This is a genomic window from Streptomyces sp. C1-1 (assembly GCF_050214755.1).
Classification (GTDB): Bacteria; Actinomycetota; Actinomycetes; order Streptomycetales; family Streptomycetaceae; genus Streptomyces.
The window spans coordinates 4424494-4478460 of sequence record NZ_CP189826.1; the positions used below are offsets into that span (position 1 = coordinate 4424494).

At 70.7% G+C, this 53967-nt stretch carries 59 protein-coding genes, 4 tRNA genes and 1 pseudogene (2 of these 64 cut by a window edge); 26 read left to right on the forward strand and 38 right to left on the reverse strand.

Annotated elements, in window-relative coordinates:
• The 5 genes from rplA to ACQF4J_RS20090 all read right to left on the reverse strand — a co-directional run.
• Nucleotides 1-520: the 5' portion of a 50S ribosomal protein L1 gene (rplA, locus tag ACQF4J_RS20070; RefSeq protein ID WP_351562781.1), read on the reverse strand. It extends 206 nt beyond the left edge of the window; 520 of the gene's 726 nt are visible here — the first part of the coding sequence; its start codon is at nt 518-520; its stop codon lies off the left edge, out of view.
• Nucleotides 521-603: 83 nt separating this feature from the next.
• Nucleotides 604-1038 (reverse strand): 50S ribosomal protein L11, encoded by a 435-nt coding sequence (rplK, locus tag ACQF4J_RS20075; protein WP_055515278.1) that lies wholly within the window; start codon nt 1036-1038, stop codon nt 604-606.
• Between the two features lie 166 nt (nt 1039-1204).
• Entirely contained in the window at nt 1205-2059 is an 855-nt protein-coding gene (gene nusG / locus ACQF4J_RS20080; RefSeq protein ID WP_427166377.1) for a transcription termination/antitermination protein NusG, read from the reverse strand.
• A gap of 80 nt (nt 2060-2139) precedes the next feature.
• Entirely contained in the window at nt 2140-2427 is a 288-nt protein-coding gene (gene secE, locus ACQF4J_RS20085; RefSeq protein WP_058923780.1) for a preprotein translocase subunit SecE, read from the reverse strand.
• Nucleotides 2428-2532: 105 nt separating this feature from the next.
• Nucleotides 2533-2605, reverse strand: a tRNA-Trp gene (locus ACQF4J_RS20090).
• 284 nt (nt 2606-2889) lie between these two features.
• On the opposite strand from ACQF4J_RS20090, the gene ACQF4J_RS20095 reads away from it, so the two are divergent.
• Complete coding sequence (locus ACQF4J_RS20095; RefSeq protein ID WP_351562785.1) at nt 2890-4116, forward strand: pyridoxal phosphate-dependent aminotransferase; 1227 nt, start codon at nt 2890-2892, stop codon at nt 4114-4116.
• 126 nt (nt 4117-4242) lie between these two features.
• The gene (locus tag ACQF4J_RS20100) at nt 4243-5274 is read left to right on the forward strand and encodes an adenosine deaminase (protein WP_351562787.1); all 1032 of its coding nucleotides are present in this window, start codon (nt 4243-4245) and stop codon (nt 5272-5274) included.
• A gap of 3 nt (nt 5275-5277) precedes the next feature.
• Here ACQF4J_RS20100 and ACQF4J_RS20105 read toward each other — a convergent pair whose 3' ends face one another.
• The 8 genes from ACQF4J_RS20105 to ACQF4J_RS20140 all read right to left on the reverse strand — a co-directional run bounded on the left by ACQF4J_RS20105 (nt 5278) and on the right by ACQF4J_RS20140 (nt 10718).
• Nucleotides 5278-6333, reverse strand: coding sequence for a UDP-N-acetylmuramate dehydrogenase (locus ACQF4J_RS20105; protein WP_351562789.1), 1056 nt, complete (start codon nt 6331-6333; stop codon nt 5278-5280).
• A gap of 644 nt (nt 6334-6977) precedes the next feature.
• On the reverse strand, nt 6978-8420 hold the full coding sequence (locus ACQF4J_RS20110) for a DHA2 family efflux MFS transporter permease subunit (protein WP_427166380.1): 1443 nt from the start codon (nt 8418-8420) through the stop codon (nt 6978-6980).
• 132 nt (nt 8421-8552) lie between these two features.
• On the reverse strand, nt 8553-9122 hold the full coding sequence (locus ACQF4J_RS20115) for a TetR/AcrR family transcriptional regulator (protein WP_200703318.1): 570 nt from the start codon (nt 9120-9122) through the stop codon (nt 8553-8555).
• A 138-nt stretch (nt 9123-9260) separates the two neighbouring features.
• Nucleotides 9261-9689, reverse strand: coding sequence for a MaoC family dehydratase (locus tag ACQF4J_RS20120; protein WP_351562795.1), 429 nt, complete (start codon nt 9687-9689; stop codon nt 9261-9263).
• Nucleotides 9690-9697: 8 nt separating this feature from the next.
• On the reverse strand, nt 9698-10150 hold the full coding sequence (locus tag ACQF4J_RS20125) for a MaoC family dehydratase N-terminal domain-containing protein (RefSeq protein ID WP_351562800.1): 453 nt from the start codon (nt 10148-10150) through the stop codon (nt 9698-9700).
• Nucleotides 10151-10272: 122 nt separating this feature from the next.
• Nucleotides 10273-10437 (reverse strand): 50S ribosomal protein L33, encoded by a 165-nt coding sequence (rpmG, locus tag ACQF4J_RS20130; RefSeq protein ID WP_003948671.1) that lies wholly within the window; start codon nt 10435-10437, stop codon nt 10273-10275.
• An 89-nt stretch (nt 10438-10526) separates the two neighbouring features.
• A tRNA-Met gene (locus ACQF4J_RS20135) sits at nt 10527-10599 on the reverse strand.
• 46 nt (nt 10600-10645) lie between these two features.
• Nucleotides 10646-10718: transfer RNA gene (locus ACQF4J_RS20140), tRNA-Thr, on the reverse strand.
• A gap of 256 nt (nt 10719-10974) precedes the next feature.
• On the opposite strand from ACQF4J_RS20140, the gene ACQF4J_RS20145 reads away from it, so the two are divergent.
• A complete protein-coding gene (locus ACQF4J_RS20145; protein ID WP_427166383.1) occupies nt 10975-12246 on the forward strand; it encodes an amidohydrolase family protein in 1272 nt (423 codons plus the stop codon).
• A gap of 224 nt (nt 12247-12470) precedes the next feature.
• The gene (locus ACQF4J_RS20150; RefSeq protein ID WP_427166385.1) at nt 12471-13127 is read left to right on the forward strand and encodes an NAD(P)H-binding protein; all 657 of its coding nucleotides are present in this window, start codon (nt 12471-12473) and stop codon (nt 13125-13127) included.
• Between the two features lie 40 nt (nt 13128-13167).
• On the opposite strand, the gene ACQF4J_RS20155 is transcribed toward ACQF4J_RS20150, so the two are convergent.
• Nucleotides 13168-13380, reverse strand: coding sequence for a hypothetical protein (locus tag ACQF4J_RS20155; protein ID WP_351562806.1), 213 nt, complete (start codon nt 13378-13380; stop codon nt 13168-13170).
• A gap of 255 nt (nt 13381-13635) precedes the next feature.
• Here ACQF4J_RS20155 and ACQF4J_RS20160 point away from each other — a divergent pair, with 255 nt between their 5' ends.
• Complete coding sequence (locus tag ACQF4J_RS20160; protein WP_351802364.1) at nt 13636-14178, forward strand: hypothetical protein; 543 nt, start codon at nt 13636-13638, stop codon at nt 14176-14178.
• Between the two features lie 60 nt (nt 14179-14238).
• Here the strand turns inward: ACQF4J_RS20160 and ACQF4J_RS20165 are convergent.
• A tRNA-Tyr gene (locus ACQF4J_RS20165) sits at nt 14239-14320 on the reverse strand.
• A gap of 225 nt (nt 14321-14545) precedes the next feature.
• Here ACQF4J_RS20165 and ACQF4J_RS20170 point away from each other — a divergent pair.
• A complete protein-coding gene (locus ACQF4J_RS20170; protein ID WP_142141895.1) occupies nt 14546-15034 on the forward strand; it encodes a YajQ family cyclic di-GMP-binding protein in 489 nt (162 codons plus the stop codon).
• Between the two features lie 140 nt (nt 15035-15174).
• Here ACQF4J_RS20170 and ACQF4J_RS20175 read toward each other — a convergent pair whose 3' ends face one another.
• Nucleotides 15175-15441 carry a GlsB/YeaQ/YmgE family stress response membrane protein gene (locus ACQF4J_RS20175; protein ID WP_351575825.1) on the reverse strand — a complete coding sequence of 89 codons (267 nt, stop codon included), beginning with the start codon at nt 15439-15441 and terminating at the stop codon, nt 15175-15177.
• A gap of 214 nt (nt 15442-15655) precedes the next feature.
• On the opposite strand from ACQF4J_RS20175, the gene ACQF4J_RS20180 reads away from it, so the two are divergent.
• Nucleotides 15656-16915 carry an APC family permease gene (locus ACQF4J_RS20180; protein ID WP_427166388.1) on the forward strand — a complete coding sequence of 420 codons (1260 nt, stop codon included), beginning with the start codon at nt 15656-15658 and terminating at the stop codon, nt 16913-16915.
• Nucleotides 16916-17013: 98 nt separating this feature from the next.
• Here the strand turns inward: ACQF4J_RS20180 and ACQF4J_RS20185 are convergent, their stop codons facing one another.
• Nucleotides 17014-17580, reverse strand: a complete 567-nt coding sequence (locus ACQF4J_RS20185) for an SMI1/KNR4 family protein (RefSeq protein WP_427166389.1) — start codon at nt 17578-17580, stop codon at nt 17014-17016.
• Between the two features lie 360 nt (nt 17581-17940).
• Between ACQF4J_RS20185 and ACQF4J_RS20190 the strand changes: the two genes are divergently transcribed.
• The 4 genes from ACQF4J_RS20190 (at nt 17941) to ACQF4J_RS20205 (ending at nt 20507) form a co-directional block, all read left to right on the forward strand.
• A complete protein-coding gene (locus tag ACQF4J_RS20190) occupies nt 17941-18342 on the forward strand; it encodes a YccF domain-containing protein (RefSeq protein WP_351575816.1) in 402 nt (133 codons plus the stop codon).
• A 237-nt stretch (nt 18343-18579) separates the two neighbouring features.
• The gene (locus ACQF4J_RS20195) at nt 18580-18732 is read left to right on the forward strand and encodes a hypothetical protein (RefSeq protein WP_351575813.1); all 153 of its coding nucleotides are present in this window, start codon (nt 18580-18582) and stop codon (nt 18730-18732) included.
• Between the two features lie 267 nt (nt 18733-18999).
• A complete protein-coding gene (locus ACQF4J_RS20200) occupies nt 19000-19743 on the forward strand; it encodes an ANTAR domain-containing protein (protein ID WP_427166391.1) in 744 nt (247 codons plus the stop codon).
• Complete coding sequence (locus tag ACQF4J_RS20205) at nt 19740-20507, forward strand: GAF and ANTAR domain-containing protein (protein ID WP_351575808.1); 768 nt, start codon at nt 19740-19742, stop codon at nt 20505-20507. The genes ACQF4J_RS20200 and ACQF4J_RS20205 overlap by 4 nt, the downstream gene beginning before the upstream one ends.
• Before the next feature lie 6 nt (nt 20508-20513).
• Here ACQF4J_RS20205 and ACQF4J_RS20210 read toward each other — a convergent pair whose 3' ends face one another.
• Together ACQF4J_RS20210 and ACQF4J_RS20215 are read right to left on the reverse strand one after the other, a co-directional pair.
• Nucleotides 20514-20984, reverse strand: coding sequence for a DUF5994 family protein (locus tag ACQF4J_RS20210; RefSeq protein WP_351575805.1), 471 nt, complete (start codon nt 20982-20984; stop codon nt 20514-20516).
• Nucleotides 20954-21388 (reverse strand): DUF5994 family protein, encoded by a 435-nt coding sequence (locus ACQF4J_RS20215; RefSeq protein ID WP_351575802.1) that lies wholly within the window; start codon nt 21386-21388, stop codon nt 20954-20956. The genes ACQF4J_RS20210 and ACQF4J_RS20215 overlap by 31 nt, the downstream gene beginning before the upstream one ends.
• A gap of 580 nt (nt 21389-21968) precedes the next feature.
• Here ACQF4J_RS20215 and ACQF4J_RS20220 point away from each other — a divergent pair.
• From ACQF4J_RS20220 to ACQF4J_RS20235, 4 genes are all read left to right on the forward strand, one after another.
• Nucleotides 21969-22313 carry a hypothetical protein gene (locus ACQF4J_RS20220; protein ID WP_351575799.1) on the forward strand — a complete coding sequence of 115 codons (345 nt, stop codon included), beginning with the start codon at nt 21969-21971 and terminating at the stop codon, nt 22311-22313.
• Nucleotides 22314-22881: 568 nt separating this feature from the next.
• Nucleotides 22882-23355 (forward strand): DUF5994 family protein, encoded by a 474-nt coding sequence (locus ACQF4J_RS20225; RefSeq protein ID WP_427166394.1) that lies wholly within the window; start codon nt 22882-22884, stop codon nt 23353-23355.
• Between the two features lie 202 nt (nt 23356-23557).
• The gene (locus ACQF4J_RS20230) at nt 23558-23938 is read left to right on the forward strand and encodes a DUF5994 family protein (protein ID WP_351575793.1); all 381 of its coding nucleotides are present in this window, start codon (nt 23558-23560) and stop codon (nt 23936-23938) included.
• A gap of 175 nt (nt 23939-24113) precedes the next feature.
• Nucleotides 24114-24458, forward strand: a complete 345-nt coding sequence (locus ACQF4J_RS20235) for an ANTAR domain-containing protein (RefSeq protein WP_351575875.1) — start codon at nt 24114-24116, stop codon at nt 24456-24458.
• A 199-nt stretch (nt 24459-24657) separates the two neighbouring features.
• Here the strand turns inward: ACQF4J_RS20235 and ACQF4J_RS20240 are convergent, their stop codons facing one another.
• The 13 genes and pseudogenes from ACQF4J_RS20240 to ACQF4J_RS20300 all read right to left on the reverse strand — a co-directional run bounded on the left by ACQF4J_RS20240 (nt 24658) and on the right by ACQF4J_RS20300 (nt 37042).
• Nucleotides 24658-24921: a hypothetical protein gene (locus ACQF4J_RS20240; RefSeq protein ID WP_351575790.1), complete on the reverse strand. Its 264-nt coding sequence runs from the start codon at nt 24919-24921 to the stop codon at nt 24658-24660.
• 326 nt (nt 24922-25247) lie between these two features.
• Nucleotides 25248-25505: pseudogene (locus ACQF4J_RS20245) on the reverse strand (integrase core domain-containing protein); the annotation flags it as partial.
• 120 nt (nt 25506-25625) lie between these two features.
• Entirely contained in the window at nt 25626-26489 is an 864-nt protein-coding gene (gene htpX / locus ACQF4J_RS20250) for a zinc metalloprotease HtpX (protein ID WP_351802378.1), read from the reverse strand.
• 196 nt (nt 26490-26685) lie between these two features.
• Nucleotides 26686-28206: an NADH-quinone oxidoreductase subunit N gene (locus ACQF4J_RS20255; protein WP_351575783.1), complete on the reverse strand. Its 1521-nt coding sequence runs from the start codon at nt 28204-28206 to the stop codon at nt 26686-26688.
• On the reverse strand, nt 28203-29777 hold the full coding sequence (locus tag ACQF4J_RS20260; protein ID WP_351575780.1) for an NADH-quinone oxidoreductase subunit M: 1575 nt from the start codon (nt 29775-29777) through the stop codon (nt 28203-28205). The genes ACQF4J_RS20255 and ACQF4J_RS20260 overlap by 4 nt, the downstream gene beginning before the upstream one ends.
• 6 nt (nt 29778-29783) lie before the next feature.
• Nucleotides 29784-31778, reverse strand: a complete 1995-nt coding sequence (locus tag ACQF4J_RS20265) for an NADH-quinone oxidoreductase subunit L (protein ID WP_351575777.1) — start codon at nt 31776-31778, stop codon at nt 29784-29786.
• Nucleotides 31775-32173, reverse strand: coding sequence for an NADH-quinone oxidoreductase subunit NuoK (gene nuoK, locus ACQF4J_RS20270; protein ID WP_272175244.1), 399 nt, complete (start codon nt 32171-32173; stop codon nt 31775-31777). The genes ACQF4J_RS20265 and nuoK overlap by 4 nt, the downstream gene beginning before the upstream one ends.
• The gene (locus ACQF4J_RS20275; RefSeq protein ID WP_351575774.1) at nt 32173-32937 is read right to left on the reverse strand and encodes an NADH-quinone oxidoreductase subunit J family protein; all 765 of its coding nucleotides are present in this window, start codon (nt 32935-32937) and stop codon (nt 32173-32175) included. Before ACQF4J_RS20275 ends, nuoK begins: the two co-directional genes overlap by 1 nt.
• Nucleotides 32934-33494: a NuoI/complex I 23 kDa subunit family protein gene (locus tag ACQF4J_RS20280; protein WP_351575771.1), complete on the reverse strand. Its 561-nt coding sequence runs from the start codon at nt 33492-33494 to the stop codon at nt 32934-32936. The genes ACQF4J_RS20275 and ACQF4J_RS20280 overlap by 4 nt, the downstream gene beginning before the upstream one ends.
• 2 nt (nt 33495-33496) lie before the next feature.
• On the reverse strand, nt 33497-34465 hold the full coding sequence (locus ACQF4J_RS20285; protein WP_351575768.1) for a complex I subunit 1/NuoH family protein: 969 nt from the start codon (nt 34463-34465) through the stop codon (nt 33497-33499).
• A complete protein-coding gene (locus tag ACQF4J_RS20290) occupies nt 34462-35910 on the reverse strand; it encodes an NADH-quinone oxidoreductase subunit C (protein WP_427166398.1) in 1449 nt (482 codons plus the stop codon). The genes ACQF4J_RS20285 and ACQF4J_RS20290 overlap by 4 nt, the downstream gene beginning before the upstream one ends.
• The gene (locus tag ACQF4J_RS20295; protein WP_351575762.1) at nt 35907-36605 is read right to left on the reverse strand and encodes an NADH-quinone oxidoreductase subunit B; all 699 of its coding nucleotides are present in this window, start codon (nt 36603-36605) and stop codon (nt 35907-35909) included. The genes ACQF4J_RS20290 and ACQF4J_RS20295 overlap by 4 nt, the downstream gene beginning before the upstream one ends.
• The gene (locus ACQF4J_RS20300) at nt 36596-37042 is read right to left on the reverse strand and encodes an NADH-quinone oxidoreductase subunit A (protein WP_427166401.1); all 447 of its coding nucleotides are present in this window, start codon (nt 37040-37042) and stop codon (nt 36596-36598) included. The genes ACQF4J_RS20295 and ACQF4J_RS20300 overlap by 10 nt, the downstream gene beginning before the upstream one ends.
• A gap of 167 nt (nt 37043-37209) precedes the next feature.
• Between ACQF4J_RS20300 and ACQF4J_RS20305 the strand changes: the two genes are divergently transcribed.
• The 5 genes from ACQF4J_RS20305 (at nt 37210) to ACQF4J_RS20325 (ending at nt 43981) form a co-directional block, all read left to right on the forward strand.
• Nucleotides 37210-38409: a sensor histidine kinase gene (locus tag ACQF4J_RS20305; RefSeq protein ID WP_427166403.1), complete on the forward strand. Its 1200-nt coding sequence runs from the start codon at nt 37210-37212 to the stop codon at nt 38407-38409.
• A gap of 159 nt (nt 38410-38568) precedes the next feature.
• Entirely contained in the window at nt 38569-39948 is a 1380-nt protein-coding gene (locus ACQF4J_RS20310; RefSeq protein WP_351802446.1) for a sensor histidine kinase, read from the forward strand.
• 155 nt (nt 39949-40103) lie between these two features.
• Nucleotides 40104-40763, forward strand: a complete 660-nt coding sequence (locus tag ACQF4J_RS20315; protein WP_351575870.1) for a response regulator transcription factor — start codon at nt 40104-40106, stop codon at nt 40761-40763.
• 217 nt (nt 40764-40980) lie between these two features.
• Nucleotides 40981-42909: a 2-oxoacid:acceptor oxidoreductase subunit alpha gene (locus ACQF4J_RS20320; protein ID WP_427166405.1), complete on the forward strand. Its 1929-nt coding sequence runs from the start codon at nt 40981-40983 to the stop codon at nt 42907-42909.
• Entirely contained in the window at nt 42902-43981 is a 1080-nt protein-coding gene (locus ACQF4J_RS20325; protein WP_351802390.1) for a 2-oxoacid:ferredoxin oxidoreductase subunit beta, read from the forward strand. Before ACQF4J_RS20320 ends, ACQF4J_RS20325 begins: the two co-directional genes overlap by 8 nt.
• A gap of 56 nt (nt 43982-44037) precedes the next feature.
• On the opposite strand, the gene ACQF4J_RS20330 is transcribed toward ACQF4J_RS20325, so the two are convergent.
• The 3 genes from ACQF4J_RS20330 to ACQF4J_RS20340 all read right to left on the reverse strand — a co-directional run bounded on the left by ACQF4J_RS20330 (nt 44038) and on the right by ACQF4J_RS20340 (nt 45720).
• Nucleotides 44038-44295: a hypothetical protein gene (locus ACQF4J_RS20330; protein WP_200704829.1), complete on the reverse strand. Its 258-nt coding sequence runs from the start codon at nt 44293-44295 to the stop codon at nt 44038-44040.
• A gap of 248 nt (nt 44296-44543) precedes the next feature.
• Nucleotides 44544-45053, reverse strand: a complete 510-nt coding sequence (locus ACQF4J_RS20335) for a DUF6082 family protein (protein ID WP_427166407.1) — start codon at nt 45051-45053, stop codon at nt 44544-44546.
• A 256-nt stretch (nt 45054-45309) separates the two neighbouring features.
• Nucleotides 45310-45720: a winged helix-turn-helix transcriptional regulator gene (locus ACQF4J_RS20340; RefSeq protein ID WP_351575747.1), complete on the reverse strand. Its 411-nt coding sequence runs from the start codon at nt 45718-45720 to the stop codon at nt 45310-45312.
• A 91-nt stretch (nt 45721-45811) separates the two neighbouring features.
• Between ACQF4J_RS20340 and ACQF4J_RS20345 the strand changes: the two genes are divergently transcribed.
• The 5 genes from ACQF4J_RS20345 (at nt 45812) to ACQF4J_RS20365 (ending at nt 50525) form a co-directional block, all read left to right on the forward strand.
• Complete coding sequence (locus ACQF4J_RS20345; RefSeq protein ID WP_351575744.1) at nt 45812-46666, forward strand: SDR family oxidoreductase; 855 nt, start codon at nt 45812-45814, stop codon at nt 46664-46666.
• A 160-nt stretch (nt 46667-46826) separates the two neighbouring features.
• Complete coding sequence (gene rarD, locus ACQF4J_RS20350; protein ID WP_427166409.1) at nt 46827-47783, forward strand: EamA family transporter RarD; 957 nt, start codon at nt 46827-46829, stop codon at nt 47781-47783.
• A 70-nt stretch (nt 47784-47853) separates the two neighbouring features.
• Nucleotides 47854-48330, forward strand: a complete 477-nt coding sequence (locus tag ACQF4J_RS20355) for a VOC family protein (RefSeq protein WP_351802394.1) — start codon at nt 47854-47856, stop codon at nt 48328-48330.
• A gap of 107 nt (nt 48331-48437) precedes the next feature.
• The gene (locus ACQF4J_RS20360; protein WP_427168554.1) at nt 48438-49403 is read left to right on the forward strand and encodes an IS481 family transposase; all 966 of its coding nucleotides are present in this window, start codon (nt 48438-48440) and stop codon (nt 49401-49403) included.
• Nucleotides 49404-49562: 159 nt separating this feature from the next.
• A complete protein-coding gene (locus tag ACQF4J_RS20365) occupies nt 49563-50525 on the forward strand; it encodes a M28 family metallopeptidase (protein WP_427166410.1) in 963 nt (320 codons plus the stop codon).
• A gap of 17 nt (nt 50526-50542) precedes the next feature.
• Here the strand turns inward: ACQF4J_RS20365 and ACQF4J_RS20370 are convergent, their stop codons facing one another.
• On the reverse strand, nt 50543-51982 hold the full coding sequence (locus ACQF4J_RS20370; RefSeq protein WP_427166412.1) for a tetratricopeptide repeat protein: 1440 nt from the start codon (nt 51980-51982) through the stop codon (nt 50543-50545).
• Nucleotides 51983-52229: 247 nt separating this feature from the next.
• On the opposite strand from ACQF4J_RS20370, the gene ACQF4J_RS20375 reads away from it, so the two are divergent.
• Complete coding sequence (locus tag ACQF4J_RS20375) at nt 52230-52817, forward strand: flavodoxin family protein (RefSeq protein WP_351575729.1); 588 nt, start codon at nt 52230-52232, stop codon at nt 52815-52817.
• A 12-nt stretch (nt 52818-52829) separates the two neighbouring features.
• Here the strand turns inward: ACQF4J_RS20375 and ACQF4J_RS20380 are convergent, their stop codons facing one another.
• Complete coding sequence (locus tag ACQF4J_RS20380; protein ID WP_351575726.1) at nt 52830-53735, reverse strand: ABC transporter permease; 906 nt, start codon at nt 53733-53735, stop codon at nt 52830-52832.
• Nucleotides 53722-53967: the 3' end of an ABC transporter ATP-binding protein gene (locus ACQF4J_RS20385; protein ID WP_351575723.1), read on the reverse strand. 729 nt of this gene lie beyond the right edge of the window; 246 of the gene's 975 nt are visible here — the last part of the coding sequence; its start codon lies off the right edge, out of view; its stop codon occupies nt 53722-53724. Before ACQF4J_RS20385 ends, ACQF4J_RS20380 begins: the two co-directional genes overlap by 14 nt.

Here is a 53967-nt window from a genome sequence, read left to right on the forward strand (position 1 = left end):
TGAAGTGCAGGTTCGAGTGCTTGTCGACGCGGAACTCGATCTTGCCGCCCTTGATCTCGGTGACGGCCTTCGCCACGTCCGGGGTCACGGTGCCGGTCTTGGGGTTCGGCATGAGACCACGGGGACCGAGCACACGGCCGAGGCGGCCGACCTTGCCCATGAGGTCCGGGGTGGCGACGACGGCGTCGAAGTCCAGGCGGCCCTTCGAGACCTCGTCGATCAGCTCGTCGGAGCCGACGATGTCGGCGCCCGCGGCCTCCGCGGCCGCAGCACGGTCACCGGTCGCGAAGACCAGGACCCGGGCAGTCTTGCCGGTGCCGTGCGGCAGGTTCACGGTGCCACGGACCATCTGGTCGGCCTTGCGCGGGTCGACACCCAGGCGGAAGGCGACCTCGACGGTGCCGTCGAACTTGGTCGTGGAGGTCTCCTTGGCGAGACGGACGGCCTCGAGCGGGGCGTACAGCTTCTCCCGGTCGATCTTCTCGTCCGCAGCGCGAAGGGCCTTGCTGCGCTTGCTCACTGCTTCTCCTGAGGTTTTGAGGAGTCGTGGTACGGGCCGAGCAGGCCCTGCCACTTCTGCTTGATGTACGGGGGAGGTGGGGCTCAGCCCTCGACCGTGATGCCCATGGAACGGGCGGTGCCGGCGATGATCTTCGACGCGGCGTCCAGGTCGTTGGCGTTCAGGTCGGGAAGCTTGGTCTGGGCGATCTCGCGGACCTGCGCCTCGGTGATCTTGGCGACCTTGGTCTTGTGCGGCTCGCCGGAGCCCTTCTCGACACCCGCGGCCTTGAGGATCATCTTGGCGGCCGGCGGCGTCTTGGTGATGAAGGTGAAGGAGCGGTCCTCGTAGACCGTGATCTCCACCGGGATCACCCAGCCACGCTGCGACTCGGTCGCGGCGTTGTACGCCTTGCAGAACTCCATGATGTTGACGCCGTGCTGGCCCAGCGCGGGGCCGACCGGCGGAGCCGGGTTCGCCGCACCGGCGTTGATCTGGAGCTTGATGAGCCCCGTGACCTTCTTCTTCTTGGGAGGCATAGCTCTCCGCGTCCTTTCGGTTCGGGTCCTGCCTGCACGCGGGGACCACCCGAACGCAGGCATACCGCACAACGATAACGGGTATAGATGCGCGGCCAAAAACCGAGCAGGTCAGACAGGCTGAGACAGCCCGCCTGACCTGCTCGGAAGCTCTTTCCGGAAGAAGCTAGTTCTTCTGGATCTGGTCGAAGCTCAGCTCGACCGGGGTCTCGCGGCCGAAGATCTCCACCAGACCCTTGACCTTCTTCGAGTCCGGGTTGATCTCGTTGATCGTCGCCTGCAGCGTGGCGAACGGGCCGTCGGTGACGGTGACCGAGTCGCCCACCTCGAAGTCCAGCACCTGGACCTCGACCTTGCGCTGCGGAGCCGGCTTGCCCTCGGCCTCGGCGGCCTCGCGGGCGGCCTTCTCCTCGGCCTCCGGCGCGAGCATCTTGACGATCTCGTCCAGCGTCAGCGGGTACGGGTCGTAGGCGTTGCCCACGAAGCCGGTGACACCCGGGGTGTTGCGGACGACGCCCCAGGACTCGTTCGTCAGGTCCATGCGGACCAGGACGTAACCCGGCAGCTTGTTCTGCTTGATCGTCTTGCGGTCGCCGTTCTTGATCTGGACGACCTCTTCCTGCGGCACCTCGGCCTGGAAGATGTAGTCCTCGACGTTCAGCGAGACGGCGCGCTGCTCCAGGTTGGTCTTCACGCGGTTCTCGTAGCCGGCGTAGGTGTGGATGACGTACCACTCGCCGGGCAGGGTGCGCAGTTCCTCACGCAGGGCGGCGACGGGGTCGACGGGCTCCGCGGGCTCCGCCTCCTCCTCGGCGACGGCCTCTTCCTCGGAGTCGGCGTCGGCTTCGTCGGCGTCCTCGTCCACGACGTGGACGGCGTCCTCCTCGGCGGCCTCGCCGGCCTCGGCGTCCGCAGCCTCGAACTCGTCCAGGTCGCCGTCCGCGCCCTCGACGATGTCGAGCTCGTCGTCCACGGACTCGTCCGGCTCGATGGTGTCGTCGTTCAGGTTCGTGTCAGACACGGTGGCTGCTTCTTCCTGGATACATAGGGGTGGAACATGCGAAAGGGGCGCCGGTAACCACGGCGCCCTTCGCTCTCGACTCAGCCGAAGACGTACTTGGCCGCGTGGTTGAGCCCATAGTCAATCACGGTCACCAGGGCGATCATGATGGCGACGAAGAAGATCACCACGGTGGTGTACGAGGTCAGCTGATTGCGCGTCGGCCAGACGACCTTGCGGAGCTCGGCGATGACCTGGCGGTAGAAAAGGGCAAGCCGCTTGAGCGGACCCTTCTTGGCCCGCTTGCCGCCCTTCCGGGCCTTCTTCTTGGTCTCCTGAGCCTCGTCCTGGGCATCAGGCGTGTCGATGGAGCCCACGGCGTCCGCCATTCGTCCTCACCTGTTCCCGGGTCGTGGCCGTGCCGCGCCCGGTCTGAGCCGCACGGCGGTGCGTTGCTGTACGTACATGGGCACACCTGGCGAAGGTGTGTGTAGCAGGGCCGGAGGGACTTGAACCCCCAACCGCCGGTTTTGGAGACCGGTGCTCTACCAATTGAGCTACGACCCTTTGGTGTGTCCCCCAACGTACCGCATCCGACCGGGTGCACGGTGTGCACCGCCTGCGGCGCGGCTGCTGAAGGCCAACGAGGTGAGAGTGTACGTGCTCCGGAGCCCTCCGTCGAACAGAAAGCCCGCGTAGGGGGCTTGGCGGAGGAGGATCGTCACGAAACCCGTGGAAGATCACCCAGGCCATGGCCCGATTCCGGACGGGTGTTCAGTGGCCGACCCCTGGATGTTCAGTCTGTGAAACCCGCGTGCCCGGCATGTTTCCGGTCTGGAACGATGGGCTCCATGAGCCCTGCAACCCCTCCCACCGAGCGCCGGGTCTCCGCCCGAGTCGGCGCGATCTCCGAGTCCGCCACCCTCGCCGTGGACGCCAAGGCCAAGGCCCTCAAGGCCGCCGGGCGCCCGGTGATCGGCTTCGGCGCCGGTGAGCCCGACTTCCCGACCCCGGACTACATCGTCGAGGCGGCCGTCGAGGCCTGCAAGAACCCCAAGTACCACCGGTACACGCCGGCCGGCGGCCTGCCCGAGCTGAAGTCCGCGATCGCCGCGAAGACGCTGCGCGACTCCGGCTGGGAGCCCGACGTCTCGCAGATCCTCGTCACCAACGGCGGCAAGCAGGCCATCTACGAGGCCTTCGCCGCGATCCTCGATCCGGGCGACGAGGTCATCGTCCCCGCGCCGTACTGGACGACGTACCCGGAGTCGATCCGTCTCGCGGGCGGTGTGCCCGTGGACGTCGTCGCGGACGAGACGACCGGCTACCGCGTCAGCGTGGAGCAGCTGGAGGCCGCCCGTACGGAGAAGACGAAGGTCGTCCTCTTCGTCTCGCCGTCCAACCCGACCGGCGCGGTGTACTCCGAGGCCGAGACCGAGGCGATCGGCCGCTGGGCCGTCGAGCACGGCCTGTGGGTGCTGACCGACGAGATCTACGAGCACCTCGTCTACGGCGACGCCGTGTCCGTGTCCCTGCCGGCGCTGCTGCCCGAGCTGCGCGACAAGTGCATCGTCGTCAACGGTGTCGCCAAGACGTACGCCATGACCGGCTGGCGTGTCGGCTGGGTCATCGGTCCGAAGGACGTCGTCAAGGCGGCCACCAACCTGCAGTCGCACGCCACGTCGAACGTGTCCAACGTCGCGCAGGTGGCGGCGCTGGCCGCCGTCTCCGGTGACCTGGAGGCCGTCGCGAAGATGCGCGAGGCCTTCGACCGGCGCCGCAAGACCATCGTGCGGATGCTCAACGAGATCGACGGCGTCGTCTGCCCCGAGCCCGAGGGCGCGTTCTACGCCTACCCGTCCGTGAAGGCCCTGCTCGGCAAGGAGATCCGCGGCAAGCGGCCGCAGGACACCGTCGAGCTCGCCGCGCTCATCCTGGAGGAGGCCGAGGTCGCGGTCGTCCCCGGCGAGGCCTTCGGCACGCCCGGCTATCTGCGGCTGTCGTACGCCCTCGGTGACGAGGACCTCGTCGAGGGCGTCTCGCGGATCCAGAAGCTGCTGGCCGAGGCCCGGGACTGAGATCCACGATCCACGCAACGGCTGAGCGGACCCCCTCGCGCGAGGGGGTCCGCTTTTTCGTGCGAGCAAGACCACTAACGTGGATTTCGCTACCGGGACGGCGGGGACGTACGGCAGGATCCTGGGATGGAGCGTGTACGTGATGTCTCTGAGCTGCCGAAGGCCCATCTGCACCTGCACTTCACCGGGTCGATGCGGCCGGGGACCGTCCTGGAACTGGCCGACAAGTACGGCGTGCGGCTGCCCGATGCCCTGACCGAGGCGCTGACCAGCGGGGAACCGCCGAAGCTGCGGGCCACGGACGAGCGGGGCTGGTTCCGCTTCCAGCGGCTGTACGACGCCGCCCGGTCGTGTCTGCGCGAGCCCGAGGACATCCGGCGGCTGGTCCGCGAGGCCGCCGAGGAGGACGTCCGGGACGGGTCGGGGTGGCTGGAGATCCAGGTCGATCCGACCTCCTACGCGCCCCGCCTGGGCGGGTTGATCCCGGCGCTGGAGATCATCCTGGACGCGGTCGAGACCACGTCCAGGGAGACGGGGCTCGGGATGCGGGTCCTGGTCGCGGCGAACCGGATGAAGCATCCGCTGGACGCCCGGACGCTGGCCCGGCTCGCCGTGCGGTACGCGGAGCGGGGTGTCGTGGGCTTCGGGCTCTCGAACGACGAGCGGCGGGGCATGGCCCGCGACTTCGACCGGGCCTTCCACATCGCCCGGGAGGGCGGCTTGCTGTCGGCCCCGCACGGCGGGGAGCTGACCGGGCCGTCGTCGGTGCGGGACTGCCTCGACGACCTGCACGCCGACAGGCTGGGGCACGGGGTGCGGGCCGCCGAGGATCCGCGGCTGCTGAAGCGACTCGCGGACCGGGGCGTGACCTGCGAGGTGTGCCCGGCGTCGAACGTCGCGCTGGGTGTGTACGAGAAGCCCGAGGACGTCCCGCTGCGGACCCTGTACGACGCCGGTGTGCCGATGGCCCTGGGGGCCGACGATCCGCTGCTGTTCGGGTCCCGGCTCGCCGCGCAGTACGAGATCGCTCGGCGCCACCACGGCTTCACCGACGAGGAGCTGGCGGAGCTGGCCCGCCAGTCGGTGCGGGGGTCGGCGGCGCCGGCGGACGTGAAGGAGAAGCTGCTGGCGGGGGTCGAGGACTGGCTGGCTTCGTAGGCGCTAGAGGGTCACGCCGACCGTCACCGGTTCGTTGACGAGCGTGATGCCGAAGGTCTCGCGGACGCCCGCGACCACCTCGCGGGCGAGGGCGAGGAGGTCCTCCGTGGTGGCGTCGCCCCTGTTGGTGAGGGCGAGGGTGTGCTTGGTGGAGATGCGGGCGGGGCCGGTGCCGTAGCCCTTGGTGAAGCCCGCCTTGTCGATCAGCCAGGCCGCCGAGGTCTTGGTGCGGCCCTCGCCCGCCGGGTAGGCGGGGGGTTCCGCGTCGGGGCCGAGGTGCTCCTTCACGCGTGCGTGGAAGGCGGCGAAGTCGGCGTTCGTGAGGATCGGGTTGGTGAAGAAGGAGCCCGCCGACCAGGTGTCGTGGTCCTCGGGGTCCAGGACCATGCCCTTGCCCGAGCGGAGCTTGAGGACCGTCTCGCGGGCGGCGGGCAGGGGGACGCGGTCGCCGGGGTCGACGCCGAGGGCGCGGGCCGTCTCGGAGTACTTGATCGGGCCGGAGAGGCCGTCGGCGTCCTCCAGGTCGTAGCGGACGCGGAGGACGACGTAGCGGTCGGGGTCGGCCTTGAAGCGGCTGTGGCGGTAGGAGAAGGCGCAGTCGGCGTTCGGGAGGGTGACCGTCTCGCGGGTCGTGCGGTCGTACGCGACGACCTCGGTGATCGTCGAGGAGACCTCCTGGCCGTACGCGCCCACGTTCTGGATGGGGGTCGCGCCGGCGGAGCCGGGGATGCCGGCCAGGCATTCGATGCCGGCGAGGCCGGCCTCCACCGTGCGGGCGACCGCGTCGGTCCACACCTCGCCCGCGGCCAGTTCCAGGCGGGTGCCGTCGAGGGTGAAACCCTTGGTGGCGATGACCAGGGCGGTGCCGGGGAAGCCCTTGTCGCCGATGACCAGGTTCGAGCCGCCGCCGATCAGCAGGAGCGGGGTGCCGGAGTCGTCGGCCTCGCGGACCGCTGCGATGACCTCCGCGTCGGTGGTGGCGGTGATCAGCCGGGAGGCGGGGCCGCCCAGGCGGAAGGTGGTCAGCGGGGCGAGGGGGGCGTCGTGTCGTTCCTGCACGCGCTCAAGGGTAGGGCCTGCGGCTCGGGCGGTCCGGATGGGGTGCGGGGGTGTGGTGGGGGGTGTCCGTCCTCGGACGGGCGGTGCTGTCGGCCGAGAGGTGCCGCCGCTTGACGCCCGCCACTGCGGGCGGACACCCCCCACCACACCCCCTCCCCGCCGTACCCGCCTGCGGGCCCGCGGGACTGACCCACTCCGCCAACTGCGGACAGTCGCGCCGCAGCAGACGGTCGGCGTGGCCGGCGGCCGCAGCCACTCCGCCGCGCGCAGACGCGCCACAGCAGGTGATCGGCATGGCCGGCGCCCGCAACCACTCCGCTGCGGACAGTCGCGCCGCAGCAGGTGGTCGGCATGGCCGGCGCCCGCAACCACTCCGCCGCGCGCAGTCGCACCGCAGCAGGTGATCGGCATGGCCGGCGCCCGCAGCCGCTCCGCTGCGCGCAGTCGTGCCGCAGCAGGTGGTTGGCGTGGCCGGCGGCTGCAGCCGCTCCGCTGCGGGCAGTCGTGCCGCTTGGGCGGCACGGGTGGGCGCAGCGGTACGTCTTGGTGCGGGTGGAGTGGAGCCGCCTTTGGGTGGTGCGGTGCCGGGGCGCGGGGAAACGGCCCCGCCTTTGGGAGCGGGGCCGTTTCGGGTGGGGCTGGGATCAGCCTGCGATGGGGTCGAGGGCCGGGGTCGGTTCCTCGGTGGATGAGGCCGCCGTCGAGAGGGCGGCGCGGTTCCTCGGGATCAGCAGCGCCGCGGCGCCCGCGACCGCGACCACCGCCGCGCCGGTGACCAGCGCCGGCTGGAGACCGTCGACGAAGGTCTGGGCGGACTCGTAGCCACCCTGGGACGAGAAGATCGAGGACATGATCGCGATACCCAGTGCGCCGCCCACCTCGCGCAGCGCGTTGTTGGCGCCGGAGGCGATGCCCTGCTCCGTGGCGCGGACGCTGGACATGACCAGGTTGGCGGCCGGGGCGAAGAACAGGCCCATGCCGACGCCGCTGATGATCAGGGCGGGGAGCTGGGCGGCGTAGGAGACGCCGGGGTCGACCACGGAGGCCATCCAGCCGAGGCCCGCCGCCTGGAGGAAGAGGCCCGCCGCGACCACGGGGCGGCCTCCGATGCGGTCGGAGAGGATGCCGGCGACCGGGGCGACGAGCATCGGCATGCCGGTCCAGGGGAGCATCCGCAGGCCCGCCTCGGTGGGCGAGTAGCCGAGGACGCCCTGCATGAACTGGCTGAGGAGGAAGATCGAGCCGAACATCCCGAGGAACATCAGCAGGCTCGCCGCGTTGATGCCGGAGAACGCCCGGGAGCGGAACAGGCGCATCGGCAGCATGGGGTTCTTGGCGCGCAGGCTGTAGAGGACGAAGGCGGTCAGCAGCGCGGTGCCCGCGAACAGGCCGGTGAGGACCAGAGGTGCCGTCCAGCCGACGGCGGGGCCGCGGACCAGGCCGTAGACGATCCCGAAGAGGCCGCTGCTGGCCAGCAGGGTGCCGGGGATGTCCAGCGGGGCTCCGGTGCCGTGCGACTCGGCCAGGCGGAGGCGGGCGAGCGGCAGTAGGGCGATGCCCAGCGGGACGTTCAGCCAGAAGATCCAGTGCCAGGAGACGTGCTCGGTGAGGCTGCCGCCGATCAGCGGGCCGGAGGCCACCGCCAGGCCGTTGACCGCGCCCCAGATGCCGTACGCCATCCCGCGCCTGGCGGCGGGGACCGCCGCGGTGAGGAGGGTGAGGGTCAGCGGCATCATGATCGCCGCGCCCACACCCTGGACCGCCCGGGCGGCGATGAGGGCGTCGATGCCGGTCGACATGGCCGCGGCGGCGGAGGCGCCGGTGAATATCGTGAGGCCCACGAGGAAGAGGCGACGCCGGCCGAAGCGGTCGCCGAGCGCCGCGCCGAACATGAGGAGGACGGCGAAGGTCAGCGTGTAGGCGCTGACGGTCCACTCCAGGTCGTCCAGCGCTCCGCCCAGGTCCTTGCGGATGGAGGGCAGGGCGGTGGTGACCACGAGGTTGTCGAGGGCCGCCATGAATCCGGCGACGCTGGTGATGACGAGGGCCCAGACGGTTCCCCCGCGACGTGCGGTCTGCTCTGACATCGCTCCCCCAGAGGGTCATCAGATGAAGGTCATCGGGTGAATTAGTTATTGATGACTAACTTTTGCGGGCATGGAAATCCGCCGTGACGGGCAGGGCACCTGCACCCTTCCGTCCACCCCTTGCTTCTGCTTCTACTTCTCCAGCCGACCCCGGAGGCGCGCCTCCGGGTACAGCCCTTCCCAGATCCTGTGCCCGGGCGGGAAGCCCATGGACACCAGGCAGTTGATGAGCATCCCGTACGCCATGAAGGTCGTCGTCTCGTCGGTGTCGGCGCCCAGCGACAGGTGGACCGTGTCCCACAGGCGCATCCAGCCCGCCCGTACCTGCTCGCCGAGCTCGTGTTCGCCGGCCTGCTCGGCGGCGGCGACGGCCACGTACATCTGCATCTGCATCAGCAGCCGCTCGGGCTCCTCGGCGATGACCTTGGTGTAGGCGTTCGCCATGGCACGCAGGGCCTCCTCGCCCTCCAGGCCCTCGGCGGCCTCCTCGAAGGTGCGGATCGTGTCCTCCAGGCACCGCTGGGACGCCGCGAGGAAGATCGCCTTCTTGCCCGGGAAGAGGCGGAAGAGATACGGCTGCGAGACACCCACGCGCTTGGCGATCGCCTCGGTGGACGTGCCGTAGTAGCCGCCGCGGGCGAACTCGGCCGTCGCCGCGCGGATGACGCTCTCGCGCCTCTCTTCTGCGCTCATCCTGACCATGCGAGTAAGTTAGTACTCAATCACTAACTAAGTCAAGAGGGTGCCGGGGGTTGGAATGTGCGGGCGGCGGAGGCTGCCGAGCGGTAAGGGGCGCCTCCCAGGGACGGTGCCCCTTACCGCTCGCCACGCGCGCGTGGCTCACGCCAGGCGGACGACCGCCCGCGACATGCCCAGCACCTTCTGGCCGGCGCTGGTCGCCGTGAGGTCCACGCGGACCGTGTTGTCGTCGAGCTTGGCGCCGACCTTGGCGCTCACCTCGATCAGCGCACCCTTGTCGTCGTTCGGGACGACGACCGGCTTGGTGAAGCGGACGCCGTACTCCACGACCGCGCCCGGGTCGCCGGTCCAGTCGGTGACCACCCGGATCGCCTCGGCCATGGTGAACATGCCGTGGGCGATGACGTCCGGGAGGCCCACCTCCTTGGCGAACTTCTCGTTCCAGTGGATGGGGTTGAAGTCCCCGGAGGCGCCCGCGTACTGGACGAGCGTGGCGCGCGTCACGGGGAAGGTCTGGGCGGGCAGTTCGGTGCCGACCTCGACGTCGTCGTATGCGATCTTCGCCGTCATGTTCTTTCTCACGCCCCCTCTGCCGCGCGGGCGACGAGCTTCGTCCAGGCGGTGACGACGTGTTCGCCCGCCTCGTCGTGGACCTCACCGCGGACGTCCACGATGTCGTTGCCCGCCATGGACTTGATCGCCTCGATGGTGGAGGTGACGGTCAGACGGTCACCGGCCCGCACCGGGCGGACGTAGGAGAACTTCTGGTCGCCGTGCACGACCCGGCTGTAGTCCAGGCCGAGCTGGGGGTCCTGGACGACCTGTCCCGCCGCCTTGAAGGTGATGGCGAACACGAAGGTCGGCGGGGCGATGACGTCGGGATGACCGAGCGCCTTGGCGGCCTCCGGGTCCGTGTACGCGGGGTTGGTGTCCCCCACCGCTTCCGCGAACTCCCGGATCTTCTCCCGGCCCACCTCGTAGGGGGCGGTGGGCGGGTACGTCCGCCCCACGAAGGACTGGTCGAGCGCCATGGCTCGGCACCTCCTGGTGTCGATGACTTACGTTCACTGCGCGGGCGGAAACGCACTGCGCGGGCCGAAACGACGCGAGGCCGCCCCCTTGTGGTGGGGGCGGCCTCGCGTACGAGCCTGATTTATCGCGTTTCGCGGTGCGCGGTGTGCGCGTTGCAACGCGGGCAGTGCTTCTTCATCTCAAGACGGTCCGGGTTGTTACGCCGGTTCTTCTTGGTGATGTAGTTCCGCTCCTTGCACTCCACGCAGGCCAGCGTGATCTTCGGGCGGACGTCGGTGGCAGCCACGTGAGTGCTCCTTGACGAACGGATGGGATGGTTTAACGCATAGAAGAGTAGCCGATCGAAGGACCGACCCCGCAATCGGCTACTGTCAGTAGCGGTGACCGGACTTGAACCGGTGACACAGCGATTATGAGCCGCTTGCTCTACCGACTGAGCTACACCGCTGTGATGCGATCCGTTCCCGCCTCGCGACGGGAACCTCACACACCAGAGCCCCAATACGGAATCGAACCGTAGACCTTCTCCTTACCATGGAGACGCTCTGCCGACTGAGCTATTGGGGCGAGCGATGAAGACATTACACGGTCCGCCGCCGTTCACCCAAATCCGTTTCGTGGCCCCCGTCCCGGTCTCTCCGGCGGGCGAGGACGGGCCCTTCCCCGCCCCTCCTCCCGGCCTCCCCACCAGCCACTGAGGCCGCCCCCCGCACGGATGACCACACCGGTACGACTATTGCGCTCCTCCCCGCCGAGGACGGATCACCACCCTAGGCTCGACTCACTCTGCGTGATCTTGTGTCCACTTTGTCCCAGGAGCGCGATGCCCGACAGCCAGCCGCAGCCGCCCCACTCGTCGCCCTCGGGCTCTTCGGGCTCCTCCATGCCCGGCGACACCACCGCTCTCCTGTTGTGTGGGGCGCGGCTGACCGACGGCCGGACCGTGGACGTACGGCTGGGCGGCGGGCGCATCGAGGCGGTCGGCACGGTGGGAAGCCTGGCGGTGGGCGGCACGCTCGCGTGCGGGGCACGCGTGGACCTGAGCGGCTATCTGCTCCTGCCTGCTCCGGCCGAACCGCACGCCCACGGCGACACCGCGCTGTCGGCCGACGGGGACGGTCCCGCCTCGTACGACCCCCAGGACGTCCAGCGCCGCGCCACGGAGGCGGCATTGCTGCAACTCGGGCACGGGGCGACGGCGTTGCGGGCACACGTGCGCGTGGGCGACGTGCAGGGGCTCGGAGCGCTGGCCGCCGTGCTGCGGGCTCGGCGTTCGCTGCGGGGGCTGACCGAGCTGACGGCCGTGGCGATGCCGCGGGTGCTGACCGGCGTCGCCGGGGCGGACGGGCTCGCCGTGCTGCGGGACGCGGTCAAGATGGGCGCCTCGGTGGTGGGCGGGTGTCCGGACCTGGACCCGGATCCGACCGGGTATGTGGAGGCGGTCCTGGAGATCGCCTCCGAGTACGGCTGCCCCGTCGACCTGCACACCGACGCCGACGACCCGGCCCGCCTCGCCCGCCTCGCCGCGATGGCCGGCGGGCTGCGCCCCGGCGTGACCCTCGGCCCGTGCGGGGGGCTGGACCGGATGCCCGCCGAGGCGGCCCGGCGCACCGCCGACCAGCTCGCGGCGGCCGGGGTGACCGTGGTGTGCGTGCCCCAGGGCGGCTGCTCCGGCACCGACCGGCGCGGCACGGCTCCGGTGCGGCTGCTGCGTGCGGCCGGTGTGCGGGTCGCCGCGGGCAGCGGTGCGCTGCGGGACCTGTCGAACCCGGTGGGGCGCGGCGACCCCTTGGAGGCGGCCTATCTGCTCGCCTCCCGGTACGGGCTGCGTCCCGAGGAGGCCTACGACGCCGTGAGCGGGTCGGCGCGGGCGGTCCTGGGGCTGCCCGAGGTGCGGGTCGAGGCGGGCTTCCCGGCCGAGTTGCTCGCCGTGCGCGGGGACCGGCTGGCGGGGGCGCTGTCGCTGGCGTACAGCCGGATCGTCGTGCACCGGGGGCGGGTTGTGGCCCGGACGAGTGCGGTACGGGAGTACCGCAACTCCGCCGCCGCGGCCGAGCTGGGGCTGCCTCGGCAGGGGCGGGGCAGCGTGTCGTAGGGCGGGCGACTTTCGGGGAACGGCGGGTGAGGGGCGCGGGACGGCGCCTCCCGGCGGGCGGGGGGAGGGGTCGCAGGACGGTGCCTCCCGGCGGACGGGGGGAGGGGTCGTAGGACGGGCGACTTCGCGGCTGCGGCCGAGGTGTCGTAGGACGGCAGGCACGCCGCTGAGGCGTGGCTCAAGTCGTGCGGCGGATGCGGTCGGCCGGGCGTACGGTCGGAAGCATGCGCATTGTCATCGCTGGTGGTCATGGTCAGATCGCGTTGCGGCTGGAACGGCTGCTCGCCGCACGCGGGGACGAGGTCGCGGGGCTCATCCGCCGCGCCGAACAAGGCGACGACCTGCGGGAGGCAGGGGCCGAACCGATCGTGCTGGATCTGGAGTCGGCCTCGGTCGAGGAGGTCGCGGAGCATCTGCGGGGCGCGGACGCGGCCGTGTTCGCGGCGGGTGCCGGTGCGGGCAGCGGGGCCGCGCGCAAGGAGACGGTGGACAAGGCGGCGGCGATCCTGTTCGCGGACGCGGCGGTCCGGGCGGGTGTACGCCGATACGTCGTCGTTTCGTCGATGGGTGCCGACGCCGAGCACGAGGGCGATGATGTGTTCGACGTGTACCTGCGGGCGAAGGGCGAGGCCGACCGGTACATCCAGAATCTGGACGAACTGGACTGGACGATCCTGCGCCCCGGAATGCTGACGAACGACGCCGGTACGGGTCTTGTACGGCTGGAGGCGCACACCGGCCGCGCCTCGATCCCCCGCGACGACGTGGCCGCCGTACTCGCGGAGTTGGTGGACTCCGCCGCGACCGCCGGCCTGACGCTCGAAGTGGTCGGCGGATCGACGCCGGTGTCGGTCGCGGTGAAGTCGGTGGCGGGCAACTGAGCAGTCGCGCGGAGGGGTGGTTGACGGCCGTGCCGCTGGGTCAGAAGAGGGGCAGCTGACCCGGCATTTCGGGGACGACGTAGCCGTCCAACGCGGTTTGGGCGGCGTCGGCTTGGGCCTGGCGGCGGGAGCCGGGGCAGGAGACCAGCGCGCCGTGCTCGCGGGCGCCGGGCGGGTCGTGCCGTGCGAAGCGGCCGGCGACGACGGCGATTTCGCGACGGCATTCGGGGCAGCGTCTGCGGCGAGTGGACATGGGGTCAGTTTGCCCCGGGGCCGCGGGGATCAGGGCTACCGGCCGCGGCGGTGCGCGCCGTCTGCCGCCGCGTGGTCTTCGGTCGGCGGTCAGCGGTCAGCGGTCGTCTGTCAGCGGTCAGCGGTCAGCGGTCAGCGGTCAGCGGTCAGCCGATGTAGGGCGCACGCGGACGCTTGCGGCCAATACGCCTCCTTTTACGGGGTATTCGGGCTACATCAGCGGCAACACCCCTTCGATTACGAGGAGATACGCGCCGTGAGCGCCCTGAAGCGCCGGCTCGACCGCAGCCTGACCGCACAGGCCGTCCTGGCTTTCCTGCTGGCTCTGGCCATCACCGCCCTGTTCTCACGCCCGGACGAGCATCCGGCCTCCTGGCTGCTGCGGAGCGTGCTCTATACGGGTTTCGGCGTCGTCTTCATGGTCGTACAGCGCCGCAGGATCGGCCGCGCGACCGGCACCGACCCGAGCAGGCTCGCCGACCTCAACCGCAAGATCCGGCACCGCGAGGTGCCCACCGATCCCGAGGAACGGGCGGTCATGCGCCGGCTGATCGCCGAGCACCTGCGGCGGATGGAACGCGGACGCAGGTGGCTGCCGTACTGGATGGGCCTGATGGGCCTCATCGCGGTCGGAGTACTCGTCCTCGGCGCCGTCACCGGCTCCCTCTCCCTCCCCGTGTTCTCCGCCGTCCTCCTGATCGGCATCTCCTGCTGGACTCTCTGGATGCGCCGCCGCTCCATGGACCGCTGTCGCCATATGCAGTCGGCACTGAGGGAGCAGGACGCACGGGTGCCGTAAAACGAAGAGACCCCCTCCGCTCTGCGTTTCCGCAGTTCGGAGGGGGTCTCTTTCTCAGCGTGGCGGCGCCAGGATTCGAACCTGGGAAGGCTGAGCCGGCAGATTTACAGTCTGCTCCCTTTGGCCGCTCGGGCACACCGCCGGGGTTGCTGCCGTTCGAACCGCTTTTCGGCGGTCCTCGCTGGCAACGACGTAAACAATACCCGATGCGGAGGGGTGCTTCGCCACCCGATTGATCTGCGCTCGAGCGAGCCCGGGTGGCTAGGCTTGTCCGGATGCGGCCCGCGCACCACGCCGGGCTCGGCGGCCACCCCCACGCCCGCCGAACCGCACCCCACAAGCACCCCGATACAAGGAGCCACAGGACATGGCCGACTCCAGTTTCGACATCGTCTCGAAGGTCGAGCGGCAGGAGGTCGACAACGCCCTCAACCAGGCCGCCAAGGAGATCTCGCAGCGCTACGACTTCAAGGGCGTGGGAGCCTCGATCTCGTGGTCCGGTGAGAAGATCCTGATGGAGGCGAACTCCGAGGACCGCGTCAAGGCCGTCCTCGACGTCTTCCAGTCCAAGCTGATCAAGCGCGGCATCTCGCTGAAGGCCCTGGACGCGGGCGAGCCCCAGCTCTCGGGCAAGGAGTACAAGATCTTCGCGTCCATCGAGGAGGGCATCTCCCAGGAGAACGCGAAGAAGGTGGCGAAGATCATCCGCGATGAGGGTCCCAAGGGGGTCAAGGCTCAGGTGCAGGGCGACGAGCTGCGCGTCAGCTCCAAGAGCCGTGACGACCTGCAGGCCGTGATCGCGCTGCTGAAGGGCAAGGACTTCGACTTCGCGGTCCAGTTCGTGAACTACCGGTGAGCCGGATGAACCCGGTGGGCCCGACGGGCTGCTGACTCACGGCGTACGGGAAAGGGTGGGCACCCGTCGGTGCCCACCCTTTCTCGCCTGCTGGCTGCGGTCCAAGGGTGTGCCCGGCCGTACCGGGCCGTGCTACCGGGTCAGTCGCGGGAGTTGCCGAACAGGATGCGGTAGGCGATCAGGAGGACCAGCGAGCCGCCGATCGCCGCCGCCCATGTCGCGCCGTCGTAGAAGTGCTTGGTGATCGGGTGGTCCAGGAAGCGGGCCGATATCCAGCCGCCTATGAACGCGCCCGCGATGCCGATGAGCGTCGTGCCGATGAAGCCGCCCGGGTCGCGGCCCGGCAGCAGGAACTTGGCGATGGCTCCGGCCAACAGCCCCAGGATGATCCAGCTGATGATCGTCATGCCGTGAACCTGCCCTCCCGCTCTGTGCATCAACTGTCCGAACGGTGTGATTTCGGTGGGGACAGCCTGTGCGTCATGTGCCACGCGTCCACCGCGTGGGCCGCCTGTCGGCCGGCTCGCACGATCCGGTCTCGGCGCGCTTGTTCGTGTTCCGTTGCTGGGGAGGACGCTTCGGCGGTGCTCACCGGTTGCAGCGATCAGTAGGGTGCGAGCCATGACAAGGTCCGGCTCCGCCTCCGAACTGCGACGCACCCTGGGCGTCGGCGACGCCGTGGTCATCGGGCTCGGCTCGATGATCGGGGCCGGGATCTTCGCCGCCCTGGGACCCGCGGCCCGTGCGGCCGGCTCCGGGCTGCTGCTCGGCCTGGCGGTCGCCGCCGTGGTCGCCTACTGCAACGCCACGTCGTCGGCGCGGCTGGCCGCGCTGTACCCGGCCTCCGGCGGCACCTACGTGTACGGGCGCGAGCGGCTCGGCGCGTTCTGGGGTTATCTCGCGGGCTGGTCGTTCGTGGTCGGCAAAACGGCCTCCTGTGCGGCGATGGCGCTCACCGTGGGCGCGTACGTCTGGCCGGGGCAGGCCCATGCCGTGGCCGTCGCGGCCGTGGTGGCGCTGACCGCGGTGAACTACGGCGGCATTCAGAAGTCCGCCTGGCTGACGCGGGTGATCGTGGCGGTGGTGCTGGCCGTCCTCGCTGCCGTCGTGGTCGTGTGTCTGGGGTCGGGGGCATCCGAGGCCGGGCGCCTGGACATCGGGGCCTCCGAGGGCGCGGGGGGCGTGCTGCAGGCGGCCGGCCTGCTCTTCTTCGCCTTCGCCGGGTACGCCCGCATCGCGACCCTGGGCGAGGAGGTACGGGATCCCGCGCGCACCATCCCCCGGGCGATCCCGCTGGCGCTGGGCATCGCGCTGGCTGTGTACGTGTGTGTGGCGGTGGCCGTCCTCTCTGTGCTGGGGGCGGATCGTCTGGGGGCTGCGGCCGCTCCGCTGGCCGAGGCGGTGCGGGTGGCCGGCGTGCCGTGGCTGGTGCCGGTCGTGCGGGTCGGGGCTGCCGTGGCCGCGCTGGGTTCGCTGCTCGCCCTGATCCTGGGTGTCTCCCGGACGACGCTGGCCATGGCCCGTGACCGGCATCTGCCCGGCGCGCTGTCGGCCGTGCATCCGCGTTTCCAGGTGCCGCACCGGGCCGAACTGGCCGTGGGCGCGGTCGTCGCCGTCCTCGCCGCCACGGTGGACGTGCGGGGCGCGATCGGCTTCTCCTCCTTCGGTGTGCTCGCGTACTACGCCGTGGCCAACGCCTCGGCCTGGACGCTGAGTCCCGCCCCGACGGCCCGGCTGCTGCCGGCTCTGGGACTTGTCGGGTGCGTGGTGCTGGCGTTCGCGCTGCCAGTGGTTTCGGTGGTCACGGGCGCGGGGGTGCTGGTGGTGGGTGTGGTGGCGTACGCCGTGCGACGGTGGGCGGAGGGGCGGCGGGGGGCGTAAGCCTGCGGTGGTGGGCGGACGGGAGACGTGAGGGCTCAGGGTTCGCGGCGGTGGGCGGGCAGGAGGCGCGGGCGCGCAGGGTCCGCGGCGTGGGGCTGTCAGCCGGTCGGCGCCTGCGCTGTGCGTATGCGGAAGTCGGGCCAGGGGGCCATCTGGAAGTCGTCCTCCATCACGTCCCACCAGCCGGTGCCCTCGACCCAGGAACGCAGCCAGTCGGCGAGGGTGGGAGTGTCCACGAACCAGGCGTGGTCGGGGTCGCCCGGGTTGGGCTCGAAAAGCAGGACCGTCGCCTCCGGGGAACGGCAGTCCACGCAGGCGTACATGGCGCAGCCCCAGTGGGATATCGGCAGGACTCCCTCCGGCCAGGGCCAGTCCGGGTCCTTGCGGCCGCTCTCGCGGTTGGCCAGGTACTGCACGACGGCGGCGGGCTCGCCTGCGGGCGGACCGTCGAGGAGGGGCAGCAGGCCGTATTCCGGGCCGAATCCGCCGTCCCCTATCCGCAGGTACAGGTCGGCGAGCAGCGACGGCAGGGAGAAGCCCAGGGCGGCCTCGGCGCGGGACAGGGTGTCCGTGGCGACGGGCGCGGGGAGGGAAGTCCAGCCGTAGGGTCGGGTGTTGCGTGCCTTGGCCGCCACCCGTGCCAGCAACTGCTCGTTCTCGGTCATGGGTTCATGATGCAAGGCGGTACTGACAGTCGGGCCGGCCTGTGGACAACCGCCGACCTGTGGACAACCGCCGGTTGTGGACAACCGCCGGGTTGTGGACAACTCCCGGGCCGGGGGCGGAGGTGCTGGCTGGACCGGCTGCTTGCGTCCGGGTCGGGTGGGCCGAGGCGGTGGCGAGGGTGTACCCGAAGGGCCACAGGGCGTAGACGCCGACCCGGAAGGCGGCGATGCCGGACGGGACCGTCTTCACACGTTCCCGATCACCCTCCAAGGGCGCTGCGGTTCCGCCTGAGCGCATGACCAGCTGATACTGGTGGTGGCAGGCAGTGCCGGCGGACCGACCTGGAGAGGTATCGATCAATGAAGCTCTTGAACCTGCTGCTGAACATCCTGTGGCTGGTCCTCTGCGGCATCTGGATGGCGATCGGCTACCTGATCGCGGCGTTGATCTGCTTCATCTTGATCGTCACCATCCCGTTCGGTATCGCGTCGCTGCGTATCGCGGGGTTCGTGCTGTGGCCGTTCGGTCGGACCACTGTGGAGCGACCGGACGCCGGGAGCGGCTCCTTCATCGGCAACGTGATCTGGGTGATCTTCGCGGGGTGGTGGCTGGCGCTGGGGCACCTGATCACGAGCATCCCGCTGTTCGTGTCGATCATCGGGATCCCGTTCGGGTGGGCCAACCTGAAGCTCATTCCAATCTCGCTCATGCCGCTGGGGCGTGAAGTGGTCGCGACAGATCAAGGGTTCGGCGGACGCTGACAAAGGGGGGTGGTCGGGTCGTCGGTCGAGGAGCGCATCGCTCCCCGCCCGGTCGGCCCTCCGCCGCCAGCACGAGCCTCACTCGCTTCCCGCGGAAGTCGGCCCCACCACGCGTGTCCGCGGCAGTACGCTGGGTGCACGGCCGCCCGAGTACCCGGCCCTCTCCGTGTACCGCCGTTCCGTGCAACAGAGGCCCTGCGCAGCGCTGAAGCCACTCCCCGGAGGAGATGGGCGCGGATGAGCCCATATCCCGATCTGTTCGACGAGTGCCGCGTGGTCCGGGCCGGCGGTGAGCTGGACGTCACCACGGCGCCGGCTTTCGCACACGACCTGGAGTCCGCACGGTACGACGGCGGGCCGCCCTTCCTCATAGTCGACCTGCGCACGTGACGTTCATGGAGGGCCGTGCCCTGGATCCCCTGTGTGCGGCTTGGCACGACTGCCGTCGCCGGGGTGGGTGGGTTCGCGTCGTCCACTTCCGGCCGGGCACGACCTTGCTGTTCCGGGCCTGCGGCCTGCAGACTCGTTTCCCCCGTTACGCCAGCCCCCAGGATGCCTGGCGAGGCGTACTCGCCGGCTGCTCGGCGCCTGACCGACCCCATGAGGCGCCCAGGCGGTCGCGCGGCCCGGAAGCCGGCAATGACCGAATCGGGTGCCGTGATCAGCGACGGCATGGCCGAGGTGCTGCACCGGCTGCACCTCGACGGTCCTGGTGATCCGGCTCCTGCCTGGGCGCGGGTCCTCGGTGCCGAGGGCGTCGCTCTGACCCTGCTCGTCGGCGGCGCGCGTACACCGGAGCCGATGTGGTGTCACCCCGAGCTGAGCGTGCGGTTCGAGGAGCTTCAATTCACGCTGGGCGAGGGCCCTGGCCCGGACACGATCCGCACCTGCTCGGCCGTCCTGGAGCCGGTCCTGAGCTGCGTGCGCCGCGATCGTTGGCCCGCGCTGCTGCCTGCCGCGGCGAAGCTGGGTGTCAACGGTGTCTGCTGCTTCCCGTTCGGCCTCGGCGTCCCCCCGGCCGGAGCCCTGACCGTGTTGTGCGACGGGCAACGGCGAATGGACACGCGTCGGTACGTGGCCGCGAGCGCCCTGGCAGCGGCACTGACCGGCGCGTTCCTCGACGGGGACCTGCGGCGCCACGGCGCCGGTCTGGCTGTGGGTGTTCCCGAACCACCGTCGGGGCTGCATCGCGCGGCCGTGCACCAGGCCACGGGAATCATCAGCGTCCAGCTCGGCGTGCCCTTGCAGGAAGCGCACTTGCGCCTGCGGGCTCACGCCTACGGCAGCGAACGCCCTCTGGGGGAAGTGGCCGAGGACGTGGTCGCCCGCAGGCTCCGGTTCCGCGACGACTTCGACGACGATGTAAGCGGGCCGCATATGCCCGACGGAGGAAAGAGATGATCAGCATGGCCCGCGAACGACGTCTGGCCGAGATTTTCGTGGAGGTCGCGGACTCTCTCGTCGACGACTTCGACGTGATCGACCTGCTGCAACGGCTGTCCGCGCGGTGCGTCGAGCTGCTCGACGTGTCGGCGGCCGGCATTCTCCTCGCGGACGCCCACGGCGAACTGCAGATCATCGCCGCCTCGGACGAACACACCCGGATCTTGGAGTTGTTCGCGCTCCAGCACGACCAAGGCCCGTGCGTGGAGTGCTACCGCACCGGCAACGCCCGAACCAACATCGACCTGGCGCGCCCGGAGGCCACCGAGAGCTGGCTGAGTTTCGCCGCCCGCGCCCGCGCGACCGGGTACGTGGCCACGCACGCCATACCCCTGCGCCTGCGCAGCCGGGTCGTCGGGGCGCTCAACCTCTTCCAGACCAGGGCTCACCGCCTGGGCGACGACGACATCGCGCTCGCCCGCGCCCTCGCCGACGTGGCCACCATCGCGATCCTGCAGCAGCGCACGCTGGAGCAGTCGCACGTCGAGAACAGCCAGCTGGAGACCGCGCTGAGCAGCCGCATCCTGATCGAACAGGTCAAGGGCGTGCTGGCGGAGCGTTGGAACACCTCCGTCGATGGCGCCTTCGCCGCCTTCCGCTCGTATGCCCGTGCCCATCACCTGCGTCTGTCGGAGTTCGCCGCGCAGATCATCTCGGGCGACTTCGACACCGACGGCATCCCGCCACCGGCACCGGAGCACCCGGGGGACCACAGCGGCTGACCGCCGTCACGTTTCGGTGCCGGTGTCGATGAGGATCTGTGCGGCCCGGGTGACGTTGTCGGCGCGCACCGCTTCGGCCATGGCGGCGCGTGCGGCCTCGGGTGTGGCGTGCGGCGGGATCACGAGGAGAGAGACGAGGTCCGCTTCACCCCGAGTGACGAGGACGGTGTCGTCCCCGACGGGGAACGAGTCGACGCGGACGACGTGGTCGCCGACTACCAGCCGCCTCGGCAATCCGTTCCAGGCACTCACGTCCAGGCCGACCCGTGTGATCGGGCCCAGCAGCCCGGTCAGCGCCGTGATCAGGCCGGGAAGCTCGACAGCGATGTCACGGGAGCGCGGCCACCATGCCCCGTCGAGAACGCCCTGGCGGTCTGCCGTGGTCTCCAGCCGTACGACGGCCGTACCGGGCTCCACGGGCCCGAGGGCGGTGTCCGGGAGCGGGGTCACCCGCCGGGAATCGGATCCGGTACCCATGGCACACCTCCCTCGACGTCGTCGACAGCGGCCGCCATGAGCGGCCCCGCGACCTCCTCGGTCGTGTCCGGGGGCACCACCAGCAGGTCCCAGCGACCCTGGCCGGGGGCCAGCAGGACGACGGTGTGCGGGGCGGAGGCGGCAAGGTTCCTGCTCAGCCGTACGACCTGGTTGGCGACGAGCATCCGGCCGGGACCGGCGGCCCATGTCTCCCCGTTGACGGTCACGCTGGCGACCTGTCCCCATTCCCGGGGCAGCCCCGCCAGCAGACGCGGGAGTTCCAGGAGAAGGTCGTTGGAGCGCGGCCACCACGCCCCGTCGATGGACCGGGGCAGACCGTGCGGTGCCAGGCGCAGACGCAGTACGGAGTCGGACGGAAGCGAGGGCTGGAGTGCGGTGGTCATGAGGGACTCCTGTCGACTGCCGTGCGTGAGCGGGTATTTGACGTCAGACGAGGCGGACAGCGACCCGGTCCCGCATCGGCCGGCGGACGACGTGAACCCGGTCCGGTCGCCTCCGGCCGTCGCGCGCTGCCACCAGACTGTCCGGTGTGCCGGTGTGAAGGGAGCGGTGTCCGTCGGAGACGCCGTGACGGGGGCTGACTGCCATGGACGGGGCTCCTGCCCTCGATGAGGCCGCTCGGACGGGTGGTGCGGCCGGGGTCACGGGCTGCCCCTGGGACGGATGGCGTGCCGAGGACGACTCATCGGTGACGACTCATCGGTTGCGCACGAAACACCCTGGTTCTCCTCACCTTACTCCTCGGGGGAGAGAACGACCGTGACGTGCTGGTAGGCGGCTTCCGGCAGGTGTGCACGGGCCGGCGGCGCTTTGACACCGACCGTTGCCGGACGTTGACTGGCAGGACGGTGCGGGACCGTAAGGGCGCGGACCAGGTCTCCGCAAGCCCGCTAGCAGACCGTCGAGAAGGCGAACGGCGCCTTCGGACGGTACCCCACTCCCAGGGAAGCGGTACACACGACGATGTACGACCAGACACGCGCCCAGCAGCCGGCTGACCGGCCCTCGGCCCCGGACGAACGCCGTGCAACGGGCCCGGAGCCGCTGCTCACCTCGGACGGACGGGAGGAGATCGCGCGCCGCCTCGGACATGCCGTCAACACCTTCGCGGACAGCCCGCGCGAGGCGCTGGAGGAGGCCGAGCTCGCCTTCGACGAAGCCACCGCCCAGTTGGCGAACGCCCTGGCGGAGCGGCGACGGTCCCTTCGTGCGAACTGGGCGGGACTCGACCCCGAAACGCGGTCCACCGAGCTGCGGTTGGCGCTGCGGGAGTACCGGGAACTCACCGGGCGGCTGCTGCGTGCATAGGCGGCCGCGGGACCTGCGGTGAGGCCGATGCCGGGCGCGGGATCGTGCCCGGCTCCGCTGCTTCCGGCGGCCGCCGCCGGTGACTAGGACCTGGGCGGCGGCCGTCGGGGCTCCCCGCGCGGGCCCCTCCCCCCTCGGGGGTGCACGATGCGGGAGCCGGGTGCCCCGCGCCGGACCATGCGGCGGTACAACGGAAGGTGACCGCGCCGGTCTCGCGACGAAGGGAAGCGACTGGGTGAGCACAGGACGGCCGGAACGGGCGGAGGAGCCGACTGCTCTGCTGAGGCCTGAAATCGGTCCTTGCCCGGGGTCATGGGGCACGGGCAGCCGTCGATGCTGCCGAACTGTGTGCGTCCGCCGCGGGATTCCGCGGTCGGCCGAACACCGTAACCCTACGTGTACCTGCCCCGGGTGAGAACCCTTCCGCACGTCCCGCTCGCCGGATCGCGGGGCGGAGTAGCTTGGAACGCACCGGGAGTCGCCCATACGCCGGCCCACCGTCGGCGTCGTTCTCGGCGCACCATGACACCGGTCCGTCTCGCGGCGGCCCGGGGACAGGGACGGCGACATGAACGCGTCCACCGGTCGACGCGCCCGGCCCCACCTAGAGGACCGCGCCCGGCCCTACCGAGAGAACCTCGCCCCAGCGCCTCCGGCCAGGCTCACCCTGCGCCCGCCGACCTTCCCGCCCGGTCCGGTGAGCGGCGCTTGGTGGCCACGCTCCGACGACCTGGCCGCCGAGCTGCCCGCTCTCGTAGAGGCGTTCGACACGGCGTGGGGCCGGGTGACGCGGATGGCCGCACACCGCAGCGTCTGGCGCGATGCGCCGTGCGACCTGCCGGTCCCCGGTCACACGGTGCGGGCCGCGTGGTACACGTCCGGTTTCGACCCGCACGCAGTACGGCTCTTCGCCTGCGGGGTCGGACGCCGTGACCTGCTGGTCGTCCCGCCCGGGACGGAGCAGACCACGGCACGACGGCTGATGAGTGCTGCGGCCGATCCCGCCCGCAATCTCACCGCGAGCGCGCTGCTGGACCTCTGACGGCTCGCCCCTCTCTCCACCGCTCTTTCTCTCTCACCGGGAGTAACCTATGGATACCGAGGGCTCTTCGCGCAGCGCGACCGGCGGTGCCGTTCCCGGCGAGCGTCCAACGGGCAGCCGTTCTCGGCTCCCGGGACGGGACCTCACGATGGAACCGCTACACACTCCGGCGGCGCCCGCGGATCCTCCACACACGTACCGCATGCCACTGCCCCGCCTGACTGTCACGCAGGGGTTCGGACATGGCCCGTTGGACGGAGCCTGGTGGCCGCGCTGCGAGGTGCTGGAACTGGAACTTCCCTCGCTCGTCGGCCTGTTGGAGCCTGAGCGGGGCGCGACCGTGCGCGTGACCGTGGACACCGCCCAGTGGCCCGACGCGCCGCCCACGGTCATGGCACGTGGCCGCGAGATCGCCGTGGAGGCGACGGGATCCTCCGATCAGACGCACTTGATCACCTTGGACGGCGACACAGTGGGATGTTGGGTGCTCCTGGTCATCCCGCCCGGGGAACCCGCGGACACGGCCGGTCGGCTGCTGCGCGCCGCCGGCCGGTACAACCTCACCGCTGTGCGCGGCGCGTGACGCCCGCGGGTGTTCGAGTGATCACCGTTTCGCCGCCGTCTGCCGACCGCCGGCCTCTCCAAACGGGATGCACAGATTCCTTGTCCTGGGGTAATAGTCGAAATATCGCCCCGACGATTTCGCACCGGCATCGGCGAGCGGGATCACAGATCCCGCGGTCTGGGATGTGATCGTGATGGACAACCCTCGAAACGGCACCCCCGTGCGGTTCGACGGGCACGTCGTCCCCGGTCGGGAACCGCTCCTGCACAAGATCAGCGAACTACAGAGGGAAATCGACCAGCTGCAAGAGGCTGTCGTCTCCCACGCCGTGGTCGATCAGGCCATCGGCGTGGTCATCGCCCTCGGCGGTCTGCGCCCCTGCCAGGGCTTCGAGGTGCTCCGCGAGGTCTCCCAGAGCACCAACGCGAAACTGCGCCAGATATCCGAGCTGATCGTGAACTGGGTCCACGGTGACCACTTGCCCGACGAGATTCAGGAGGCGTTGCAGAAGGCACTTACCGGCACAGGATCCATCTGAGGCGGAAACAGCTCTGCCGCCCGCGGTGTGTGCCGGACGGCAAAGCGGGCGGACGAATGCAATGCCGGCTCTTGTCCGAACCAACACGCGACGCGACCTCCGCCCATCGGGTCCCCCCCTCATCAGCACCGAAAACGTCGCGCCGAAATCTCGGTTCGCCCACACGGCGTGGCGCAGCGACCGTGAGCGCCCACCGCCTTCAGACGAGCACCAGCAGGCGGCGGGAGGTGAAACGCGATGGTCCCCGGGCATCGGCAGGGAGGCGGCGCCGGCCCCAGGACAGCAGTGCCCGGTGGGTCTCCGTGTCGCCTCGGTCGACCAGGGTGACACCCAGGGCGCCCGTGTGGTCGCCGAGCAGCCGCTTCTGCAGGCGCCGGGCGAGGTTCCAGTCGCGGCCCTGGTCCTGGGCACGCACCCGGCGCTCGACGAGGATGTCGGCGATCGCAGAGAGTTTCCCGGACACCGCCAGACGGAACGGACCCGCCGGAAGACTCGCATCGAGGCCCTGCCACCAAGGCCTGCCGTAGCGCACTGGGAAACCGTAGGCGCAAGCCGTGAACATCGTCGCACCAGGGGGACCCACGGCCTCCGCGACGAGCATGAGGTGAGGCTCCAGGCCGCCGCTGGCGTGACTCCTCGGGTGGGATCCGCTGGGATCCGACAGGACCGGAACAGAAGATCGCCGGGTGACCCGGCATATGCGCGGTCATGGGACGAACCTTGCTCCCCAACCGTGGTGAGGGTCGGCGGCCGGCGTCTGCGGATCGGCCGGGCTCACGCCGGGAAACGTACCGCGGCGTCGATGGCGGCCTGGGCTGTTGCCTGGTCCGCGAACGGACCGACGTGACCGAGTAGTTCGCGCCGCAGAGACTTGTGGAACCGCTCGATCTTCCCGGTGGCGGTCGGTGATCGGGGTTTGGCCAGCCGGGCGATGATGCCGTTCTCCCGGCAGATCCGTTCGAAGAGGACCTCGGCCGGGGGCGGCTTGGTGAAGCGGCCGGTGAACTGCCTGCCGTTGTCCGTCAACACCTCCGACGGCACCCCGTAGGTGGTTGCCGGTGATCAGCTTGCACATCGCGCCCGCTGGCCAGGAACCTCCCGGCGGCCAGCTACCCGAGGAACAGCCAGAAGCCGCTCAGGACGGGCCAGATGACGTTCAGGATGGTTTCACAGGGGGCGTCCTGCCATCTTCTCGAGCCGGGCGATGCGGTCCGCCATCGGCGGATGCGTCGAGAACATCTTGGACAGTCCCTGACCGGGACGGAAGGGGTTCGCGATCATCATGTGGCTGGCCGTCTCGATGCGCGGCTCGGGCGGCAGCGGCAGCTGCTTGGTGCCCGTCTCCAACTTGCGCAGGGCGCTGGCCAGGGCGAGCGGGTCGCCGGTCAGCTGGGCGCCGGAGGCGTCGGCCTCGTACTCCCTCGACCGGCTGATGGCCAGTTGGACGAGGGAGGCCGCGAGCGGGCCCAGGATCATGATGAACAGCATTCCGATGAGGCCGGGGCCGTCATCGTCGTCGGAGCGGCCGATCGGGATGAGCCAGGCGAAGTTGACCAGGAACATGATCACCGAGGCGAGCGCTCCGGCGACCGACGAGATGAGGATGTCGCGGTTGTAGACATGGCTCAACTCGTGGCCGATGACGCCACGCAGTTCGCGCTCGTCGAGGAGGCGCAGGATGCCTTCCGTGCAGCACACCGCGGCGTTGCGCGGATTACGGCCCGTCGCGAAGGCGTTGGGCGCCTCTGTCGGCGAGATGTACAGGCGGGGCATGGGCTGGCGTGCCTGGGTGGAGAGCTCGCGGACCATGCGGTAGAGGGCAGGGGCCTCGAACTCGCTCACCGGGCGCGCGCGCATCGCGCGTAGCGCCAGCTTGTCGCTGTTCCAGTACGCGTACGCGTTCGTCCCGAGGGCGACGAGAACCGCGACGACGAGCCCCATGCGGCCGAAGAAACTGCCGATGACGATGATGAGGGCGGACAGTCCTCCGAGGAGTACTGCGGTCCTTAGCCCGTTGTGCCGGCGGTGCACGGTACGCCCTCCAAGTGCTGCAGCAGGGGAACCCTTTGCTTGCGGATCTTGCTTGCTGTCTCCGGTGCCGCTGGTGCCGTGGTGTCACGTCCAGTGGACCCTCCTGTCCTGGTCAACGCCAGGCGAGGGTCACTAGTTCCCTTGTGCGTACGGCGGCATGCCTCCGCCGTCCGGGTGAGCGGCTCGGGACAGGAGCTCAGAAGAGGCCGGTGTCGGCGAAGCGCAGGACCAGCTGGGGAGCTCCGGAGAGGGCGACGCCGAGGACCCCGGTGAGGGCGATCGCCGCTGTCAGAGGCGCCGGGAGGCGGTGCTCGACGGGCTCGCCCTCCGGGGCCCGGAACAGCAGCGCGGTCCACTGGAGGTAGTAGAAGAGCGCGACGACGACGTTGACGGCCATGATCACGGCGAGCCAGCCGAGTCCCGCGTCGACGGCCGCCGAGAACACGGTGACCTTGGCGAACAGGCCGATGATGCCGGGCGGCAGTCCGGCCAGGCAGAGCAGGAAGAAGGCCAGGAGCAGGGCGGCGAGCGGGTTCCTGGCGTACAGGCCGCGGTAGTCGGTGAGGCGGTTGGCGGTCTTCGTGCGGCCCACCAGTGCGGCGACGGCGAAGGCACCGAGGTTCACGGCCGCGTACATGAGGGCGTAGGCGACGGTGGAGCCGACGGAGTGCTTCGGGTGCCCGGAGTACGCGGCCGCGGCGATCGGTACGAGGAGGTAGCCCGCCTGGCCGACCGACGACCAGGCGAGGAGGCGTACCGCGCTGTACGCGCGCGTGGCCTGCTGGCGCAGGGCGCCGACGTTGCCGACGGTCATGGTGAGGGCGGCCAGGGCGGCGAGGGCGGGGCCCCAGACGTCGGCGTACGACGGGAAGGCGACCACGGTGACGAGGATGAGGCCGGTGAAGCCGACCGCCTTGCCGACGACCGACAGGTAGGCGGCGATCGGCAGGGGCGCGCCGACGTAGGTGTCGGGGACCCAGAAGTGGAAGGGCACGGCCGCCGTCTTGAAGGCGAACCCGACGAGGGTGAGGACGACTCCGGTCTGGGCGAGGGTGTGGAGTTGGCCGTCGACGTGCTGGATACGGTCGGCGACCTGGGTGAGGTACAGGGTGCCGGTCGAGGCGTACACGAAGCTGATGCCCATGAGGCTGACGGCGGTCGCGGTGACCGACGACAGGAAGAACTTCAGTGCCGCCTCGGAGGACTTCCGGTCGCCGTGCCGGATGCCGACGAGGGCGAAGGCGGGCAGGGAGGCGACCTCCAGGGCGACGATCAGGGTCGCGAGGTCGCGGGAGGCGGGCAGGAGGGCGGCGCCGGCCGCAGAGGACAGCAGCAGGAACCAGTACTCCCCTTCGGGCAGTTGCCGGTCGGCGTCCCTCAGGGCCGTCACCGACAGCAGGGCCGCGAGGAGGGCGCCGCCGAACACGAGGAACTGGATGACGAGGGTGAACTCGTCCGCCGCGTAGCTGCACGCGTGCGTGCCGCCGACGCAGAAGGTGCTGCGGTCGTCGCCGAGGAGGGGCAGCAGCAGGAGTCCGGAGGCGGCGAGGCCGGCGACCGAGATCCAGCCCAGCAGCGGCTTCCTGGTCTCGCCGACGAACAAGTCGGCGACGAGGACGACGAGTCCGACGACGGCCGTGAGCGTGGGGGGCGCGATGGCGAGCCAGTCCACGGACTGGACGAGGTTCTCGGCCAGCGGCTGGGCCACGGAGCTCATCGGTTGCCTCCTGCGAGGAGCTGCTGCACGGCCGGGTCGGTAAGCCCGAGGAGGGCCTTGGGCCACAGCCCGGCGGCGACGGTGAGGGCGACGAGGGGCGTCCAGGCCGCGAACTCGTACGAGCGGACGTCGGTCAGCTGCGGGGCTTCCCGCGGTACGACGCCCATGCACACGCGCCGGACGACGACGAGCATGTACGCGGCGGTGAGGAGGGTGCCGAAAGCCGCGATGGACATGAAGGTGAGGAAGGCGGGCCGGCTGAGGTCGGCGGCGGGTTCGAACGCGCCGAAGAGGGCGAGCATTTCGCCCCAGAAGCCGGCCAGGCCCGGCAGGCCCAGGGAGGCGACCGCTGCGAAGGCGAGCAGACCGCCCAGGCGCGGGGCCCTGCCGTACAGCGCCGCGCCGGACTCCTCGGCGAGCGTGTCCAGGTCGGTGGTGCCCGTGCGGTCCTTGAGGGCGCCGACCAGGAAGAAGAGCAGGCCGGTGATGAGGCCGTGGGCGATGTTGGCGAACAGGGCGCCGTTGACGCCGGTCGGGGTCATGGTGGCGATGCCCAGCAGGACGAAGCCCATGTGGCCGACGGAGGAGTAGGCGATGAGCCGCTTGAGGTCGCCCTTGGCGCCCTGTTTGGCGAGGGCGAGGCAGGCGAGGGACCCGTAGATGATGCCGACGACCGCGAAGGCCGCGAGGTAGGGCGCGAAGATGCGGAAGCCGTCCGGGGCGATGGGCAGGAGGATGCGGACGAAACCGTACGTGCCCATCTTCAGCAGGACGCCCGCCAGGAGCACCGACCCGACGGTGGGAGCGGAGGTGTGGGCGTCGGGCAGCCAGCTGTGCAGCGGCCACATCGGCGTCTTCACCGCGAGCCCGATGCCGATCGCCAGAACGGCGATGACCTGCACGGATGTGGTCAGCGACCGGCCGTTGTCAGTGGCGAGTGCCACCATGTCGAAGGTGCCGGCCTTGATCCCGATCAGGAGCAGGCCCAGCAGCATGACGACCGAACCGAGCAGTGTGTAGAGGATGAACCGCCAGGCGGCCCGGGTACGGCCCTCGCCGCCCCAGCGGGCGATGAGGAAGTACATCGGGATGAGCACCGTCTCGAACGCCAGGAAGAACAGCAGCAGATCGAGGACGGCGAAGGTCGCGAGGGTGCCGGACTCGAGGACGAGCAGCAGCGCGACGAAGGCCTTCGGGGTCGGGCCCGCAGGCATCTTGAAGTACGAGTAGAGCGCGCAGAGGAAGGTCAGCAGCGCGGTCAGGACCAGAAGGGGGAGGGAGATGCCGTCGATGCCGAGGTGGATGCGCACGTCGAGTGCGGGGATCCAGCTGATGTCGGTCGTGGCCTGCATCTTCGACGGGTGGTCGTGGTCGAAGCCGAGCGCGAGGACGATCGCGGCGATGAGCACCACGCCGGTGACGGTCACGCCGTGGCGCAGGACGGCCTGCTCCGGGGACTTCCCCTTCAGTCCGGGCGGGGCGGGCAGGAGCGCGGCGACCGCGCCGAGGAGCGGTACGACGACGACGAACGCCAGAAGGAACTGCATCACGGACTCGCTGATATCGATCACGCCTGCTCACGCTCCCGTGGCGACGAGGAGGGCGGCGACCGCGAGGACGACGGTGCCGGCGAGCAGCGCGCTCACATAGGTCTGCACATTGCCCGTCTGGGCCCGCCGCACGGCGGCGCCCAGCAGCCGGGGCAGGGCGCCCGCACCCCGTACGTAGGTCTCGACGACCTCGCGGTCCAGGAAGCGGACGAGGCTCGCTCCGGCCTGGACCGGGCGGACGAAGAGGGCCGCGTACACGGCGTCGAGGTGGAAGCCGACGGCCGCGTGCCGGTGCAGCGGACCGAGCAGCAGCCGCCCGGGGTCGGCGGGGTCGGGCGCGTACGCCACTCCCCCGTATGCGGGCGCGTGGCTGGCGATGGCCTCGGCCTCGACCTGTCCGGCGTCGCCCTCCGGGTGGGCCGCGACCGCCCCGAGCGGCACGCGGGCCGCGAGAGCGGTGGTGTGGCGCCAGGCCGCGTAGGTGACGATTCCGCCGACCAGGGCGACGCCCGTGCCGACGACGGAGGTGGTCAGGGTCGGTGTGAGGTCGCGGCCGTCGAACCAGTCGGGCAGCGTTCGGTAGGCGAAGGCGCCGAGCGCGAGGGACGGGACGGCGAGCACCCACAGCACCACGGTCATGGTGAGGGGCTGCCTGCCGTGGTCGGGGGCTTCGGCGCCCCGGCCGTTGAAGGCCAGCAGCCACAGGCGAGTCGCGTACGCGGCGGTGAGGAGGGCCGCGAGCATTCCGGAGACGAGGATGATCCAGCCCGAGACACCGGGTGCGCGCTCGGTGTGGCCGTTGGCGACGTGCTCGGCGGCGCCCAGGACGGACTCCTTGGAGAAGAAGCCGCTGAATGGCGGGATCGCGGCGAGCGCGAGGAGCGCCACGGTCATCGTCCAGAAGGCGTCGGGCACGCGGTCGCGCAGCCCGCTCAGGCGGGACATGGCGGCCAGCGAGTTGGTGCCGGCGGCGTGGATGATCACGCCGGCCGCGAGGAACAGCAGCCCCTTGAAGGCGCCGTGCGTGAGGAGGTGGAAGACGGCGGCGGAGCGGTCGCCGACGGCGAGGGCGCCGGTCATGTAGCCGAGCTGGCCGATCGTCGAGTACGCGAGGACGCGCTTGATGTCGTCCTGGGCGAGCGCGGCGAGCCCCGAGCCGAGCATGGTGACGGCGGCCATGACGGCGAGGACGACCATCGCGGCCCGGGAGGCCTCGAACACCGGGAGGAGACGGGCGATGAAGTAGACACCGGCAGCCACCATCGTCGCGGCGTGGATCAGCGCGGAGACGGGCGTCGGGCCGGCCATGGCGTCGGGGAGCCAGGTGTGCAGCGGGAACTGCGCCGACTTGCCCGCGACGCCGGCCAGGAGGAGCAGGGCGATCACGGTCGGGTGGTCGAGTCCGCCGTGCGCGACGGTGCCGAGGATCGTCGTGATGCGGAAGGAGCCGGCCTGGGTGGCGAGGGCGAACAGGCCGATGAGGAAGGGGACGTCACCGAGCTTGGTGACCAGGAAGGCCTTGATGGAGGCGGCGCGGGCTTCCGGGGTCTCCCAGTAGTGGCCGACCAGGAAGTAGGAGCAGATGCCCATGACCTCCCAGCCGACCAGCAGCACGATCAGGTCGCCGGAGTAGACGACGAGCAGCATCGCGGAGGTGAAAAGGGAGACGAGCGCGGCGTAGGAGGGGTAGCGCGGGTCGTCGCGCAGGTAGCCAGTCGAGTAGATCTGCACGCAGGACGCGACGACGCCGACCAGGATGGCGACAAGGGCGGCGAAGCCGTCGATGTGCAGGGCGAGTTCGATGGGGACCGAGCCGGTGGGCGTCAGTTCGGTGTGGGCGTTCACGGCCTGGCCGCCGCCCTGGCGCACGGCGACCAGCACCGCCAGCACCAGGGAGGTGAGGGCCGGCAGGACGGCGAGCGGGCGGACGAAGCCGGGGGCCGTGCGGCCCAGCAGCAGGCCTGCGGCCGCGCCCAGGAACGGCAGGAGCGGTACGAGGACGGCGAGGGTGGTGGTGGTCACGCGGTGGCCTCGGCCTTCCCGGCCCCGTCGGCCGGTCCGGCCGTGAGGGCGTCGCTGTCGGGGCCGACCGTCTCGTGGCCCTCGGCGGTGTCGCGGAGCTTGTCGATGTCGGAGGTGCCGCGGTTGCGGTGGACGGCGAGGACGATCGCCAGGCCGATGCCGATCTCGGCGGCGGCGATGGCGATGGTGAACAGGGTCAGGGCCTGACCGGAGTGCAGCGTCTCCCGGGCGGCCTTGCTGAGCCAGACGTCGAAGGCGACCAGGTTCAGGTTGACGGCGTTGAGCATCAGCTCGACCGACATCAGGACGAGGATCGCGTTGCGGCGGGCGAGGACTCCGTACAGGCCCGTGCAGAAGAGAAGAGCGGCCAGGACCGCGGGATAGGCGAGATGCATCAGCGGGCGCCTTCCTGGTCGGCCGGGTGAGTGTCCGCGGCCGGGTGCGTGCCCGCGACGGGGTGAGTGCCCGTGACCGGCTTCGCCGCTCCGCTCCGCTTGGTTCCCTCGATCGGGTGATTACGGGAATCCGGGACAGATGGGGAACCACCGGTCGCCGCCCGGGAGTTCACAGGGGGAAGGCCCGACTCGGCCTTCGCCTTTCGGGACAGGACGATCGCGCCGACCAGAGCGGCGAGGAGGAGGACTGAGAGGGCCTCGAAGGGGAGGACCCAGTTCTGGAAGAGGCTCGCTCCGGTGACGGCGGTGGATCCGGCGGCCGGCCCGTCCAGATCGACCCAGGTGGTGCGGAAGGCGTCGACGACGACCCAGATCAGGGCGGCCGCGGCGGCGACGGCGACGGTGAGGGCGGCCCAGCGATTGCCGGAGTCGGCGTCCGGGGAGCGCCCGATGGGGGCCTTGGTGAGCATCAGACCGAACAGGAGGAGGACCACGACGGAGCCGACGTAGATGAGGACCTGCACCCAGGCGATGAACTCGGCGGTGAGCAGGAGGTACTCGACGGCGAGGCCACCGAGGGCGACCACCAGCCACAGGGCGGCGTGCACCAGTTGCCGGGTGGTGACGGTGACCAGCGCGGCGCCGAAGGTGGCCAGGCCGACGAGGACGAAGGCGATCTCGACACCGGTCGGCGAGAGGAAGCCGTGCTGCGCGGCGGCGAGATTCACGGCGGCCGGGTGGGCCAGGTCGGCCGAGAGGGTCACTGCTGTCCTCCCTGCGGGTCGGTGGACTCCGTCCGCGCCGCCGTGAGCTTCTCGGCGGTCTTGCGGGCGGCGGCGATCTCCTTCGGTTCCTCTGCGCCGGGGTCGAGGGCGGGCGGGGCCGGCACCGTCCACATCCACTCGCGGAGCTTGTCGCGCTCGTGGGTGAGTTCGCGGATGTCGGTCTCGGCGTACTCGAACTCCGGGGACCAGAACAGGGCGTCGAAAGGACAGACCTCGATGCAGATACCGCAGTACATGCACAGGGAGAAGTCGATGGCGAAGCGGTCGAGGACGTTGCGGCTGCGGTCACGGCCGCCGGGGGTCGCCGCCGGGACCGTCTCCTTGTGGGAGTCGATGTAGATGCACCAGTCCGGGCACTCCCGGGCGCACAGCATGCAAACCGTGCAGTTCTCCTCGAACAGGCCGATGACGCCGCGGGTGCGGGGCGGGAGGTCGGGCTGGGTGTCCGGGTACTGCTCGGTGACCGACTTCCTCGTCATCGTGCGGAGGGTGACGGCCAGGCCCTTGGCCAGGCCTGAGCCGGGGATGGGGGACATGGTTACCGGATCACCACCTTGACGATGCCGGTGAGGGCGATCTGGGCGAGGGAGAGGGGGACGAGGAGGGTCCAGGAGAGCTTCTGGAGCTGGTCCTCGCGCAGGCGGGGGTAGGTGACGCGGAGCCAGATCACGAGGAAGGCGAGGACGGCCGTCTTGAGCAGGGTCCAGACCCAGCCGAGGCCGTCGGCGCCCCAGGGGCCGTGCCAGCCGCCCAGGAAGAGGACGGTGGTCAGGCCGCACAGGACGATGATTCCGGCGTACTCGGCGAGGAGGAACAGGGCGAAACGCAGGCCGGTGTACTCGGTGTAGGCGCCGAAGATGATCTCCGAGTCGGCGACGGGCATGTCGAAGGGGGGCCGCTGGAGTTCGGCGAGGCCGGCGACGAAGAAGACGACCGCGCCGACGATCTGCCACGGCAGCCACCACCACTCGAAGGCATCGAGGATGCCGGGCAGGGAGACGGTGCCTGCGGCCATCGCGACGGAGGCGGCGGCCAGCAGCATCGGGAGCTCGTAGGCGAGGAGCTGGGCGGCGGTGCGCAGACCGCCGAGGAGGGAGAACTTGTTGGCGGAGGCCCAGCCGGCCATGAGCGAACCGAGGACGCCGACGCCCATCACCGCGAGGACGAAGAAGATGCCGGCGTCCAGGACCTGGCCGACGGCGCCCTCGTCCGGGCCGATGGGGATGGCGACGAGGACCAGGAGGTACGGGAGGAGGGCGACGGCCGGAGCGAGCTGGAAGATACGGCGGTCCGCGCCCGCGGGTACGACGTCTTCCTTCTGCGCGAACTTCACGCCGTCGGCGACGAGTTGGGCCCAGCCGTGGAAGCCGCCGGCGTACATCGGACCGAGGCGGCCCTGCATGTGGGCCATGACCTTGTGCTCGGTCTGGCCCACGATCAGGGGGAAGGTGAGGAAGACGACGAAGACGATCAGGAGTCGCAGGGCGACGTCGACGGCGTCGGTCACTGCCGGCCTCCTTCGGGGTCTTCCGGACTGCGGGTGTCGGGGGTGGAGTCGTCGGAGGTGGAGTCGTCGGGGCTCGGGCGCTCCGTGGAGTCGGGTTCGTCGAAGGCCGGGCGGGCGTGGTGCCAGGGGGCGTCCGTGCTGCGGGGGGCCTTGGAGGGCTTCGGCGAGGGCGAGCCCGTGGCACGCGGGGCCGCGGCGCCCCCGCCGGCAGCGGCTTCCGACTCGCCGTCCCGGTCGTCCCGTTCGTCCCGTTCGTCCCGCTCGTCCCGGTCACCCTGGTCAGCAGGGGTGCCCTGCTCGGCGCGGCTGCCCCGCTGGCTCGCCGAGCCCTCGCTCGCGCTGCGCGCACGGCGCCGGGCGACCGGCGCCCCCGGCGCGGAGGCTTCGGCCGTGCCGGGTGCGGGCTCGGAGGGGTCGGCCGCCGTCTGGCTCACGGATCCCGCGGCGGCCGACCGGGCACGCCGCGGCCGTCCCCCGGGCGCACCCGCAGCAGCGGCGGCGTCCGAAGCCGCGCCACCGACCGAGCCCGCAGTGCTCGCCGAAGCCGCGCCACCCACCGGGCCCGCAGCATTCTCCGAAGCCGCGTCACGGGTCGAGGCCGCAGCATTCTCCGAAGCCGCGTCACGGGTCGAGGCCGCAGCATTCTCCGAAGCCGCGCCACCGGCCGAGGCCGCAGCGCTCGCCGGACCCGCACCAGCCTCCACAGCTCCGCCGGTGCCCGCCGTTCCGCCCGTCCCGGCCGTTCCGCCGACCTGGCTCGCCGACCCCTCCGCGACCGACCGCGTACGCCGTGCCGGGCGTTCGCCTGCCGCGCGGACGGGGCGTTCGCCTGCCGCGCGGGCCGGGGCTCTCGTGGGGCGAGTCGGGGCTGGGGGAAGTTGGCCCTTCAGGGGACCCCATTCGTTGGGGTCCGGGACTCCCGGGGGGAGCATCTGGCGGCGCTTGGGGCCACCGTGGTCGGACTCGCCGGGCTCCTTGGCTCCGGGCCAGGCCTTGGCGACGCGGGCGGCGAGGACGAAGTCCTTGCGCAGGGGGTGGCCTTCGAAGGTCTCCGGGAGGAGGAGGTGGTCCAGGGCGGGGTGGCCCACGAAGTCGACGCCGAACATCTCGTGGGTCTCGCGCTCGTGCCAGGCAGCGCCCGCGTACACGCCGACGGCGGAGGGCAGGGCGGGGGCCTCGTGCGGGACCGTCGTGCGCAGGAGCAGGCGGCGGACCGGGGACAGGGCGACGACGTGGGCCGTGACGCGGAAACCCGTGCCCGGTTCGTCGACCGCGCTCAGCCAGTCGAAGTAGGTGCAGGTGAGGCGGTCACGGGCCGTTCCCAGCGCGGTGAGCCAGGAGGAGGGCGGCACGTCGACCGTCAGGACCTCGTAGGACTCCTCGGCCGTGGCGTCCGTACCGAACAGCTCCTCGACGGGGGCCGGGAGCCAGCCGACCGTGGTCATCGCCCGCCCTCCTCGCCGGCCTCGCCACTCTCGACGACCCTGCCAGCCGGGCCGACTGCACCAGCCTCGCCGGCCGCGTCGCCGTCGTCCGGCGCAGGAGCCGGCGGCTTCACCAGGCCGCTCTGCAGAGCGGCCGTCGACGGGCGCGCCGCGCCGTCGCCGTACCGCTCTCCCAGGGACTCTCGGGCGATCTTCTCCTGGAGCTTGAGGATGCCCTGGAGGAGGGCCTCGGGGCGGGGCGGGCAGCCGGGGACGTAGACGTCGACCGGGATGATCTGGTCGACGCCCTTGGTGACGGAGTAGGAGTCCCAGTAGGGGCCGCCGCAGTTGGAGCAGGCGCCGAAGGAGATGACGTACTTCGGTTCCGGCATCTGCTCGTACAGGCGCTTGACGGCGGGGGCCATCTTGTCCGTGACCGTTCCCGAGACCACCATCAGGTCGGCCTGGCGCGGCCCCGGGGCGAAGGGGATGACGCCGAGGCGGATGAAGTCGTGGCGGGCCATGGAGGCGGCGATGAACTCGATCGCGCAGCAGGCCAGGCCGAAGTTGAAGACCCAGAGCGAGTAGCGGCGGCCCCAGTTCAGGACCACCTTCATCGGCTCCGGGGCGAGGCGGGCGAGGGCACCCAGCCGCTTGGGCTCCGGCAGCAGGACCGGCTGCCCGTCGGTGATGTCGGTGTCTGGCGTCACGTCCATGCCAGAACGCCCTTCTTGTACGCGTAGAGCAGGCCGACGGTCAGGAAGCCGAGGAAGACGAACATCTCCACGAGGGTCGTCGCGCCGTAGCCGGGGGCGGCGAAGACCGTCGCCCAGGGGAACAGGAAGATCGAGTCGACGGCGAAGATGACGTAGAGGAAGGCGTAGACGTAGTAGCGGACCTGGGTGTGGGCCCAGCCCTCGCCGACGGGGTCGACTCCGCACTCGTACGTCAGGAGCTTCTCAGGGGTGGGGACCACCGGCCGCAGCAGCCGGCCCGCGCCGAAGGCCACGGCGACGAACAGCACGCCGACGACGGCGAGCAGCCCGACGACCGAGTACGACTGGAAGTAGTCCGCCGCGACCACGACGGTCGGTTCCCGCACGTCCGTCCCCTCACTCGTGTCACTCGATGCTGTTCGACGATCTGTACGCATCGGAGTCTAGGCCCTGATAAAGGGACGGTAAGCAGCCCGTCACGCCTCGAGATCCCGTCGAGATGCGTCGCGGGCGCGTGCCGGTGCGCGGGGGTGGGGTTTTCCCCAGTGAACGGGGGCGGCCGACCTCATGGCGCGGCTGCCCGCCGCGCGGCACGCTAGCCCATATGACCGAAGGATTCTCGCGCCCGGACCGGGCCCCGGAAGGCGCCGACGACCGTCTGCCGCCCGCCCGTCTCGCCTACGACCCGCACACCTGGAAGGAGATCGCGCATCTGCTGGCGAATCTTCCGCTGGCGCTGTTCGGGTTCGTGTACGTCGTGACGGTGCTGTTCACCGGGTTCTGGCTGACCGTGACGGTGATCGGGTTCCCGTTGCTGGCGGCCGGGCTGATGGGTGCGCGGCTGTGGGGGCGGCTGGAGCGGCAGCGGGCCAGGGCGCTGCTCGGGGTGCGCATCGACGAGCCCAGCCCGCTGCCCGGGCGGGAGGCCGCGGGGGGCCTGCTGCCTCGGCTGTGGATGGCGGTGAAGGATCCGGTCGCCTGGCGCACGGTGCTGTACGACTTCATCCGGCTGCCCTGGGGCATCCTCACCTTCACCGTCACGCTGACCTCGTTTTTCGTGCTGTGGCCGGTGCTGCCGTTCATCGCGCGGGGGCTGGCCAACGCCGACCGGGCGATGGTGCGCGGTCTGCTGTCGCCCTCCGACGAGCTGGAGCGGCGGATCGCGGAGCTGGAGTCGGACCGCGGCGTGGTGGTCGACACGGCGAACGCGGATCTGCGGCGCATCGAGCGCGATCTGCACGACGGGGCGCAGGCGCGCCTGGTCAATCTGGCGATGGGGCTGGGGCTGGCCAAGGAGAAGCTCCTGGAGGATCCCGACTCGGCGGCGGAGATGGTCGCCGAGGCGCACGGCGAGGTGAAGCTGGCGCTGCAGGAGCTGCGGGATCTGGCCCGCGGTATCCATCCCGCCGTACTGACGGACCGGGGGCTCGATGCCGCGCTCTCGGCGGTCGCCTCGCGCTGCACGGTCCCGGTGAAGGTGACGGTCGATCTCGGCTCCCGGCCCGCCGCGGCGATCGAGGGCATCGCCTACTTCACCGTCTCCGAGTTGCTGCAGAACGTCAGCAAGCACAGCGGGGCGAAGACCGCGTCCGTGGAGGTGTGGCGCGCCGACAGCCGGCTGCTCGTCCAGGTCGAGGACGACGGCCGCGGTGGCGCCCGCCTGGAGGGCGGCAGCGGCATGCGGGGCCTCGCCGACCGGCTGGACGCGGTGGACGGCCTGTTCGTCATCGAGTCGCCGCAGGGCGGACCGACGGTCGTGACGGCCGAGCTGCCGTGGCGGGACCGGCCCGCCGGCGAGAAGTAGCCGGAAACTCGCGCGCGAGGTAGGGAAAACCCCCCTTCCAAGAGGCCGACGGACTCCATGGTCCGCGGACCTGCGGTGCAGGAGTGTGGAGGTACGGCGGGACAGCCGCGGCCGAGCAGGTCGGGTGGACGAGTGGACGAGCAGAAACGGACGACGTCGATGGCCACGGACTACGACTACGGGCAGGACTACGGATCGGGTCACAAGACCGGGTTCGGGTACGCCGGGCGCAGCGGTGAGCGGCGGCATCGGCTGCCGGCCGGGCTGCGGGCGCCGTTCGAGGCGCGCAGCTGGCGCGAGTTCGGATACGTGCTGCTCAGCCTGCCGATCGGCATCATGCTCTTCGTGTACGCGGTCACCATGCTGTCGCTGGGGGCCGGGCTGCTGGTCACCTTCCTGGGGATTCCGGTGCTGGCGGCGGGGCTGGCCGGGTGCCGGGGGTTCGGGGCGCTGGAGCGGGCGCGGGCGCGGGGGATGCTGGAGCTGGAGGTGGCCGACCCCGAGCCGCTGCGGATGAAGAAGTCGGGGCTGATGGCCTGGATGGGGGCGGTGCTGAAGAGCGGCACGTCGTGGCGGACACTGCTGTACGCGGTGCTGCAGTTCCCCTGGTCGGTGTTCTCGTTCGTGGTCGCCGTCAACTTCTGGGCGTACGGGTGGGCGTTGCTGACGTATCCGCTGTGGTTCTGGGTCTTCCCCGTGTACGTCGGCCAGGGCGGCCTTCAGCTGTACGGCGACGCGCACCACTCGGTCTACCTCGACAACCCCTTCGAGATCACCGTCACGGCGCTGGTGGGGCTGTTGTTCACGCTGGCCACGCCGTGGATCGTGCGGGCGCTGACGATGGTGAACCGGCTGATGGTGCACGGACTGCTCGGGCCGTCGCGGCTGTCGGCGCGAGTGGTGGAGCTGGAGTCCGACCGGGGTGTCGTGGTCGACACGGCGGCCGCGGATCTGCGGCGCATCGAGCGCGACCTGCACGACGGCGCCCAGGCCCGGCTGGTGGCGCTTGCCATGGATCTGGGGCTGGCGAAGGAGAAGCTGACGGAGGACCCGCAGGCGGCGGCGCGCATGGTGGACGAGGCGCACGGCGAGGTGAAGACGGCGCTGCAGGAGCTGCGGGATCTGGCGCGGGGGATTCATCCGGCGGTCTTGACGGACCGGGGGCTGGACGCGGCGCTGTCGGCGGTGGCCTCGCGGTGCACCGTGCCGGTGCAGGTGGAGGTGGAGCTCGCCGAGCGGCCGGCGCCGGCCATCGAGGGCATCGCGTACTTCACGGTGTCGGAGCTGCTGCAGAACATCAGCAAGCACGCGCGGGCCACGTGGGCGGCGGTGGACGTGTGGCGGGTGGAGGACCGGCTGATGGTCCAGGTCATGGACAACGGTGTGGGGGGCGCGGACGCCTCCGCCGGGTCGGGGCTGGGCGGGCTCGCGGAGCGGCTGGACGCGGTGGACGGGATTCTGCTGGTGGACTCGCCGGCCGGCGGGCCCACGCGGGTGACCGCTGAGCTGCCGTGGCGGGGGGAGCGGGCGCTGGGCTGACCGCCGGACGGGCCGAGAACACCCCGGAACCCGTCGTACCGTGCACGCTTTCGCGTTGAATCACGTCTGCCGGGCACACCCGGGTCCGAATGCTGGAATGCTGGACTACTGGCATACGCAGTCGGGCTGGGGGGCCGGAGATCGTGGAGGACAGGGTGCGGGTGGTCATCGCCGAGGATTCAGTGCTGCTCAGGGAGGGACTGACCCGGCTGCTGACCGATCGCGGGCACGAGGTCGTCGCGGGTGTCGGCGACGGAGACGCGTTGATCAAGACGATCACGGAGCTGGACGGCCAGGGCGAGCTGCCGGACGTGGTGGTGGCCGACGTACGCATGCCTCCGACGCACACCGACGAAGGAGTGCGGGCGGCCGTGGAATTGCGGAAGTCCTATCCCGGTCTCGGGGTACTCGTACTGTCGCAATACGTGGAAGAGCGGTACGCCACCGAACTGCTGGCCGGTTCCAGCCACGGCGTCGGCTATCTGCTGAAGGACCGGGTCGCCGAGGTCCGTGAGTTCGTGGACGCGGTCGTGCGGGTGGCCCAGGGCGGAACCGCGCTGGACCCGGAGGTGGTCGCTCAGCTGCTCGGCCGGAGCAGGAAGCAGGACGTGCTGGCCGGGCTGACGCCACGGGAGCGGGAGGTTCTGGGGCTGATGGCCGAGGGACGTACCAATTCGGCGATCGCGCGGCAGCTGGTGGTCAGCGACGGCGCCGTCGAGAAGCACGTCAGCAATATCTTCCTGAAGCTCGGGCTGTCCCAGAGTGACGGGGATCACCGGCGGGTTCTAGCGGTACTCACGTACCTGAACTCGTGACGGGCCGACACTGAACCGAACCGTTCGCGGGGAGCGTCTTCAAGGGAAGCGCCGGGGGGCGAGAAATCATGACAAGTCATGGCGTCGCACCGTCTCAGAACCGTGTCCATCATGCGAATGGCCGAGGGAAGGCGACCCTAACGGACGTAGGGTTGATCCAGGGAAGGCCTGCGGGAAGGCCGGTCCCAGACAGCCGCCTCGAGGGAGGTCCAGTTCAGTGACCAGCCAGGTCAGCAGGACAGCGGAGCAGGCCGAAGAATCCGTACTGGGAGAACAGCGCAAGCCGGCCGGAACGAAGGACGTACGCAGGCTGGACCGGGTGATCATCCGGTTCGCGGGAGACTCCGGTGACGGAATGCAGCTCACCGGCGACCGCTTCACCTCCGAGACCGCGTCCTTCGGAAACGATCTCTCCACCCTTCCCAACTTCCCTGCCGAGATCCGGGCGCCCGCCGGGACCCTCCCGGGCGTCTCGTCGTTCCAGCTGCACTTCGCCGACCACGACATCCTCACCCCCGGTGACGCGCCGAACGTGCTGGTGGCGATGAACCCGGCCGCCCTGAAGGCGAACATCGGCGATCTGCCGCGGGGCGCGGAGATCATCGTCAACACGGACGAGTTCACCAAACGGGCGATGCAGAAGGTCGGCTACACGGCCTCGCCCCTGGAGGACGGCTCGCTGGACGGCTACAGCCTGCACCCGGTGCCGCTCACGACGCTGACGGTGGAGGCGCTGAAGGACTTCGACCTCTCCCGCAAGGAGGCCGAGCGCAGCAAGAACATGTTCGCCCTCGGCCTGCTGTCGTGGATGTACCACCGGCCCACCGAGGGGACGGAGAAGTTCCTGCGGACGAAGTTCGCGAAGAGGCCGCAGATCGCCGAGGCCAACCTGGCGGCGTACCGGGCGGGCTGGAACTTCGGGGAGACGACGGAGGACTTCGCGGTCTCCTACGAGATCGCCCCGGCGACGACCGCCTTCCCGACCGGCACCTACCGCAACATCTCCGGGAACCTGGCCCTCGCGTACGGCCTGGTCGCGGCCTCTCGTCAGGCGGATCTGCCGCTGTTTCTGGGGTCGTATCCGATCACACCGGCCTCGGACATCCTGCACGAGCTGTCGAAGCACAAGAACTTCGGCGTGCGCACCTTCCAGGCCGAGGACGAGATCGCCGGTATCGGCGCGGCGCTGGGCGCGGCCTTCGGCGGTTCGCTGGGGGTGACGACGACGTCCGGTCCGGGCGTGGCGCTCAAGAGCGAGACGATCGGGCTGGCGGTCTCCCTGGAGCTGCCGCTGCTGATCATCGACATCCAGCGGGGCGGCCCCTCCACCGGCCTGCCGACCAAGACCGAGCAGGCGGACCTGCTGCAGGCGATGTTCGGCCGCAACGGCGAGGCACCGGTCCCGGTCGTCGCCCCGTGCACGCCGGCGGACTGCTTCGACGCGGCCCTGGAGGCGGCCCGGATCGCGCTGACCTACCGCACCCCGGTGATGCTGCTCTCCGACGGCTACCTGGCCAACGGCTCGGAGCCGTGGCGCATCCCGGAGCTGGACGAGCTCCCCGATCTGACCGTGCAGTTCGCCCATGGCCCGAACCACACCCTGGACGACGGCAGCGAGGTGTTCTGGCCCTACAAGCGCGACCCGCAGACGCTCGCCCGCCCCTGGGCCGTCCCCGGTACGCCGGGTCTGGAGCACCGCATCGGCGGCATCGAGAAGCAGGACGGCTCGGGCAACATCTCCTACGACCCGGCCAACCACGAGTTCATGGTCCGCACCCGCCAGGCCAAGATCGACGGCATCGCCGTGCCGGACGTCGTGGTGGACGACCCGCACGGGGCGCGCACCCTGGTGCTGGGCTGGGGCTCGACCTACGGCCCCATCACGGCGGCGGTACGGCGGCTGCGCGCGGCCGGGGAGGCCGTCGCACAGGCCCATCTGCGCCACCTCAACCCGTTCCCGAGGAATCTCGGCACGGTGTTGCAGCGTTACAACAAGGTGGTGATCCCCGAGATGAACCTCGGGCAGCTCGCCACGCTGATCCGGGCGAAGTACCTGGTGGACGCCCACTCGTACAACCAGGTGAACGGCATGCCGTTCAAGGCTGAGCAGCTCGCCACGGCTCTCAAGGAGGCCATCGATGGCTGAGACGTCCACGGAAGGCACGGGCACGATCGAGGCGCTTTCGCTCGTTCCCAAGGCCGAGGCCCGCCAGTCCATGAAGGACTTCAAGTCCGATCAGGAAGTGCGCTGGTGCCCCGGCTGCGGTGACTACGCGATCCTGGCGGCCGTCCAGGGCTTCATGCCGGAACTGGGCCTGGCCAAGGAGAACATCGTCTTCGTCTCGGGCATCGGCTGCTCGTCACGCTTCCCGTACTACATGAACACGTACGGCATGCACTCCATCCACGGCCGCGCACCGGCGATCGCGACGGGCCTCGCGGCCTCGCGCAGGGACCTGAGCGTGTGGGTGGTCACGGGTGACGGTGACGCGCTGTCCATCGGCGGCAACCACCTGATCCACGCGCTGCGCCGCAACGTCAACCTCAAGATCCTGCTGTTCAACAACCGGATCTACGGTCTGACGAAGGGCCAGTACAGCCCGACCTCCGAGGTCGGCAAGATCACCAAGTCGACACCGATGGGTTCCCTGGACGCGCCGTTCAACCCGGTCTCGCTGGCGTTGGGCGCGGAGGCGTCCTTCGTCGCCCGGACCATCGACTCCGACCGCAAGCACCTCACCGAGGTCCTGCGTCAGGCCGCCGCCCACCCGGGCACGGCGCTGATCGAGATCTACCAGAACTGCAACATCTTCAACGACGGCGCCTTCGACGCGCTGAAGGACAAGCAGCAGGCGGAGGAGGCGGTGATCCGGCTGGAGCACGGGCAGCCGATCCGCTTCGGTGCGGACGGTTCGCGGGGGGTCGTTCGGGACGCGGCCACGGGTGACCTGAAGGTCGTCACCGTGACGCCGGAGAACGAGGCCCAGGTCCTGGTCCACGACGCCCACGCGGCGTCCCCCACCACGGCCTTCGCGCTGTCCCGCCTGGCCGACCCCGACACCCTGCACCACACCCCGATCGGTGTCCTGCGCTCCGTGGACCGGCCGGTGTACGACACCCAGATGGCCGACCAGCTGGACACGGCGATCGAACAGCACGGCAAGGGCGATCTGGCCGCGCTGCTAGCGGGTGGGGACACCTGGACGGTGGTGGGCTGACGGTCGTCCGCGGCGTGGAGGGCCCGGTGCTGCCCTACGGCACCCGGGCCCTCGTCCTACGCGTCGGGGATGTCCTTCTTCGCTCGGATGAGGGTCTCGCGGGTGATCACGACGATGCGCTCGTAGTCGGCCCTTGCGGCGTCCGGGGGGAGATGGGAGTCGAGGGCGGCCGTGGCTTCGGTTCCGATGATGGCGTAGTTTCCGTCGGACAGCTCGAAGATGTCCGGGCAGGTCTCGCCGGTGTGGCTGCCCCGCTGCCGCGGGGAGGCGCCGATGCGGCGGGCGATGCGGACGGACGAGAGCTCATCGTGCAACTGAGCAGCCCCCTCTCGAGGCCCTGAGGCCCCGCATCAACAAGGGCAGCAGTGCTTAACGACTGCCACCCTCGGAGGTCACGATGACCCTGCGGGATTCTCGCCATTCGTGACGCCCCTCACACCTGTTCACCCCCACGCGCCGCGCCGGTTCACCCCCGCGCCCCGCGCCATTTCACCCTCACGCACCCACGGTGCCCCCTCCCGTCACCGGCCGGGCTCCGGCTCAGCCACCGGGTGGCTGCGGCTCAGTCACCGGGTGGCGGCTCCGGTGAGGGGCCGACGATCCACCACTCCTCGGGGTCGTCCGCCAGCTCCTCCATGAGGGTGTCCACCGCCTCGCCGACCCGCCGTTCCAGCGATCCGGCGGCGAGACTGCGCCGGTGCTCGACCGTGCGCTCCCAGTACTCCGCGAAGATCTCGTTGCGGCACAGCACACGCAGGTTGCCGAGAAGTTCGCTCCAGTCGATGGTGCCCGTCCGGTGGGACAGCAGGATCGTGGCGTACTCCCGGTTGGCGAACAGCATCTGGCGGCGCTTGTGCTCGGAGATGCCGTTCAGCGTGCTCAGCGCGGCGGCGAGCGCGGGGTCGTCCATGGCCCGGTCGAGCTGCTCCGTGAGCAGCCGGTGTACCTGGATCTCGTTCGCCCGGCGCAGTTCCCGCCCGATGACGTGGAGTTCCTCGCCGAGACGGGCGATCTGGTCCACCAGATCCGGCAGCGTCGCCTCCTGGCGTCGGCGGCGGGTTCCCCGTCCCAAGGGCGACCGGAGCACTCCCCACCCCGCCACCATTGCAGAACCGATCCGCCTAGCGGCCGGAGTCAGTGTGACCATGTCAGGGAAACCCCCCGGGTGCGATACCACTCCGCGTCCAGCCTGCCCTGAGTGGCACGTCGGCACGGGAGGCGGAGAGGGGGCGCACGGATGGACGTGACACCCCTGTCGCCCGATGCCCTGACCTGTGTGTGCCCCCTGGCGCCGTCCACATGCCCGCGCACGGCCCCGCTCCGGCCGGTCAGCCCTGCTCAGCGGCCGCCTTCCGGGCGTCGTACCGCTCCCGCGCCTCCTGCACCGCTCCCATCCGCTCCTGCGTCCACGCCGCGAGGCCGCGCACCTGTTCGGCGGCCTCGCGGCCCAGGTCGGTGAGCGAGTAGTCGACCCTCGGCGGGATCACCGGTTTGGCGTCGCGGTGGACCAGGCCGTCGCGTTCCAGGGTCTGCAGGGTCTGGGTGAGCATCTTCTCGCTGACCCGGCCGATGGCCCGGCGCAGTTCGCTGAAGCGGTACGGGCGGTCGAGGAGTTCGATCAGGACCAGGACGCCCCAGCGGCTGGTGAGGTGCTCCAGGACGAGGCGGTGGGGGCACATCGCCTCGCCGGTGTCGTACTTGGCGACGGGGGGCGGGGAGGTGCCGGCACTTACGGTCATGTCAGTACCTTACTTCAAAGTGGGTACTTTCCAATAGTTAGCGCTCCTTTTATGGTTAGTGCACACCCACCCCACAAGGAGTCCCGAGATCATGAGCATCGTCGTCACCGGAGCAACCGGACACCTCGGCCGTCACGTCGTGGAGCAGCTGCTGGAGAAGGTCCCCGCGGAGCAGATCACCGCCGTCGTACGCGACGAGGCCAAGGCGGCCGACTTCGCTGCGCGCGGCGTGCAGCTCGCGGTCGCCGACTACAGCGCCCCCGAGACCTTCGACCACGTCTTCTCGGCCGGTGACAAGGTGCTGCTGATCTCCGGCAGCGAGGTCGGCAACGACCGCGTGGGCCAGCACAAGGCCGTCATCGACGCCGCCAAGGCCGCCGGCGTGGCGCTCCTCGCCTACACCAGCGCCCCCGGCAGCCTGAAGGCCGCCCTCGCCGACGACCACCGCGGCACCGAGGCGGCACTGCTGGACTCCGGTCTGCCGTACGTGCTGCTGCGCAACGGCTGGTACAACGAGAACTACACCGAGCAGCTGGCCCCCGTCCTGCAGTACAACGCCGTCACCCAGGCGGCCGGCGAGGGCCGTGTCTCCTCCGCCTCCCGCGCCGACTACGCGGCCGCCGCCGTCGCCGTACTGACCGGCGAGGGGCACGAGAACAAGACGTACGAGCTGGGCGGCGACGAGGCCTGGGGCTTCGCCGAGTACGCGGCCGAGCTGAGCAAGCAGACCGGCAAGGAGATCGTCTACAACCCCGTCTCCGTCGAGGAGTTCACCGGCATCCTGGCCGGCGCCGGGCTGCCCGGGCCGCTGGCCGCGGTCATCGCCGGTGTGGACGCCTCGGTCGAGAAGGGCGAGCTGGTCGTCGACAGCGGCGACCTCGGCCGCCTGATCGGCCGCCCGACCACGCCGATCGCCGAGTCGATCACGGCCGCGCTCAAGGGCTGACCACTCCCCCGTCCGGGCCCGGTCGGACAGGGCCTGAAGCCCATGAGCCTCCCACCTCCGCCTGTCATGACCGTATGGCGATACGGGCATGACAGGCGGGGGTTCTCGGCGTTACCTTCGTGGCTGCACGTGTGTGCGACGAGGTGAGCGGGAGGTGCCCATGACCGGGAAGTCGAAGAGCGAGCAGCGGATAGGCCTGCTGAACGGCTTCGCGGCGTACGGCATGTGGGGTCTCGTCCCCCTCTTCTGGCCCCTGCTGAAGCCCGCCGGATCGGTCGAGATCCTCGCCCATCGCATGGTCTGGTCCCTGGGGTTCGTGGGGGTCGCGCTCGTCGTGGTGCGACGCTGGGCCTGGGCCGGTGAGCTGCTGCGGCAGCCGCGGCGACTGGGACTGATCACGGTGGCGGCGGCCGTGATCACCGTCAACTGGGGCGTCTACATCTGGTCCGTGAACAGCGGGCACGTCGTCGAGGCCTCGCTCGGGTACTTCATCAATCCCCTGGTCACCATCGCGCTGGGCGTGCTCGTCCTCAAGGAGCGCCTGCGGCCCGTGCAGTGGGCGGCGGTCGGGATCGGGTTCGCCGCGGTGGTGGTCCTGACGGTCGGGTACGGGCAGCCGCCGTGGATCTCCCTGACGCTCGCCTTCTCGTTCGCCACGTACGGGTTCGTGAAGAAGAAGGTCGGGCTCGGGGGCGTCGAGTCGCTGGCCGCGGAGACCGCGATCCAGTTCCTGCCGGCGCTCGCCTACCTGCTGTGGCTCGGCTCGCGCGGCGACTCGACCTTCGCGACCGAGGGTCCGGGGCACGGTGCGCTGCTCGCGGCGACCGGCGTGGTGACCGCGCTGCCGCTCGTCTGCTTCGGGGCGGCGGCCATACGCGTGCCGCTGTCGACGCTGGGGCTGCTGCAGTACCTGGCACCGGTGTTCCAGTTCCTGCTGGGCATCCTGTACTTCCACGAGGAGATGCCCGCCGAGCGCTGGGCCGGGTTCGCGCTGGTGTGGGCGGCGCTGTGCCTGCTGACGGCCGACGCGTGGCGCGCCGCGCGCAGGGCCGGGCGGGAGCGGGAGACGGCCGTGCCGACGGTCGCGGAGGCGCCGTCCGCTTCAGTGGACGCCTGACACCGACCCGCGCCTCGGAGGAACCGCAGGCCACGGTGGGTTGTCAGACCCGGCCGCTATAAGTGGTCCCATGACGCAGACACCCGCCGCGACGCCGGTCCCCGTCCACTGGAAACTCGTCATCGACGCCGGTGACCCGCACGCCCAGGCCGACTTCTGGGCCGCCGCGCTCGGCTACGAGGTCGAGGACAACAGCGCGCTGGTCCGGCGCCTGCTGCAGGCTGGTGCCCTGCCGGCCGAGGCCACCGTCGACTCCCACGGGCGCCCGGCCTTCCTGGACCTGATCGCCGTACGGCATCCGGAGGACCCGTACGACAAGGACACCGGTATCGGGCGCGGGCGGCGGCTGCTGTTCCAGCGCGTGCCGGAGGCGAAGACCGTGAAGAACCGGCTGCATCTCGATCTGCACCCCGGCGAGGGGCGGCGCGAGGGCGAGGTCGAGCGGCTGGAGGCGCTGGGGGCGAGCGTGCTGCGGCGGGTGAAGGAGGCGTCCGGCGAGTGGGTGGTGATGGCGGACCCGGAGGGCAACGAGTTCTGCGTGTGCTAGCTGTACTCGGCCGGGAGGTTGGTGACACGCCCGCTACCGGTTGTTGATCATGGAGGGACCTCCGGGCGTAGTGGAGATTGCCGTCTTCACTCACCTCGGAGGTCCTGGTGGCCCACGCTAATGCCCGGCTGACCTTTCACGGCAGATGCCTGCTGGTGCGTCGCGTCGTCTTCGACCGGCGTCCGGTCGCGCACGTCGCCAAGGAGCTGGGAGTCTCCCGGCAATGTGCTCATCGCTGGGTCAACCGCTACCGTGCCCACGGCTGGCCGGGGCTGCACGACCGCTCCAGCCGCCCCCACACCTGCCCACGTCGCACCCCGGCCGAGGTTGAGGAGCGCGTCCTTGAGGCCCGCCGACGCCTGCGCCGGGGACCCGAGCAGATTGCTGAGGCCACCCAGGTCCCGGCCCGGACGGTGAGCCGGATCCTGCGCCGCCACCAGGTGCCGCCCCTGGCGGCCTGCGACCCGCTGACCGGACAGGTGATCCGGGCAGTGCGCACCAGCGCCGCACGCTACGAGTACAACCAGCCCGGCGGCCTGGTCCACCTGGACGTCAAGAAGCTCGGGAAGATCCCCGACGGCGGCGGCTGGCGGGCCCACGGCCGCAGCGAGGACGTCCGGGGCCGGGGCATCGGCTACGACTACGTGCACGCCGCCGTGGACGACCACTCCCGCCTGGCCTACGCCGAGATCCTGGCCGACGAGAAGGGCACCACCTGCGCGGCCTTCCTCACCCGCGCGGCCGTGTTCTTCGCCGGCCACGGCATCGCCCGCATCGAGCGCGTGATGACCGACAACGCCAGGAACTACCGCACCTCCGGCGCATTCCGCGACGCCTGCCAAGCCCTGGGCGCCAAGCAGAAGTTCACCCGGCCCCACTGCCCCTGGACCAACGGCAAGGTCGAACGCTTCAACCGGACCCTGCAGGCCGAATGGGCCTACCACCAGGTCTTCGCCAGCAACACCGAACGCGCCCACGCACTCGCGCCCTGGCTGCACTTCTACAACACTGGCCGCCGACACACCGCGCTCGGCGGCCAGCCACCGATCACCCGACTGTCACCAAAGTCATGACCGGGTACAGCTAGCCCAAGGGGCGCGGGGTGCCGCCTCGGCAAGGCGGGCTGCTCCGGTATGCGAACCGGGCGTCCTGATAACGCTCTTGACGCGGAGTTGGTAAAAGCTTCACCATCCGGGGACCCCATTCCCTTCAAGGAATTCGGAGCCCCCCACATGAAGTTCTCCGTTTCCGGGCGTGCGGCCGCCGTGTGCGCCGCCTCCACTCTCTCGGCTGTCATGCTCCTGACCAATGGCTCGATAGCCGGCGCGGCCCCCGCCGACACGCCCTCGGCGGCGGCCGCCGCTCCCGACATCGACGTGGCGAACGTCAAGGCCCACCTCGCCCAGCTGCAGTCCATCGCCACCGCCAACGGCGGCAACCGTGCCCACGGCAGCACCGGCTACAAAGCCTCGCTCGACTATGTGAAGGCCAAGCTGGACGCGGCCGGATTCACCACCACCGTCCAGCAGTTCACGTCCTCCGGCCGCACCGGCTACAACCTCATCGCCGACTGGCCGGGCGGCGACGCCAACCGGGTCCTGATGGCCGGCTCCCATCTGGACAGCGTCGGCGCCGGGCCCGGCATCAACGACAACGGCTCCGGCTCGGCCGCGATCCTGGAGACCGCCCTCGCGGTGTCACGGGCGGGCTATCAGCCCGCCAAGCACCTGCGGTTCGCCTGGTGGGGCGCCGAGGAACTGGGCATGGTCGGCTCCCGCACCTACGTCAACGGCCTCTCCAGCGCCAGCCGTTCGAAGATCAGCGGTTATCTGAACTTCGACATGATCGGCTCCCCGAACCCCGGCTACTTCGTCTACGACGACGACCCCACGATCCAGAAGACGTTCCAGGACTACTTCACCGGCCTCGGCGTCTCCACGGAGCCCGAGACGGAGGGCGACGGACGCTCGGACCACGCGCCGTTCAAGAACGCCGGCGTTCCGGTCGGCGGTCTGTTCAGCGGCGCCGACTACACCAAGACCGCGGTCCAGGCGAGCAAGTGGGGCGGCACGTCGGGACGGGCCTTCGACGCCTGCTACCACTCCTCCTGCGACAAGACCACCAACATCGACGACACCGCGCTGAACCGCAACGGCGACGCGATCGCGTACGCGGTGTGGAAGCTGTCCTCGTAACGAGCCGGACTCCCGCGTCACCGGGCCGACTTGCGGGCGCGTTCCGCGAGTCGGCCCATCCGTGTGCGGGCCGACTCCAACCGCTCGATCTCCTCGGCGGCCGGGCCGCCCTCCGCGGCGAGCCCGCTCCACAGGCCGATCAGGTCACGCCCCAGGACCAGCCCCTGCTCCGGGTCGCGCACGGCGCGCCAGGCGGACGCCGCGCTCTGGACGTTCCCGTACGCCCCCTCCGCGTCGCCCAGGCCGCGGTGGACGCGGGCCAGGTCGAGCGAGAGCCGGAAGGCACGGACCGGCTCGCCCGCCAAGTAGGCGATGTACGCGGCCAGTTCGCGCAGCTTCAGCACCTCCGCGTGCTCCAGCCCGAGCACCGCGGACGCCTCCCCCACCACCTTGGTGGCCAACTGGTCCGCCTCCGCTATCCGCCCCGACCGCACGGCCTCGTTGACCCGGGCCATCGGCTCCAGGAGGAACCCGGGCGCGGTGGGCGGCTCGTCCCCGAGCACGGCCTCGGCCACCGCGTCGAAGCCTCGTGCGGGGGTGGGGGTGAACCTGGGGGCCGGCTCGGGGTCAAGGCGAGGGATGAGGGGGGTCACGGACGAACGGGGGGCGCCGTCCGCGCCGGAGGCGCTGGTTGCGGTGGCGCTGGGCGAGGTCGTGATGCGCGATGCGGCAGCGTCCGGCGCGGTCGTGATGCGCGATGCCGGCGCGGGGGCGGCCGTGCGATCGTCCTCGGGTGCGTCGGAGTCGGCCGGCGACGGCCAGGTGACCGTGCCCGCGCCCGGCGCCGGGCGCGCAGGAACAGCGTCCATCAGCGGGGGCGGCCCGAACACGCCCGTCGGTGGCGCGACCGTGCCGGGCGCCCTCTCGGGCACCGCGCGCATCGCGAACGTCGAGGCCGGACCGGCGGCGGACTCCGCGACGGCCCGCAGCGGAAAGGTGGGCGCGTGCCGACCGAGCGGCTGCGGCTCGGACAGCGCTCGCAGCGAGAAGGTCGGCACGTTCTCCCGCGCCGGTTCCGGCTCCTGTCGCGGAAGGCCGGCCGGGCCGTCCTGTGCGCCCCGCGGAGCCCGCACCGGCGGTACGGACGGGACGTCAGGGGCGGCCGTCGGCGCCTCGGCGGGAGCTGAGGACGGAGTCGCCGGTGCCGGGGTCGGGGAGCCGGTGAGGTGGCTGGAGCCGTCGGGGTCCACCTGAAGGGGGACGACGCAGCCGAGGCGTTCGTCGTGGATCGTGGCCCGGGCCGGGTGGCCGCTGGCGAGGGCGATGCGGTGCAGGTGGCCGAGGACGGCCTGCTGGACGTCCTCGCCGTCGGCCACGGTGAGCGGTACGCCGCCGATCGTCGCCGCTGCCGCGCCCGTTCCGTCGGCGGGGATGTGCACGTCGATCGGCGCAGCCGCCAGGGCCGCGGGCGCCGGGCCCTGCTGTTCCCGCTTCGTGTCGCGGCTGGGTCGAGACATGTGTGCCCTCACTCGAACGTGCCGGCGAACCGGCGGTCAGCGCGTCACGATCGGGTCGACACGCTCAGGTGGAGTCTCTCCGCCCACCCACGGTTCTCATGTCACCACGACGTCACAGCCTCGTTCCAGTGGCCCGGGCTTGGCACTTTCCCGAGTTGACGGCTATGTTGATGCATGCGCATATAATGCAGGTGCTTTTAATTGCTCACGCATGCCTTCCGTATCGCGTCGATCTCCTGGGGGACCCATGACCGGCCGCCGCTTCCTCTTCGTCCTGGGCAGCAGCCGTGCTGACGGCAACACCGAACTGCTCGCCCGCAAGGCCGCCGAACAACTGCCCCCGGACGTCGAGCAGCGGTGGATCAGTCTGGCCCAACACCCGCTGCCCGACTTCGTGGACCAGCGCCGCGACAGCGACCATGCGCGCCCGCCCGCGGGCAGCACTCCGGCGCTCCTCCTGGACGCCACGCTGGACGCCACCGACCTCGTGATCGCCTCGCCGCTGTACTGGTACTCGGTGTCCGGCCTCACCAAGCGCTACCTGGACTACTGGTCGGGCTGGCTGCGCACCCCCGGCATCGACTTCAGGGCGACCATGGCCGGCCGCACCCTCTGGGGCGTCACCGCCCTCGCCCACCAGGAGGCCGAGGTCGCCGACCCGCTGATCGGCACCCTCAACAACTCGGCCGCCTACATGGGGATGCGCTTCGGCGGAGTCCTGCTCGGCAACGGCAGCGGGCGCGGCGACGTACTGAACGACACGGACGCCCTCACCCGGGCCAAGACCTTCTTCGCCCAGGAGACCCCGCTCGCCCGCTTCCCCTACGACGGCTGACGGCCGGGGCGGCTATGCCGTGATGTCCTTCGCCGTGAACCGCGCCCAGGCCGCCGACCCGAACACCGCCGCGTAAAGGGCCTGGAGTCCGAGGTTCTTCGTCAGGTCGTCCCAGTAGACCGGGTCGCGCATCAGGTCGGCGAAGGACAGCCAGTAGTGGGAGAAGAAGTACGGCTGGATGGCGTGGAGCTGGGGGATCTGGTCGAGGATCTGGACGGTGATCAGCAGGCCGACGGTGGTCGCCATCGCCGCGATGCCGCTGTTCGTGAGCGTGGAGACGAACAGGCCCAGGGCTGCGACGCCCATGAGGGACGCGGCGACGACGAGGGCGATCATCAGGGCCCGGCCCAGGCCGTCGGCGAAGCCGATCCGGGTGCCGGAGATCGTCGTCAGGTCACCGAGGGGGAAGAGCAGGGCGCCGACGGTGAGTGCCGAGACGGCGACCACGAGGGTGGCCACGAGGCAGAACACCATCACCGTCGCGTACTTGGTCAGCAGCAGGCGGGTGCGGCCGGCCGGGGCCACCAGCAGATAGCGCAGGGTCCCGGAGTTCGCCTCGCCGGCGATGGCGTCCCCGGCGACCACGCCGATGGCCATCGGCAGGAAGAACGGGAGCGTCGCGGCCAGCGCGGTGAAGACCAGGAACAGGCCGTTGTTGGTGATCTGCGAGATGAACGCCGGGCCGCCGCCCTCACCGGGGCCGGTCGAGGAGCCGCCACTGGTCTCGATCTTGACCGCGATACCGACGAGGATCGGCACGGCCGCGAGTACGGCGAGCAGAGCGAGGGTGCGCCAGCGGCGGAAGGTGGTGAGCAGTTCGCTGCGCAGGAGCCCGAAGGTCCACAACGGGCTGACCCCGCGGGCCGCTTCGGCTCGCGGCACGGCCTCTCCCGGCGAGGCGACTTCAGCCCGCGACATCGAAACCCTCCCCCGTCAGCGCCACGAACGCGTCCTCCAGGGAGGCCCGTTCGACTCCGAAGCCGCGGACCCTTACGCCCGCCTGCACCAACGCGGCGTTCACCTCGGCGAGGTCCCTGTCGGGCGGCTCGGCCGTCACCCGGTCGTCGGCCGTCACGACATCACCGGCGCCCTGCTCCTTCAGCACCCGCGCCGCCTCCCCGGTGTCCGGTGTGGTGACGATCAGCCGGCC

Excerpts from the sequence above, each read along its gene's own strand:
- ACQF4J_RS20145 (WP_427166383.1), top strand. The coding sequence starts at position 10,975 with ATGCCCGACAGCCAGCCGCAGCCGCCCCACTCGTCGCCCTCGGGCTCT.
- ACQF4J_RS20125 (WP_351562800.1), bottom strand. The coding sequence starts at position 10,150 with ATGGCGCTCGACCAGTCCTTCGTGGGGCGGACGTACCCGCCCACCGCC.
- nuoK (WP_272175244.1), bottom strand. The coding sequence starts at position 32,173 with ATGCATCTCGCCTATCCCGCGGTCCTGGCCGCTCTTCTCTTCTGCACG.
- ACQF4J_RS20180 (WP_427166388.1), top strand. The coding sequence starts at position 15,656 with ATGACAAGGTCCGGCTCCGCCTCCGAACTGCGACGCACCCTGGGCGTC.
- ACQF4J_RS20365 (WP_427166410.1), top strand. The coding sequence starts at position 49,563 with ATGAAGTTCTCCGTTTCCGGGCGTGCGGCCGCCGTGTGCGCCGCCTCC.
- ACQF4J_RS20175 (WP_351575825.1), bottom strand. The coding sequence starts at position 15,441 with ATGACGATCATCAGCTGGATCATCCTGGGGCTGTTGGCCGGAGCCATC.
- ACQF4J_RS20255 (WP_351575783.1), bottom strand. The coding sequence starts at position 28,206 with ATGAGCTCCGTGGCCCAGCCGCTGGCCGAGAACCTCGTCCAGTCCGTG.
- ACQF4J_RS20280 (WP_351575771.1), bottom strand. The coding sequence starts at position 33,494 with ATGTCCCCCATCCCCGGCTCAGGCCTGGCCAAGGGCCTGGCCGTCACC.
- ACQF4J_RS20380 (WP_351575726.1), bottom strand. The coding sequence starts at position 53,735 with ATGTCGCGGGCTGAAGTCGCCTCGCCGGGAGAGGCCGTGCCGCGAGCC.
- ACQF4J_RS20185 (WP_427166389.1), bottom strand. The coding sequence starts at position 17,580 with ATGACCGAGAACGAGCAGTTGCTGGCACGGGTGGCGGCCAAGGCACGC.
- ACQF4J_RS20220 (WP_351575799.1), top strand. The coding sequence starts at position 21,969 with ATGTACGACCAGACACGCGCCCAGCAGCCGGCTGACCGGCCCTCGGCC.
- ACQF4J_RS20215 (WP_351575802.1), bottom strand. The coding sequence starts at position 21,388 with ATGACCACCGCACTCCAGCCCTCGCTTCCGTCCGACTCCGTACTGCGT.
- ACQF4J_RS20340 (WP_351575747.1), bottom strand. The coding sequence starts at position 45,720 with ATGACCGTAAGTGCCGGCACCTCCCCGCCCCCCGTCGCCAAGTACGAC.
- ACQF4J_RS20370 (WP_427166412.1), bottom strand. The coding sequence starts at position 51,982 with ATGTCTCGACCCAGCCGCGACACGAAGCGGGAACAGCAGGGCCCGGCG.
- ACQF4J_RS20100 (WP_351562787.1), top strand. The coding sequence starts at position 4,243 with ATGGAGCGTGTACGTGATGTCTCTGAGCTGCCGAAGGCCCATCTGCAC.
- ACQF4J_RS20310 (WP_351802446.1), top strand. The coding sequence starts at position 38,569 with ATGGCCACGGACTACGACTACGGGCAGGACTACGGATCGGGTCACAAG.
- ACQF4J_RS20095 (WP_351562785.1), top strand. The coding sequence starts at position 2,890 with ATGAGCCCTGCAACCCCTCCCACCGAGCGCCGGGTCTCCGCCCGAGTC.
- ACQF4J_RS20195 (WP_351575813.1), top strand. The coding sequence starts at position 18,580 with ATGAGCCCATATCCCGATCTGTTCGACGAGTGCCGCGTGGTCCGGGCC.
- ACQF4J_RS20230 (WP_351575793.1), top strand. The coding sequence starts at position 23,558 with ATGCCACTGCCCCGCCTGACTGTCACGCAGGGGTTCGGACATGGCCCG.
- ACQF4J_RS20110 (WP_427166380.1), bottom strand. The coding sequence starts at position 8,420 with ATGTCAGAGCAGACCGCACGTCGCGGGGGAACCGTCTGGGCCCTCGTC.
- ACQF4J_RS20345 (WP_351575744.1), top strand. The coding sequence starts at position 45,812 with ATGAGCATCGTCGTCACCGGAGCAACCGGACACCTCGGCCGTCACGTC.
- ACQF4J_RS20205 (WP_351575808.1), top strand. The coding sequence starts at position 19,740 with ATGATCAGCATGGCCCGCGAACGACGTCTGGCCGAGATTTTCGTGGAG.
- secE (WP_058923780.1), bottom strand. The coding sequence starts at position 2,427 with ATGGCGGACGCCGTGGGCTCCATCGACACGCCTGATGCCCAGGACGAG.
- ACQF4J_RS20190 (WP_351575816.1), top strand. The coding sequence starts at position 17,941 with ATGAAGCTCTTGAACCTGCTGCTGAACATCCTGTGGCTGGTCCTCTGC.
- ACQF4J_RS20210 (WP_351575805.1), bottom strand. The coding sequence starts at position 20,984 with ATGGGTACCGGATCCGATTCCCGGCGGGTGACCCCGCTCCCGGACACC.
- ACQF4J_RS20225 (WP_427166394.1), top strand. The coding sequence starts at position 22,882 with ATGAACGCGTCCACCGGTCGACGCGCCCGGCCCCACCTAGAGGACCGC.
- ACQF4J_RS20325 (WP_351802390.1), top strand. The coding sequence starts at position 42,902 with ATGGCTGAGACGTCCACGGAAGGCACGGGCACGATCGAGGCGCTTTCG.
- ACQF4J_RS20375 (WP_351575729.1), top strand. The coding sequence starts at position 52,230 with ATGACCGGCCGCCGCTTCCTCTTCGTCCTGGGCAGCAGCCGTGCTGAC.
- rarD (WP_427166409.1), top strand. The coding sequence starts at position 46,827 with ATGACCGGGAAGTCGAAGAGCGAGCAGCGGATAGGCCTGCTGAACGGC.
- ACQF4J_RS20170 (WP_142141895.1), top strand. The coding sequence starts at position 14,546 with ATGGCCGACTCCAGTTTCGACATCGTCTCGAAGGTCGAGCGGCAGGAG.
- ACQF4J_RS20305 (WP_427166403.1), top strand. The coding sequence starts at position 37,210 with ATGACCGAAGGATTCTCGCGCCCGGACCGGGCCCCGGAAGGCGCCGAC.
- rplK (WP_055515278.1), bottom strand. The coding sequence starts at position 1,038 with ATGCCTCCCAAGAAGAAGAAGGTCACGGGGCTCATCAAGCTCCAGATC.
- ACQF4J_RS20355 (WP_351802394.1), top strand. The coding sequence starts at position 47,854 with ATGACGCAGACACCCGCCGCGACGCCGGTCCCCGTCCACTGGAAACTC.
- ACQF4J_RS20115 (WP_200703318.1), bottom strand. The coding sequence starts at position 9,122 with ATGGTCAGGATGAGCGCAGAAGAGAGGCGCGAGAGCGTCATCCGCGCG.
- ACQF4J_RS20235 (WP_351575875.1), top strand. The coding sequence starts at position 24,114 with ATGGACAACCCTCGAAACGGCACCCCCGTGCGGTTCGACGGGCACGTC.
- ACQF4J_RS20155 (WP_351562806.1), bottom strand. The coding sequence starts at position 13,380 with ATGTCCACTCGCCGCAGACGCTGCCCCGAATGCCGTCGCGAAATCGCC.
- ACQF4J_RS20295 (WP_351575762.1), bottom strand. The coding sequence starts at position 36,605 with ATGGACGTGACGCCAGACACCGACATCACCGACGGGCAGCCGGTCCTG.
- ACQF4J_RS20290 (WP_427166398.1), bottom strand. The coding sequence starts at position 35,910 with ATGACCACGGTCGGCTGGCTCCCGGCCCCCGTCGAGGAGCTGTTCGGT.
- ACQF4J_RS20120 (WP_351562795.1), bottom strand. The coding sequence starts at position 9,689 with ATGACGGCGAAGATCGCATACGACGACGTCGAGGTCGGCACCGAACTG.
- ACQF4J_RS20300 (WP_427166401.1), bottom strand. The coding sequence starts at position 37,042 with ATGCGTACAGATCGTCGAACAGCATCGAGTGACACGAGTGAGGGGACG.
- ACQF4J_RS20150 (WP_427166385.1), top strand. The coding sequence starts at position 12,471 with ATGCGCATTGTCATCGCTGGTGGTCATGGTCAGATCGCGTTGCGGCTG.